Annotated in this window: 57 protein-coding genes and 2 pseudogenes (1 of these 59 cut by a window edge); 43 read left to right on the top strand and 16 right to left on the bottom strand. The window is 68.1% G+C overall.

All coding sequences use genetic code 11. The features are described from left to right. The 7 genes from DIE23_RS32100 to DIE23_RS39755 all read left to right on the top strand — a co-directional run. Window positions 1–440 carry the 3' end of a 3-methyl-2-oxobutanoate dehydrogenase (2-methylpropanoyl-transferring) subunit alpha gene (locus DIE23_RS32100; RefSeq protein WP_124615959.1) on the top strand. 793 nt of this gene lie to the left of the window's left edge, so 440 of the gene's 1,233 nt are visible here — the last part of the coding sequence; the start codon falls outside the window, past its left edge; the stop codon is at window positions 438–440. A gap of 2 nt (window positions 441–442) precedes the next feature. Continuing rightward, window positions 443–1,486, top strand: a complete 1,044-nt coding sequence (locus DIE23_RS32095; RefSeq protein WP_124615957.1) for an alpha-ketoacid dehydrogenase subunit beta — start codon at window positions 443–445, stop codon at window positions 1,484–1,486. 1 nt (window position 1,487) lies between these two features. After that, window positions 1,488–2,837: a dihydrolipoamide acetyltransferase family protein gene (locus tag DIE23_RS32090; protein ID WP_124615955.1), complete on the top strand. Its 1,350-nt coding sequence runs from the start codon at window positions 1,488–1,490 to the stop codon at window positions 2,835–2,837. 5 nt (window positions 2,838–2,842) lie between these two features. Further along, entirely contained in the window at window positions 2,843–4,234 is a 1,392-nt protein-coding gene (gene lpdA / locus DIE23_RS32085) for a dihydrolipoyl dehydrogenase (RefSeq protein WP_124615953.1), read from the top strand. Between the two features lie 275 nt (window positions 4,235–4,509). Beyond that, window positions 4,510–4,752, top strand: coding sequence for a hypothetical protein (locus tag DIE23_RS32080; protein WP_124615951.1), 243 nt, complete (start codon window positions 4,510–4,512; stop codon window positions 4,750–4,752). Between the two features lie 57 nt (window positions 4,753–4,809). Continuing rightward, entirely contained in the window at window positions 4,810–5,088 is a 279-nt protein-coding gene (locus tag DIE23_RS32075; RefSeq protein WP_124615949.1) for a hypothetical protein, read from the top strand. 25 nt (window positions 5,089–5,113) lie between these two features. Beyond that, on the top strand, window positions 5,114–5,257 hold the full coding sequence (locus DIE23_RS39755; RefSeq protein WP_185646577.1) for an HHHH-motif protein: 144 nt from the start codon (window positions 5,114–5,116) through the stop codon (window positions 5,255–5,257). Between the two features lie 270 nt (window positions 5,258–5,527). On the opposite strand, the gene DIE23_RS32070 is transcribed toward DIE23_RS39755, so the two are convergent. Continuing rightward, a complete protein-coding gene (locus tag DIE23_RS32070) occupies window positions 5,528–5,794 on the bottom strand; it encodes an alpha/beta fold hydrolase (protein ID WP_260436253.1) in 267 nt (88 codons plus the stop codon). A gap of 6 nt (window positions 5,795–5,800) precedes the next feature. On the opposite strand from DIE23_RS32070, the pseudogene DIE23_RS40470 reads away from it, so the two are divergent. The 5 genes and pseudogenes from DIE23_RS40470 to DIE23_RS32040 all read left to right on the top strand — a co-directional run. Beyond that, window positions 5,801–5,908 (top strand): annotated as a pseudogene (locus tag DIE23_RS40470) (helix-turn-helix domain-containing protein); the annotation flags it as partial. 172 nt (window positions 5,909–6,080) lie between these two features. Continuing rightward, on the top strand, window positions 6,081–6,710 hold the full coding sequence (locus DIE23_RS32060) for an NAD-dependent epimerase/dehydratase family protein (protein ID WP_124615947.1): 630 nt from the start codon (window positions 6,081–6,083) through the stop codon (window positions 6,708–6,710). A gap of 216 nt (window positions 6,711–6,926) precedes the next feature. Next, window positions 6,927–7,604 carry an SOS response-associated peptidase family protein gene (locus DIE23_RS32055; RefSeq protein ID WP_124615969.1) on the top strand — a complete coding sequence of 226 codons (678 nt, stop codon included), beginning with the start codon at window positions 6,927–6,929 and terminating at the stop codon, window positions 7,602–7,604. Window positions 7,605–7,908: 304 nt separating this feature from the next. Further along, window positions 7,909–9,339 carry a cytosine permease gene (locus DIE23_RS32045; RefSeq protein WP_124615945.1) on the top strand — a complete coding sequence of 477 codons (1,431 nt, stop codon included), beginning with the start codon at window positions 7,909–7,911 and terminating at the stop codon, window positions 9,337–9,339. 165 nt (window positions 9,340–9,504) lie between these two features. Then, window positions 9,505–10,575, top strand: a complete 1,071-nt coding sequence (locus DIE23_RS32040) for a porin (RefSeq protein ID WP_124615943.1) — start codon at window positions 9,505–9,507, stop codon at window positions 10,573–10,575. A gap of 73 nt (window positions 10,576–10,648) precedes the next feature. Here the strand turns inward: DIE23_RS32040 and DIE23_RS32035 are convergent. The 3 genes and pseudogenes from DIE23_RS32035 to DIE23_RS32025 all read right to left on the bottom strand — a co-directional run. Beyond that, window positions 10,649–10,816, bottom strand: a pseudogene (locus DIE23_RS32035) (LysR family transcriptional regulator); the annotation flags it as partial. Between the two features lie 96 nt (window positions 10,817–10,912). Further along, on the bottom strand, window positions 10,913–12,118 hold the full coding sequence (locus DIE23_RS32030) for an MFS transporter (protein ID WP_124615941.1): 1,206 nt from the start codon (window positions 12,116–12,118) through the stop codon (window positions 10,913–10,915). 498 nt (window positions 12,119–12,616) lie between these two features. Beyond that, window positions 12,617–13,528 (bottom strand): LysR family transcriptional regulator, encoded by a 912-nt coding sequence (locus DIE23_RS32025; RefSeq protein WP_124615939.1) that lies wholly within the window; start codon window positions 13,526–13,528, stop codon window positions 12,617–12,619. A gap of 164 nt (window positions 13,529–13,692) precedes the next feature. Here DIE23_RS32025 and DIE23_RS32020 point away from each other — a divergent pair, with 164 nt between their 5' ends. Next, complete coding sequence (locus tag DIE23_RS32020) at window positions 13,693–14,613, top strand: pyridoxal-phosphate dependent enzyme (protein ID WP_124615937.1); 921 nt, start codon at window positions 13,693–13,695, stop codon at window positions 14,611–14,613. 274 nt (window positions 14,614–14,887) lie between these two features. On the opposite strand, the gene DIE23_RS32015 is transcribed toward DIE23_RS32020, so the two are convergent. Next, window positions 14,888–15,958 carry a DUF2242 domain-containing protein gene (locus DIE23_RS32015; RefSeq protein ID WP_124615935.1) on the bottom strand — a complete coding sequence of 357 codons (1,071 nt, stop codon included), beginning with the start codon at window positions 15,956–15,958 and terminating at the stop codon, window positions 14,888–14,890. Between the two features lie 138 nt (window positions 15,959–16,096). Next, window positions 16,097–16,990: a LysR family transcriptional regulator gene (locus DIE23_RS32010; RefSeq protein ID WP_124615933.1), complete on the bottom strand. Its 894-nt coding sequence runs from the start codon at window positions 16,988–16,990 to the stop codon at window positions 16,097–16,099. 109 nt (window positions 16,991–17,099) lie between these two features. On the opposite strand from DIE23_RS32010, the gene DIE23_RS32005 reads away from it, so the two are divergent. After that, window positions 17,100–17,855, top strand: coding sequence for a TerC family protein (locus DIE23_RS32005; protein WP_124615930.1), 756 nt, complete (start codon window positions 17,100–17,102; stop codon window positions 17,853–17,855). Between the two features lie 60 nt (window positions 17,856–17,915). Beyond that, window positions 17,916–18,218 (top strand): zf-TFIIB domain-containing protein, encoded by a 303-nt coding sequence (locus DIE23_RS32000; RefSeq protein WP_124615928.1) that lies wholly within the window; start codon window positions 17,916–17,918, stop codon window positions 18,216–18,218. A 109-nt stretch (window positions 18,219–18,327) separates the two neighbouring features. Here the strand turns inward: DIE23_RS32000 and DIE23_RS31995 are convergent, their stop codons facing one another. Continuing rightward, window positions 18,328–18,738, bottom strand: coding sequence for an Hsp20/alpha crystallin family protein (locus tag DIE23_RS31995; protein ID WP_124615926.1), 411 nt, complete (start codon window positions 18,736–18,738; stop codon window positions 18,328–18,330). A 16-nt stretch (window positions 18,739–18,754) separates the two neighbouring features. Beyond that, complete coding sequence (locus tag DIE23_RS31990; RefSeq protein WP_124615924.1) at window positions 18,755–19,195, bottom strand: Hsp20/alpha crystallin family protein; 441 nt, start codon at window positions 19,193–19,195, stop codon at window positions 18,755–18,757. 245 nt (window positions 19,196–19,440) lie between these two features. On the opposite strand from DIE23_RS31990, the gene DIE23_RS31985 reads away from it, so the two are divergent. Further along, window positions 19,441–20,358 carry a 3-hydroxyacyl-CoA dehydrogenase NAD-binding domain-containing protein gene (locus DIE23_RS31985; protein ID WP_124615922.1) on the top strand — a complete coding sequence of 306 codons (918 nt, stop codon included), beginning with the start codon at window positions 19,441–19,443 and terminating at the stop codon, window positions 20,356–20,358. A 40-nt stretch (window positions 20,359–20,398) separates the two neighbouring features. Here DIE23_RS31985 and DIE23_RS31980 read toward each other — a convergent pair whose 3' ends face one another. Beyond that, window positions 20,399–20,677, bottom strand: coding sequence for a DUF4148 domain-containing protein (locus DIE23_RS31980; RefSeq protein WP_124615920.1), 279 nt, complete (start codon window positions 20,675–20,677; stop codon window positions 20,399–20,401). 176 nt (window positions 20,678–20,853) lie between these two features. After that, the gene (locus DIE23_RS31975) at window positions 20,854–21,702 is read right to left on the bottom strand and encodes a LysR substrate-binding domain-containing protein (protein WP_039322076.1); all 849 of its coding nucleotides are present in this window, start codon (window positions 21,700–21,702) and stop codon (window positions 20,854–20,856) included. 330 nt (window positions 21,703–22,032) lie between these two features. Between DIE23_RS31975 and madL the strand changes: the two genes are divergently transcribed. The 11 genes from madL (at window position 22,033) to DIE23_RS31920 (ending at window position 31,130) form a co-directional block, all read left to right on the top strand. Continuing rightward, window positions 22,033–22,428: a malonate transporter subunit MadL gene (gene madL, locus DIE23_RS31970; protein WP_040127076.1), complete on the top strand. Its 396-nt coding sequence runs from the start codon at window positions 22,033–22,035 to the stop codon at window positions 22,426–22,428. Between the two features lie 11 nt (window positions 22,429–22,439). After that, window positions 22,440–23,207 carry a malonate transporter subunit MadM gene (madM, locus tag DIE23_RS31965; protein WP_124615918.1) on the top strand — a complete coding sequence of 256 codons (768 nt, stop codon included), beginning with the start codon at window positions 22,440–22,442 and terminating at the stop codon, window positions 23,205–23,207. A 143-nt stretch (window positions 23,208–23,350) separates the two neighbouring features. After that, window positions 23,351–24,997 (top strand): malonate decarboxylase subunit alpha, encoded by a 1,647-nt coding sequence (mdcA, locus tag DIE23_RS31960; RefSeq protein WP_124615916.1) that lies wholly within the window; start codon window positions 23,351–23,353, stop codon window positions 24,995–24,997. Window positions 24,998–25,007: 10 nt separating this feature from the next. Next, a complete protein-coding gene (mdcC, locus tag DIE23_RS31955) occupies window positions 25,008–25,322 on the top strand; it encodes a malonate decarboxylase acyl carrier protein (RefSeq protein ID WP_124615914.1) in 315 nt (104 codons plus the stop codon). Continuing rightward, window positions 25,319–26,242, top strand: coding sequence for a biotin-independent malonate decarboxylase subunit beta (locus DIE23_RS31950; RefSeq protein ID WP_124615912.1), 924 nt, complete (start codon window positions 25,319–25,321; stop codon window positions 26,240–26,242). The genes mdcC and DIE23_RS31950 overlap by 4 nt, the downstream gene beginning before the upstream one ends. Window positions 26,243–26,441: 199 nt before the next feature. Beyond that, window positions 26,442–27,149: a biotin-independent malonate decarboxylase subunit gamma gene (gene mdcE / locus DIE23_RS31945; RefSeq protein WP_124615910.1), complete on the top strand. Its 708-nt coding sequence runs from the start codon at window positions 26,442–26,444 to the stop codon at window positions 27,147–27,149. Beyond that, a complete protein-coding gene (gene mdcG / locus DIE23_RS31940) occupies window positions 27,136–27,804 on the top strand; it encodes a malonate decarboxylase holo-[acyl-carrier-protein] synthase (protein ID WP_124615908.1) in 669 nt (222 codons plus the stop codon). Before mdcE ends, mdcG begins: the two co-directional genes overlap by 14 nt. Next, entirely contained in the window at window positions 27,801–28,676 is an 876-nt protein-coding gene (gene mdcB, locus DIE23_RS31935) for a triphosphoribosyl-dephospho-CoA synthase MdcB (RefSeq protein WP_124615906.1), read from the top strand. Before mdcG ends, mdcB begins: the two co-directional genes overlap by 4 nt. Continuing rightward, the gene (mdcH, locus tag DIE23_RS31930; protein ID WP_124615904.1) at window positions 28,673–29,605 is read left to right on the top strand and encodes a malonate decarboxylase subunit epsilon; all 933 of its coding nucleotides are present in this window, start codon (window positions 28,673–28,675) and stop codon (window positions 29,603–29,605) included. The genes mdcB and mdcH overlap by 4 nt, the downstream gene beginning before the upstream one ends. Window positions 29,606–29,765: 160 nt before the next feature. Then, entirely contained in the window at window positions 29,766–30,287 is a 522-nt protein-coding gene (locus tag DIE23_RS31925; protein ID WP_124615902.1) for a phospholipase D-like domain-containing protein, read from the top strand. A gap of 174 nt (window positions 30,288–30,461) precedes the next feature. Continuing rightward, window positions 30,462–31,130: a phosphoribosyltransferase gene (locus DIE23_RS31920; RefSeq protein ID WP_124615966.1), complete on the top strand. Its 669-nt coding sequence runs from the start codon at window positions 30,462–30,464 to the stop codon at window positions 31,128–31,130. Here DIE23_RS31920 and phaZ read toward each other — a convergent pair. Beyond that, the gene (gene phaZ / locus DIE23_RS31915) at window positions 31,117–32,340 is read right to left on the bottom strand and encodes a polyhydroxyalkanoate depolymerase (protein ID WP_124615900.1); all 1,224 of its coding nucleotides are present in this window, start codon (window positions 32,338–32,340) and stop codon (window positions 31,117–31,119) included. The genes DIE23_RS31920 and phaZ overlap by 14 nt on opposite strands. A gap of 170 nt (window positions 32,341–32,510) precedes the next feature. Between phaZ and DIE23_RS31910 the strand changes: the two genes are divergently transcribed. Both DIE23_RS31910 and DIE23_RS31905 read left to right on the top strand, forming a co-directional pair. Beyond that, entirely contained in the window at window positions 32,511–33,140 is a 630-nt protein-coding gene (locus DIE23_RS31910) for a glutathione S-transferase family protein (protein WP_124615898.1), read from the top strand. A 321-nt stretch (window positions 33,141–33,461) separates the two neighbouring features. Further along, a complete protein-coding gene (locus tag DIE23_RS31905; protein ID WP_044844954.1) occupies window positions 33,462–33,659 on the top strand; it encodes a hypothetical protein in 198 nt (65 codons plus the stop codon). Between the two features lie 84 nt (window positions 33,660–33,743). Here the strand turns inward: DIE23_RS31905 and proP are convergent, their stop codons facing one another. Continuing rightward, window positions 33,744–35,228 carry a glycine betaine/L-proline transporter ProP gene (proP, locus tag DIE23_RS31900; protein WP_124615896.1) on the bottom strand — a complete coding sequence of 495 codons (1,485 nt, stop codon included), beginning with the start codon at window positions 35,226–35,228 and terminating at the stop codon, window positions 33,744–33,746. Between the two features lie 539 nt (window positions 35,229–35,767). On the opposite strand from proP, the gene DIE23_RS31890 reads away from it, so the two are divergent. After that, window positions 35,768–36,100, top strand: coding sequence for a YnfA family protein (locus tag DIE23_RS31890; RefSeq protein ID WP_124615894.1), 333 nt, complete (start codon window positions 35,768–35,770; stop codon window positions 36,098–36,100). Window positions 36,101–36,138: 38 nt separating this feature from the next. On the opposite strand, the gene dnaQ is transcribed toward DIE23_RS31890, so the two are convergent. From dnaQ to DIE23_RS31875, 3 genes are read right to left on the bottom strand one after another with little or no spacing between them, the layout of a single operon-like run. Further along, window positions 36,139–36,873: a DNA polymerase III subunit epsilon gene (gene dnaQ / locus DIE23_RS31885; protein WP_124615892.1), complete on the bottom strand. Its 735-nt coding sequence runs from the start codon at window positions 36,871–36,873 to the stop codon at window positions 36,139–36,141. Between the two features lie 38 nt (window positions 36,874–36,911). Beyond that, window positions 36,912–37,355, bottom strand: coding sequence for a ribonuclease HI (gene rnhA, locus DIE23_RS31880; protein ID WP_124615890.1), 444 nt, complete (start codon window positions 37,353–37,355; stop codon window positions 36,912–36,914). Beyond that, entirely contained in the window at window positions 37,352–38,164 is an 813-nt protein-coding gene (locus DIE23_RS31875; RefSeq protein WP_124615888.1) for a class I SAM-dependent methyltransferase, read from the bottom strand. The genes rnhA and DIE23_RS31875 overlap by 4 nt, the downstream gene beginning before the upstream one ends. Window positions 38,165–38,182: 18 nt before the next feature. Between DIE23_RS31875 and gloB the strand changes: the two genes are divergently transcribed. The 8 genes from gloB to DIE23_RS31830 all read left to right on the top strand — a co-directional run bounded on the left by gloB (window position 38,183) and on the right by DIE23_RS31830 (window position 48,676). Further along, window positions 38,183–38,989: a hydroxyacylglutathione hydrolase gene (gene gloB / locus DIE23_RS31870; protein WP_124615886.1), complete on the top strand. Its 807-nt coding sequence runs from the start codon at window positions 38,183–38,185 to the stop codon at window positions 38,987–38,989. 151 nt (window positions 38,990–39,140) lie between these two features. Continuing rightward, window positions 39,141–40,697, top strand: a complete 1,557-nt coding sequence (locus DIE23_RS31865; RefSeq protein ID WP_124615884.1) for a transglycosylase SLT domain-containing protein — start codon at window positions 39,141–39,143, stop codon at window positions 40,695–40,697. Between the two features lie 159 nt (window positions 40,698–40,856). After that, on the top strand, window positions 40,857–42,089 hold the full coding sequence (locus DIE23_RS31860; protein ID WP_124615882.1) for a nitrate/nitrite transporter: 1,233 nt from the start codon (window positions 40,857–40,859) through the stop codon (window positions 42,087–42,089). A gap of 361 nt (window positions 42,090–42,450) precedes the next feature. Then, a complete protein-coding gene (carA, locus tag DIE23_RS31850; RefSeq protein ID WP_124615879.1) occupies window positions 42,451–43,596 on the top strand; it encodes a glutamine-hydrolyzing carbamoyl-phosphate synthase small subunit in 1,146 nt (381 codons plus the stop codon). 37 nt (window positions 43,597–43,633) lie between these two features. Beyond that, complete coding sequence (leuE, locus tag DIE23_RS31845; RefSeq protein ID WP_124615877.1) at window positions 43,634–44,293, top strand: leucine efflux protein LeuE; 660 nt, start codon at window positions 43,634–43,636, stop codon at window positions 44,291–44,293. A gap of 60 nt (window positions 44,294–44,353) precedes the next feature. Then, the gene (carB, locus tag DIE23_RS31840; protein ID WP_124615875.1) at window positions 44,354–47,608 is read left to right on the top strand and encodes a carbamoyl-phosphate synthase large subunit; all 3,255 of its coding nucleotides are present in this window, start codon (window positions 44,354–44,356) and stop codon (window positions 47,606–47,608) included. A gap of 118 nt (window positions 47,609–47,726) precedes the next feature. Further along, a complete protein-coding gene (gene greA, locus DIE23_RS31835; RefSeq protein WP_124615873.1) occupies window positions 47,727–48,203 on the top strand; it encodes a transcription elongation factor GreA in 477 nt (158 codons plus the stop codon). 14 nt (window positions 48,204–48,217) lie between these two features. Continuing rightward, window positions 48,218–48,676 (top strand): DUF4149 domain-containing protein, encoded by a 459-nt coding sequence (locus DIE23_RS31830; RefSeq protein ID WP_124615964.1) that lies wholly within the window; start codon window positions 48,218–48,220, stop codon window positions 48,674–48,676. A 58-nt stretch (window positions 48,677–48,734) separates the two neighbouring features. Here the strand turns inward: DIE23_RS31830 and DIE23_RS31825 are convergent, their stop codons facing one another. Continuing rightward, window positions 48,735–49,262: a YhbY family RNA-binding protein gene (locus tag DIE23_RS31825; protein WP_124615871.1), complete on the bottom strand. Its 528-nt coding sequence runs from the start codon at window positions 49,260–49,262 to the stop codon at window positions 48,735–48,737. A gap of 194 nt (window positions 49,263–49,456) precedes the next feature. Here DIE23_RS31825 and DIE23_RS31820 point away from each other — a divergent pair, with 194 nt between their 5' ends. The 5 genes from DIE23_RS31820 to DIE23_RS31795 all read left to right on the top strand — a co-directional run. Next, window positions 49,457–50,119 carry an RlmE family RNA methyltransferase gene (locus tag DIE23_RS31820; protein ID WP_124487584.1) on the top strand — a complete coding sequence of 221 codons (663 nt, stop codon included), beginning with the start codon at window positions 49,457–49,459 and terminating at the stop codon, window positions 50,117–50,119. A 166-nt stretch (window positions 50,120–50,285) separates the two neighbouring features. Continuing rightward, window positions 50,286–52,181, top strand: a complete 1,896-nt coding sequence (gene ftsH / locus DIE23_RS31815) for an ATP-dependent zinc metalloprotease FtsH (protein ID WP_124615869.1) — start codon at window positions 50,286–50,288, stop codon at window positions 52,179–52,181. A gap of 28 nt (window positions 52,182–52,209) precedes the next feature. Further along, complete coding sequence (gene folP, locus DIE23_RS31810) at window positions 52,210–53,151, top strand: dihydropteroate synthase (RefSeq protein WP_124615867.1); 942 nt, start codon at window positions 52,210–52,212, stop codon at window positions 53,149–53,151. A gap of 36 nt (window positions 53,152–53,187) precedes the next feature. Beyond that, on the top strand, window positions 53,188–54,543 hold the full coding sequence (glmM, locus tag DIE23_RS31805) for a phosphoglucosamine mutase (RefSeq protein WP_124615865.1): 1,356 nt from the start codon (window positions 53,188–53,190) through the stop codon (window positions 54,541–54,543). Window positions 54,544–55,025: 482 nt separating this feature from the next. After that, the coding region (locus DIE23_RS31795) for a substrate-binding domain-containing protein (RefSeq protein WP_185646575.1) at window positions 55,026–55,303 on the top strand (278 nt) is incomplete at its 3' end.

The raw sequence follows: 55,303 nt of genomic DNA, 5'->3' as shown, positions 1-55,303 counted from the left end.
TCGGCTGCGGCATCGCTTCGCTGCGCGTCGACGGCAACGACTTCCTCGCGATCTACGCGGCATCGAGCTGGGCGGCCGAACGCGCGCGCCGCAATCTCGGCCCGACGCTGATCGAATGGGTCACCTACCGCGCGGGCGCGCATTCCACGTCGGACGATCCGACCAAATACCGGCCGGCCGACGACTGGGCCCATTTCCCGCTTGGCGATCCGATCGCCCGCTTCAAGCAGCACCTGATCGCGAAGGGCATCTGGTCGGACAGCGCGCACGATGCGCTCACGGCCGAACTGGAAGCCGAGGTGATCACCGCGCAGAAGGAAGCGGAGAAGTTCGGGACGCTGGCCGACGACCGGATTCCGTCGCCGGCGTCGATGTTCGACGACGTGTACAAGGAGCTGCCCGCGCACCTGCGCCGTCAGCGCCAGGAACTGGGAGCGTGATCATGGCGCAACATGAAACAGCGGCGGCGTCGGCGCAGCCGATGACGATGATCCAGGCGCTGCGTTCCGCGATGGATGTGATGCTCGGCCGCGACGACGACGTGGTCGTGTTCGGGCAGGACGTCGGCTACTTCGGCGGCGTGTTCCGCTGCACCGAAGGGCTGCAGGCCAAGTACGGCAAGTCGCGCGTGTTCGATGCGCCGATCTCGGAAGGCGGGATCGTCGGCGCCGCGGTCGGGATGGGCGCGTATGGATTGCGGCCGGTCTGCGAGATCCAGTTCGCGGACTACTTCTACCCGGCGTCCGACCAGATCGTGTCGGAAGGTGCACGGCTGCGTTATCGCTCGGCGGGCCAGTTCACCGCGCCGATGACGATCCGGATGCCGTGCGGCGGCGGCATCTACGGCGGCCAGACGCACAGCCAGAGTCCGGAGGCGATGTTCACGCAGGTCTGTGGATTGCGCACGGTAATGCCGTCGAATCCGTACGACGCGAAAGGGCTTCTGATCGCATCGATCGAGAATGACGATCCGGTGATCTTTCTCGAGCCGAAGCGCCTGTACAACGGGCCGTTCGACGGCCATCACGAGCGTCCGGTCACGTCGTGGCTCAAGCATCCGGGCAGCGTGGTGCCGGAAGGCTATTACACGGTGCCGCTCGATACGGCCGCCGTCGCGCGGCCCGGCAACGACGTGACGGTGCTGACGTACGGCACGACTGTCCACGTATCGATGGCTGCTGCCGAGGAGACCGGCATCGATGCGGAAGTGATCGACCTGCGCACGCTGTGGCCGGTCGATCTCGACACGATCGTCGCGTCAGTGCGCAAGACCGGCCGCTGCGTGGTGGTGCACGAAGCGACGCGCACCTGCGGCTACGGCGCGGAACTGGTGTCGCTCGTCCAGGAGCACTGCTTCTACCATCTGGAAGCGCCGGTCGAGCGGACGACGGGCTGGGACACGCCGTATCCGCACGCGCAGGAATGGGCGTATTTCCCCGGCCCGGCCCGGGTTGGCGAAGCGTTGCGACGCGTGATGGAGGCCTGAGATGGGGATTCATGTCATCAAGATGCCGGATATCGGCGAAGGGATCGCCGAGGTCGAGCTGGTCGCCTGGCACGTGCAACCGGGGCAGACGATCGCCGAAGACCAGCCGCTCGCCGATGTGATGACCGACAAGGCGGCGGTGGAGATTCCGTCGCCGGTGGCGGGCAAGGTGCTGGAGCTCGGCGGCCGGATCGGCGAGATGATGGCGGTCGGCAGCGAGCTGATCCGTCTCGAAGTCGACGGCGACGGCAACCTGAAACCGGGCGCGAAGGCGCGTGATTCAGGCGCGGATGCGACGCAGCGTCCAGCGGCGGCCGATGCGCCTGCCAAGTCATCCAAAGTCACCGAGGCGGCGGAAGCAGCCGACGCAGCTGACGCACCCGAAGCGCACGAGCCGTCGAAGGCAACGCGTCACGCTGCCGAGCCGCGCCGCGCGGAACACGCGGTGCCGCCGCGCGCGGCACTCGCGCCGGGCGAACGGCCGCTCGCCTCGCCGGCGGTGCGCCAGCGCGCATGGGACATGGGCATCGAGCTGCGCTACGTGCGCGGCACCGGCGAAGCCGGGCGGATCCTGCATGCGGACCTCGATGCGTATGCGCGCACGGGCGGCGGCGCGGCGCGTGGATCACAAGCGCACGGCTACGACGAGCGCAACGATGAAACCGAGGTGCCGGTGATCGGCCTGCGCCGTGCGATCGCGCGCAAGATGCAGGAAGCGAAGCGCCGCATTCCGCACTTCACCTACGTCGAGGAGATCGACGTCACCGAGCTCGAATCGCTGCGCGCCGAGCTGAACCGACGCCACGGCGACACGCGCGGCCGGCTCACGCCGCTGCCGCTGCTGATCCGCGCGATGGTGATCGCGCTGCGCGACTTCCCGCAGATCAACGCGCGCTACGACGACGAAGCCGGTGTCGTCACGCGTTACGGCGCGGTGCACATGGGCGTCGCGACGCAGACGGACGGCGGCCTCACGGTGCCGGTGCTGCGTCACGCGGAAGCGCGCGACGTGTGGTCGATCTCGGCGGAGATCGCGCGGCTCGCCGATGCGGTGCGTGCGAACCGTGCGCAGCGCGACGAGCTGACCGGCTCGACGATCACGATCTCGAGCCTCGGCGCGCTCGGCGGCATCGTGTCGACACCGGTCATCAACCATCCCGAGGTCGGCATCGTCGGCGTGAACCGGATCGTCGAGCGGCCGATGATCCGTGACGGCGCGATCGTCGCGCGCAAGATGATGAACCTGTCGTCGTCGTTCGACCATCGCGTCGTCGACGGCGCGGACGCGGCCGAATTCATCCAGGCCGTACGCGGGTTGCTCGAGCGCCCGGCGCTGCTGTTCGCGGAGTGAGCGTGATGAAGAACGAACACACCACGTTGCTCGTCATCGGCGGCGGTCCGGGCGGTTACGTCGCCGCGATTCGCGCGGGACAGCTCGGCATTCCGACGGTGCTCGTCGAGCGCGAACGGCTCGGCGGTACGTGCCTGAATATCGGCTGCATTCCGTCGAAGGCGCTGATCCATGTCGCCGATGCGTTCGAGCAGGCGTGCGGGCAGGCCGGCGAGGGGACGCTCGGGATTCGCGTGCGCACGCCGGAGATCGATATCGCGAAAAGTGTCGCGTGGAAGGACGGCATCGTCGAGCGGCTCACGCGCGGCGTCGGCGCGTTGCTGAAGAAGCACGGCGTGCGCGTGCTGCACGGCGACGCGTGCGTCGTCGACGGCAAGACGGTCGACGTCGTCGCAGGCGATCACACGACGCGGATCGCGTGCGAGCACCTGCTGCTCGCGACGGGCTCGGAACCGGTCGCGCTGCCGTCGATGCCGTTCGGCGGGCACGTCGTGTCATCGACCGAGGCGCTGTCGCCCGAGTCGTTGCCGAAGCGGCTGATCGTCGTCGGCGCCGGGTACATCGGGCTCGAACTCGGGACCGTCTATCGCAAGCTCGGCGTCGACGTCGGCATCGTCGAGGCGGAGGAGCGTGTGCTGCCCGCGTACGACGCCGAACTCGCGAAGCCGGTCGCCGATTCGCTCGCGCGGCTTGGCGTCGGGCTATGGCTGGGCCACAAGGTGCTGGGCCTCGCGAGCGACGGCGCGGTGCGCGTGCAGGCACCCGACGGTGCAGAGAAGGTGCTGCCGGCCGATCGCGTGCTGGTCGCGGTCGGCCGCCGGCCGCGCGTCGACGGTTTCGGGCTCGAATCGATGCCGCTCGATCGCAACGGCCGCGCACTGCGTATCGATGACGAATGCCGGACGTCGATGCGCAACGTATGGGCGATCGGCGACGTCGCCGGCGAGCCGATGCTCGCGCATCGTGCAATGGCGCAGGGCGAGATGGTGGCCGAGCTGATCGCGGGACGGCGGCGCAAGTTCACGCCGGCATCGATCCCGGCCGTGTGCTTCACCGATCCCGAGGTCGTCACGTCCGGCTGGTCGCCCGACGACGCGAAGGCGGCCGGCGTCGACTGCATCGGTGCGTCGTTCCCGTTCGCGGCGAACGGGCGCGCGATGACGCTGCAGGCGACCGACGGTTTCGTGCGCGTCGTCGCGCGGCGCGACACGCACCTGATCGTGGGCTGGCAGGCGGTCGGGCGCGGTGTGTCGGAACTGGCCGCGGCGTTCTCGCAGTCGCTCGAGATGGGAGCGCGGCTCGAGGATATCGGCGGCACGATCCACGCGCATCCGACGCTCGGCGAAGCGATGCAGGAGGCGGCGTTGCGCGCGCTGGGGCATGCGTTGCATGTGTGAGCCCGTGCCGGCATCCATCGCCGAACGAAGCCCCGCTACGGCGGGGCTTTTTTGTGGTTCTTCGTGGATTTCGGGGAGGTGGCTTACCGACCCGCACCAGCCCGCCGGGCTTATCGAAATCAGACGTTCGAAACATCCGCCGCATTGCTCGCAAAATTCGGGAAGGTTCGACATGAATTCGAGAATGGTCGAAATTGTCAAAGATGATCCGGTCGCGTCGAAACCGTGCCCCTTCACGCTATGCTGCCGTCGTCGACCAACTGAAGGGAGTTCACATGAAGATTTCGATGATCCTGGCAGGTGCGTGTGCAGCCGTCGCGCTGAGCAGCGCAGCATTCGCACAGACAACCTATCAGTTTGGAGAAGGCCAGGCGGGTATGTCGAAGTCGCAGCCCGAAATGCAAAACGATGGAGGCGCAGCTCCGACGCAACATGCGATGCCTCAACGCAAGGCGAAGATGCACCACAAGCATCATGGTCGTCACGTCAAAACCCCCGATACCTACAAACATCAATGATCAAGACAACTCCGTGCATCCATGATCGTGCGGAGTCGTACCATCGAAAGAATATCTATGAAATCCCTCGTCACAGCTGCCTTGCTGGCGGTCTTTGGAATTAGCCTTACCGGATGCGTTGTCTCGCCGCAGATGGACGTCGCGCCGGCACCGATCGGCATTGCGGTTGGCTGGCATGGCGACCGGTACTACGATGGCCACCGTTACTGGGCGCGCGACGAATGGATGCGCGGTCACCCCAATGATCGAGGCTGGCATGGTGAGCGCGAAGACCGTGGTGGCAACGATCATCGCCACGACAACAAACGTCATGACGACGATCATCAATATAACTAAATGCTACCTTGATTGGAGACGCACGATGAAAAAGGCGAAAGCGCTGCTGCTCATGAGTCTGGTTACGTCCGCGGCCTTTGCGGCCCTGGTGCCTGAAGCGGCACAGGCCAGCATTCACAAGGTCTGCCACTGGCATCATCTGCATCGGATCTGCCACTGGGCCCGCTGATCGGGCCGACGCGCCGTGATTTGAATCATCCGCGCTGCACGAACCGACAGCCTGGAAAGCCGGGTAGGAAGTGCCGACCTCACGGGGTCGGCTTTTTTGTTTCAGGCGGGAGAATGACGGCAGGAGGTCGCGCGTCCACGCCGTGATTTCGGCGATTAGGGAACTGAATACGAAGTGCCGAAGCCGATGCAAAGGGCCGTGGTCGACTGCGGATTCAACCCGTTCGACGTTGCCTTGCGATACGCGTTGAAGGGCCCTCGCTGCGGGAGGTCACGACGGCACTCGCACGCGAGCGGGCCGTGCCGTCACGTCGCGATAGAACGCATCGATCGCGTCCACCATCTGCGCAAGCCCCGGCTGTTCGAGCGGGTAGTGGCCCGCGTTGTCGAGCATTTCCACCTTGACCGGCACGTTGCGGATGCGTGCGAGGAACGGTTCGCTCAGGTGGCGTGGCGTCCAGCGGTCCGCGGCCGGCTGCGTGAGCAGGATCGGGCAGACGCGAAAATCTTCCGGCTCCAGCGCCGGCCGATACGACATGTACGAATCGCTGAGGAACTGGGGTTCAGCGACATGTCGTCGTTCTCGCAGGCGTACAAGCGGTGGACCGGTGTCGCGCCGAGCGTGTCGCGGCAGGCGGGAACGGACGCATAGCGGGCGGGCCGCGGGTTGCCGTTGACCCGCCCGCGCGAAGCGTTCATCGTGTCGATTCCACGCGGATTCATTGGCCGCACCCGGTCGGGATCGCGGCGGCGTGACATGGCGACAGCAGCGCGCGCCTGTCGCTCACGACGGCCGGTGCCGGCCTCATACGGAACAAACGGACATGAAACTGTTGCTCGTCGGCGCGACCGGACTCGTCGGGCGCCACGTCCTCGAAGCCGCGCTGGCCGATGCGCGGGTGGACCAGATCGTCGTGCTCGCGCGCCGGCCGTTGTCGCCGCATCCGAAGATGCACGCGCCGACGGTCGACTTCGATCGCCTGCCCGAGGCGGCCGACTGGTGGCAGGCCGACGCGGTGATCTGCACGCTCGGCACCACGATGCGCGTCGCGGGTTCGCAGGCCGCATTCCGCCGCGTCGATCACGACTATCCGCTCGCGGTCGCGCGTCTCGCGCACCGGGCCGGCACGCCGACCTACGTGCTGAATTCCGCGCTCGGCGCGGACCCGGCATCGCGCATCTTCTACAACCGCGTGAAGGGCGAGGTCGAGCGTGCGCTCGCGGGCATCGGGTTCGCGTCGCTCACCTGCGTGCGGCCGGGCCTGATCGGCGGCAGCCGCGACGAATTCCGGTTCGGCGAACGGATGCTGGTGCTGGCGCTGAGCGTCGCCGGGCCGCTGTTGCCGCGGAAGTGGCGCGTGAATCCCGCGCCGCGCATAGCCCGCGCGCTGCTCGACGCCGCGCTCGAGGCGCGCCCGGGCGTTCATGTCATCGGATCGGAGCGGCTCGCCTGAAGCGGTCTACCGCCGCGCCGTTCCCGACGACGCGGCCGACTGCATCGCGCTGCGCGGCAGGACGCGCGAGACCGGAATGCCGGACGATGCCGGCGACGAAATCCTGACGCTTCGGATCGGGTGCGCGTGAGACTGTTTCGTCATACCAGGCGATAGCGGGACGTCGCGTGCGTGCTGACCTACGATGAAGACATTGCGTCCTTCGTCTGCCGAACCGTGTGCACCCACTACCGCGCCCCCGATGAAGACCCGGGCATCAGCGAGCTGAGGATCGGCATCGGCGACCTGTTTCGCCGCGATCCCTGGGCACCCGACGTGTATCCCGATTACGCGGCGCCCATCGCGCGTGCCGACGGCGACGGTCTCGCGGTCGTCAGCGCGGTGTTCGGCTTCTGGCCGAAGTTCATGCAGCCCGAGCGTCTCGACGAGAACGGCCGCAAGAGAAAGAAGCTCGATACGGTGAACGCACGCGCGGAAACGGTCGGTTCGTCGCGGCTCTACGGCAACGCGTGGCGTAACGGCCAGCGTTGCCTGATTCCGGTGCGCTGGATCTTCGAGCCGTGCTACGAGACGGGGCGCAACGTGTGGCACCGGATCGGCGTCGGCGGCTGGGGGCCGTACTGCGTCGCCGGCATCTGGCGGCGTTACGAAGCGGCCGACGGCCACGAGCTGATTGGCATGACGATGCTCACGGTCAATGCCGACGATCACCCCGTGTTCGCGCGCATGCATCGGCCCGGAGACGAGAAGCGGGGCGTCGTGATCCTGCGCCGCGACGACTACGACGCATGGCTGCACGCGCGCGACGTCGAGGCGGCGCGACGCATGCTCAATCTCCTTCCTGCCGGCGACATGGTCGCCGCACCCGATCAGGCGGCGTCCGCCGGCACCTGAGCTTTCATTTTTCATACGCGCAACCGGCGACTCCGCCGGTCGGATGCGTCCCGCTTTTTCGGACGATTTCGAAAATTGCCGGACACCGGGTAATCACGGATATCACCCAAGTTGTATATACAAGATCATCCGCTGGCAATGTCGGCACACGTCGTGCCGGTTGCGCGCCAGCGTGCAGATCGTGCGTGCCTGGCGCATGCCGGCGATCCACGGCGCACCGCACCCGACGAGCCGAAAGGGCGGCTCGCACGTTTCCTGTCTCGTCCAAACCATTTGTGATCCTCAGTATCTTGGAGATTTTCCCGTGTCAACGAATCCCAGTGGAAAAGCCGGCGGTCTGATCGAGGTACGTTCGATCGATTTCATTCCCGACGCCGAACGCCACGGCGGCCTGCTGAGCCAGTTCACGCTGTGGCTGTCGGCGAACATGCAGATCACGGCCATCGTCACGGGGGCGCTGGCGGTCGTGCTCGGCGGCGACGTGTTCTGGTCGCTGGTCGCGCTGCTGCTCGGCCAGCTCGTCGGCGGCGCGGTGATGGCGCTGCATGGCGCGCAGGGGCCGCAGCTCGGGTTGCCGCAGATGATCTCGAGCCGCGTGCAGTTCGGCGTCTACGGCGCGATGATCCCGATCGTGCTCGTGTGCCTGATGTACATCGGCTTTTCCGCCAGCGGCTCGGTGCTCGCCGGGCAGGCCGTCGCGCAACTGCTGCACGTCGACGACGCGGCCGGCATCCTGCTGTTCGCGGCCGTGATCGTCGTGCTGACGGTGTTCGGCTATCGCGCGATCCACTTCGTCGGCCGGATCGCGAGCGTGATCGGCATCGTCGCGTTCGTCTACATGTTCACGCAGCTGTTCGCGAACCACGACGTCGGCGCGCTGCTCGCGAACAAGCACTTCTCGCTCGCGAGCTTCCTGTTGTCGATGTCGCTGTCCGCATCGTGGCAGATCGCGTTCGGTCCGTACGTCGCCGACTATTCGCGTTACCTGCCGCGCTCGACGTCGTCGGTCGCCACGTTCCTCGCGGTCGGCCTCGGCTCGGTGATCGGCGCGCAGGCGGCGATGGTGTTCGGCGTGTTCGCCGCCGCGCTGGCCGGCAGCCAGTTCGCGCACCACGAAGTGTCGTATATCGTCGGCCTCGGCTCCACGGGCGCCGTGGCGGCCTTGCTGTATTTCAGCATCGCATTCGGCAAGGTGACGGTGACCGCGCTCAACGCCTACGGCAGCTTCATGTCGATGGCGACGATCGTCAGCGGTTTCCGCGGCAAGGGCGCGGTGTCGTCGCGCAGCCGTCTCGTCTACATCTTCGGGATGATCTGCGTGTCGACGTTGATCGCGCTCGCCGGCCGCCATTCGTTCCTGAAGGAATTCACCGCGTTCATCCTGTTCCTGCTCGCGTTCTTCACGCCGTGGAGCGCGATCAACCTGGTCGACTACTACTGCTTCACGCGCTCGCGCTACGACGTGCCGGCGCTGTCCGATCCGGACGGCCGCTATGGCCGCTGGAACGTGATGGCGATCACGATCTACGTGGTCGGCATCCTGGTGCAGCTGCCGTTCATGTCGACGCACATCTACACGGGCCCGCTCGTCGACGCGCTCGGCGGCACCGACATCTCGTGGATCCTCGGCCTCGTCGTGCCGGCCGTGCTGTACTACGTTGGCGCGCGTGCGTCGCGACGCAGCATCCCCGAGCGCTTGATCCTGCCGCTCGAACGCGGCGAGGCTCAGCACTGACGCGTCGCGTCGCCCGTCGGGCCGGCCCGCGGCCGGCCTGAGCGGCACGCCGCGCCGAGTCCGGCGCGACCGGCAGCCGCGTTGTAGATCACCTTCGTTATCCGCGATGCCGGCATGGCAGACCACCATGCCCGGCATCGTTCCATTCTCCTTCCATTGAATAGTATGACTAAGCAAATGAACGCACGAGGCAATCGTTCCCGGGCGCGATCGGCGCATGCCGGCCTTCGCATGGCCGTCGCGGCCGCATGCCTGGGTGGGTCCGGCGTCGCGCTCGCGCAGGACGGTGTCACGCTGTACGGCGTGATCGACGAATTCGCGCAGTACGTGAACACCGGCAACGGCTATACGGCGGCGATCGGCTCGGGCGGCCAGTGGGGCAGCCGCTTCGGGATGAAGGGTGGCGAGGACATCGGCGGCGGCCAGAAGATCGAGTTCGCGCTCGAGAACGGCTTCAATCCGAACGACGGTTCGCTCGCCAGTTCGGGCAGCATGTTCAATCGTCAGGCGTGGGTGGGTATCGCCGGGCAGTGGGGCAAGGTGCGCGCGGGCCGCCAGAATTCGCCGCTGTTCAACGACCAGGGCGGGCAGGACGCGTTCGGCGGCGTCACGCAGGCGTCCGGCATGGACAACCTGACCGTGTTTGCGTTCCGCACGAGCAACACGCTGTCGTACCAGAGCCCCGAGATCGCCGGCTTCCAGGCGGGGCTGTATGTCGGGTTCGGCGACGCGGGCGGGGTGCGCTCGGCGGGCTCGAGCCAGCAGTTCGACGTGACCTACGAGCACGGGCCGTTCGCGGCGTTCGTCGCGGGCCAGTGGCTGAAGAACACGACGGCGACCACGACCGATCGCACGATCATGGCCGGCGCATCGTACGCGATCGGCAAGGCGACCGTGTACGGCGGCTTCTCCGCGGTGAAGTGGGCCGACCTCGGCATCGATTCGCGTGTGTACGGGCTGTCGGTCAAGTACCAGCTCAACCCGGCGAACTACGTCGCGCTCGGCTATGCGTACCTGCACGACCAGACGTCGCGAGGCGACAACGCCGACCAGTTTGGGGTGATGTACGAATACGACCTGTCGAAGCGCACGAGCTTCTATGGTGCGCTGTCGTACCTGCGCAACCGCAACCAGGCCGGCTACACGCTCGCGGGCGCGGCGAACCCGGGCCTGCCGCTCGCGTATCCGGGCGCGAACGCGCGCGGCGTGCAGCTCGGCATCGTGCATCGCTTCTGACGATGCATCGGGCGCCGGGCCGTATGGGCCGGCGTCTGCTTCCTTCCTTTCGCGGATGCGCGCATTCGCGCGCCTACATCCCCAGCCGTTCCGCGAGCGAATGGCGCTGCATGCAACGCTCCATCGCGTCGAGGAACGCCTGCTCGGCCGCGTTCATCTTGCGGTCGCGATGCCACGGCAGGAACACGTCGACATCAACGAGGCCGTCGTCGGGCGGCAGCCGCCACAGGCGTTGCTGTGCGGTGGCCCGTGAACGAAAACGCCCGCGTCGGGATCCCGACGCGGGCGTTTTTCCGTTGCGGTGCCGGCTATCGGCACCGTACGGATCGCCGGGTGCTTACGAATTCGCGGCGACCGGCGCGCGGCGGCGCTGGATCATCTGCAGCGCGACCAGCGCGAGCCCTGCCGCGGCGATCAGCCCACCGACGAGCGGCACCGCCGCGTAGCCGAAGCCGGCCGAGATCGCCGCGCCGCCGGCTGCCGCGCCGACTGCGTTGCCGAGGTTGAACGCGCCGATGTTGACGGCCGAGGCGAGGCCCGGGGCTTCGTGTGCGGCACGCATCACGCGCATCTGCAGCGGCGGGACCACCGCGAACGTCGCGACGCCCCAGACCAGCAGCGTGACCGCGGCACCGGCATGCGTGCGGGCGAGCAGCGGGAACGCGGCCATCGTCACGATCAGCAGCACCAGGAAGCCGATCAGCGTGCCGTCGAGCGAGCGGTCGGCGAGGCGACCGCCGGCGATGTTGCCGATCGAGAAGCCGACGCCGATCAGCACGAGCATCGCGGTGACGAAGCCGGGCGTCGCACCGGTCAGGTGTTCGAGCGTCGGCGCGACATACGTGTACAGCGTGAACATCGCGCCGGCGCCGAGCACCGTTGTCCCGAGCGCGCCGAGCACGACCGGGCGCGTCAGCACCGACAGTTCGGCTCGCAGGTTCGGCATCCTGCCGGCCGCGCCCTTCGGCAGCGCGGCGAACAGGCCGGCGATCGCGATCACGCCGAGCGCCGCGGTTGCCGCGAACGACATGCGCCAGCCGATCATCTGGCCGAGCCAGGTCGCGGCCGGCACGCCGCCGACGTTCGCGATCGTGAGCCCCATGAACATCGTCGCGACCGCGCTGGCCTGCTTTTCACGCGGCACAAGGCTGGCCGCGACCACCGAGCCGAGCCCGAAGAACGCGCCGTGGTTGAGGCTCGTGACGAGTCGCGCGAGCAGCAGCGTCGTGTAGTCCGGTGCGACGGCCGACAACAGGTTGCCGATCGTGAAGATCGACATCAGCGCGATCAGCGCCGAGCGGCGCGACCAGCGCGCGAGCAGCAGCGTCATCAGCGGCGCGCCGACCATCACGCCGATCGCATACGCGCTGATCAGCATGCCGGCCTGCGGAATCGACACATGCACGCCGTCGGCGATCACGGGCAAGAGGCCCATCGGCGAGAACTCGGTCGTGCCGATGCCGAACGCACCGGCGGCGAGCGCCAGCAGCGGCAGTGCGGCGCTGCCGCCCGGGCGGGAAGGAGAAGAAGTCGTGGTGCTCACGCGATGCGCTCCTGTCAGTGTTGGGCAACGGCACCGGGCCGTTGTGGACAGGGTGAAGTGTGCCTGCATGACTTTTGCGGAAAAAGCCGTGTTCGAACGAAATTATCTTGATTGCATGTCAATAATGCGCGATCCGGGTGGCATGCGGGCGCGGCTCGCGGCCCCAAAAAAAGCCCGGTCACAGGGGGACCGTGACCGGGGCGGAAAGGCATCCTCTCTTTGGCACGAGGGTTGGATGCGGGCGCAGTATATTTCGGGGCATAACGATTCGAAATGACGTTAAACGGCTGTTTTTGGTGTCAATTTAAAAATACCGACACGGCAGAGCCGATCGTCATCGATTTGAAAGATTTTTCGTGCGCTCGAGCGGACGTTTAGCGTGCGATGACAGCGAAGGCGGTCGCCATGCGAAGCGACCGCGCAACAGGCCGGATCCGCGGCAAGGCGATCCCGTGGAATCCGTCGCCGGCGCGCGGATCGTGCACGCCCGGCTGTCGGTCAGTCCGTGTGGCCGGCCGCATCGCGCACCGCGTCGAGAAACCGCGCGACGACGGGAGAAGCCGGCGCCGCCGCGCCGTCGAACACGAACTCGATGTCGAAGCGGCTCGCGAGTTCGTCGAGCGCGACGAGCCGGACCGTGCGCGGGCACGTCGGCGACGCGCTTTCCGGCACGAACGCGCAGCCCATGCCGGCCGCGACGAGACCGATCAGCGTCGGGATGTCGCTGCCGACCTGCGTGATGCGCGGCGTGAAGCCGGCGCGTTCGCACTGCGCCATCAGGAAGCGGTGGTGCGCGGCGGAGCGCTGCGCGTCGAACCACACGAACGGTTCGTGCGCGACGTCGGCGAGCGTGCGCGGCGCGTGAAAGCGGCCGCCGGGCGGCGCGGGCATCGCGAGCACGAAGCGGTCGCTCAGCAGCCGCACGCCCGACAGATGCGGCGCCTCGTCGCGGCGCCACGCCATGATGCCGCCGTCGAGCTGGCCGCGCATCAGCGCCGCCGCCTGCTCGGCCGACAGCATCGGCGCGATCGACAGCTTCACGTCCGGACATGCGTCGCGAAACGCCTTGAGCACGTTCGCGACGACCGGCAGCGGCAGGCAGTTCGGCAGCGCGCCGAGCCGCAGTTCGCCGAGCTGGCCGGCCGCGCTGCGCAACGCGCGTTCGCGGCTGTCCTGCAACGTCGCGAGCAGGCCGGTCGCATCCTGCAGGAAACTCGCGCCGGCCGCCGTGAGCGTGACGCCCGTCGCGCGGCGGATCAGCAGCGGCGTGCCGATCGCGTCCTCGAGCTCGCGGATCTGCCGCGACAGCGCGGGCTGGACGATCCCGGCCGCGCGGGCGCCGGCCATCACGCTGCCGGCTTGCGCGACCGCCACGAAGTAACGCAGGTGACGCAGTTCGATCTGACGCATGCGGTGTCGGCTCCGGTTCTGATTCGATGAATATGCCTCCGAAGCATAGCAAGTGTCATTCGATGGTATTGGAAAGCATGGCGGGCGTGCCGTACGATGGTCTCCGTTGCCGGGCCTGTTGACAGGCCGCGCGTGTTTCCTTTGTCCCGATCGTGTCCCGCACCATGCCGCTTCATATCCAGACCCCCTATATCCGTTCGCAAATCGCATCGCGCCGCCTCGGCACGAACATCCGGCTGAAGCTCGACGCGCTGCAGCCGTCCGGCTCGTTCAAATTGCGCGGCATCGGCGCGGTGTGCGAAGCGCGGCATGCGGCCGGCGCGCGCCGGTTCGTGTCGTCGTCGGGCGGCAATGCGGGCATCGCGGTCGCGTATTGCGGTCGCGAGCTCGGCGTGCCGGTGCTCGTCGTCGTGCCGGAAACCGCGTCGGCCCGCGCGCGCGAGCTGATCCGCGTCGAGGGCGCGGAGGTGGTCGTGCACGGCGCGAGCTGGGCCGAGGCGAACGCATTTGCGCTGTCGGCCGTCGGCCCGCAGGACGCGTTCGTGCATCCGTTCGACGACCCCGTGCTCTGGCAGGGGCACGCGACGATGATCGACGAGATGGCGGCAACCGGCCCGAAACCCGATGCGGTGGTGCTCGCGGTCGGCGGCGGCGGGCTGCTGTGCGGCGTGCTCGAGGGGCTCGCGCGCAACGGCTGGCACGACGTGCCGGTCGTCGCGGTCGAGACGGAGGGCGCCGACAGCTACGCGCGTTCGGTCGCGCAGGGGCATCCGGTCGAATTGCCGGCGATCACGAGCATCGCGACGTCGCTCGGCGCGAAGCGGCCGTGCGACGCGGCGGTCGAATGGGCGAAACGGCACGCGATCCATCCGGTCGTGGTGTCGGATGCGCAGGCGGTGGCTGCTTCGCTGCGGTTTCTGGACGAGCACCGGATCGTCGTGGAGCCAGCGTGCGGTGCTGCGCTGGCCGCACTCGAACAACCGGTACCGGTGCTTGCTTCGGCGTCGGACATCGCGGTGATCGTGTGCGGCGGTGTGACGGCGACGGTCGAGCAGCTGCAGACGCTGAACGCGACGTTGCGGTAACGCACCAGCGGCCGTGGCGCGGCGCTGCCGGACGGTGACGCAGCCTGCGACGTGACGGCGGGAGGACGACTGGGCGGAACCGATCGCGGGCGTCCGCGAAATCGGGATTCGTGTCGACTGTCGCGATGGGCGGTTCCCGATCGCCGGTTATGCCACGACGCGCATGCGCAACCGGTTTCCGGGCGTACGGTCATCTCGTCGGAGGAGGGCGGGGAGGGGAGCGCGTGGCGCGCCGCGCGCGATGGGCGCACGGCGCGGAGAGATGGGCGTGCAGTCAGTTTGCGGACGGTACGCTGGCACCGGTCGGTGCGGACGATGCGACGGGGTCGGCCGCAGCGGGCGCAGGCGCCTTGTCCGCCGACGCTGGAGCGGCGTTCGAGGGGGCAGGTGCGGCCGATGCCGACGTTGCAGCAGCCGGCGCGGCAGTTGCCGGCGTCGATGCGCCCGGCGTCGACGCAGCGGCGGGTGCCGAAGCCGGAGCAGCCACCGAGGCTGCAGCAGGCGTCGAGGCCGAAGCTGGTACCGAAGCCGTAGCCGGAACCGAACCCGCTGCCGTTCCCGACACGCCAGCCCGCATCGCCCCCGGCGCGACCACGGCCGATGCCGCGGCAGGCGCGGCCGGCACGACCGGCGTGCCCGAAGTCGGCGCGACGCTCGGCACCGACAGCGGCACCGGCGCGGCCGGCGGCGTCGGCACGACCGGGGTCGTCATCTTCATCGGCTCGCCCTGAGGCGTCGGCGCCGGTTCGGGCAGCGGCGTGACGGGTTCCTTCTCGGCCGCCTTCACGGTCGCGCGATCGCGGCGGGCCGGATCGATCTTCAGGAAATGCTCGACGAGATTGAAGAAGCGCTCGTAGAACACGCCGGCGGGAATCGTCTCGCTGGCGGTCTTCACGAGCGCGTCGTCGCTCGATCCGATCGGCAGCGACAGCGAACCGAACACGCTGAGCCCGACGCTCGCCGACGTATTCGACTTCTTCAGCGTGTAGCGGTCCTGGACCGCGTTCACGTAGGCGATGCTCGACGAGCCGTCGGCATTCGCGTCCGCGCACACGACGTGAAACTCGATCACGACGTGCATGTCGTTGCTCGGCTGGAAATTCTTGCTGCCGTCGACCGCATCGTTGCGCGACGACGACACGACATAGCCCTGGCTCAGCAGCGCGCGGCGCGCGGCCTCGCAGGCCGCGTCGGATTTCGAGCGGAACGTGTGCGCATACGGGCTGCTCGTCGCGTCGAACTGTTCCTGCTGGTAGATCGGCTTGGGCGGCGAAGAGCACGCCGCCAGCACGGTCGCGGCCGCGAGCGCGCACGAAACGGAAAACAGGCGAAATCGGTTGTGCATGGCGTCTTTCAAAAGGCTCGGCGAGATGTCGCGCGGGGCTGCGGGCGCAGTGCACGCAGCGGCGGGGCCGGTGCGATGCGCGTGGCAATCTCGTATGGCCGGGGCGTCATTATAGTTTCGTTTGATGTCGCGCTTGCTTCAGCCGGCCGGCGCCGGCCGCGCGGCCGCGAGCAGTTGCGACGCCAGCGGATGGTGTTCGCCGCGCCGCGAGCGGATCGCGTGGATCTCCTCGGTCACGTCGCCCGCCCGGCCGAGCCGGCGCAGCCCGCGCAGCAACGATGCGTCGTTCGCGCCGAGTTCGCTGAGCGGAAACACGCCGAGGCCGCGCGCCGCGAACACGGCCATCAGCGCGCTGTCCTCGAATTCCCCGGCCACGCGCGGCACGATCCGTTCCCGTTCCAGCCACAGGTCCAGACGCGCGCGCAGCGCCGAATGGGCAGTCGGCAGCAGCACCGGCAGCTCGGCGAGGCACGCCGGAAAGCGCTGCCGCGCGGCCGGCGTGACGAGCGCCGCGGGCCCGTACCAGTCGACCGGCGACGCGACGAGCCGCTCGCTCGTCACGCGCAGATTCGACCCCGACGGCGCACCCTGGCCGGCCAGCACGAGATCGAGGTGATGCAGCGCCAGTTCCGCGAGCAGCGCATCGTGCTCGCCCTCGTGGCACAGCAGCCGCAGCGTGGGCGTATCGAGCACCGGCGCGAGGATCGCATGCGCGGCGAGCTTCGAGATCCCGTCCGCGAGGCCGATCGCGAGCCGCACGGTCGGCTGGCTGGCCGCCGCGCGCACTTCGTCGGGAATCAGCCGGCCCATCTCGAAGATGACCTCAGCGCGCGCATACGCGGCCTGCCCGGCATCGGTCATCGCGACGCCGCGCCCGGCCGGGCGCAGCAGCTGGTGGCCGAGCGACTTTTCCAGTTCGCGGACCTGCGCGCTGATCGTCTGCACGGCCATGTCGAGCCGCTCGGCGGCGCGCGCGAAGCCGCCTTCCTTCACGACGACCCAGAAATAGTACAGATGTCGAAAATTCAGCATCGGATCAACATTTCGTAAAAACCGAACCAAAGATCAGATTCTCTCTGATTTTTTCGAAGTCGTGGCGTGCGTATCATCTGGCTTTCCACATTCGAATCGGCCCTTTTTCATGGACTACCTGCTGACGCTTGCCGCCGACCCCGCCGTCTGGGCCGCGCTCCTGACGCTCGTCGTGATGGAAGTCGTGCTCGGCATCGACAACCTGATCTTCATCTCGATCCTCAGCAACAAGCTGCCCGAGGCACAGCGCGCCCGCACACAGCGCCTCGGCATCGCGCTCGCGCTCGTGATGCGCCTCGCGCTGCTCGGCAGCGTCGCATGGATTGCAAGTCTTACCGAACCCGTGTTCACGCTGTTCGATCACGCGTTCTCGTGGCGCGACATGATCCTGCTGTCGGGCGGCCTGTTCCTCGTGTGGAAGGCGACCACCGAGATCCATCACCACGTGTCGCATGACGGCGACGGCGCGGGTGGGTCCGGCGGCGCGGCCGGCCTGACGGTGTGGGCCGCGATCGGCCAGATCGTGATGCTCGACATCGTGTTCTCGATCGACAGCATCGTCACCGCGATCGGCATGACCGAGCACATCCCGATCATGTTCGTCGCGGTGATCGTCGCGGTGAGCGTGATGCTGTTCGCCGCGCAGCCGCTCGCACGCTTCATCGACCGTAACCCGACCATCGTGATGCTCGCGTTGTCGTTCCTCGTCGTGATCGGCATGACGCTGATCGCGGAAGGCTTCGGGTCGCACGTGCCGAAGGGCTATATCTACGCGGCGATGGCGTTCTCGGCGTTCGTCGAGGGCATGAACATGCTGGCGCGGCGTGCGAAGGCGAAGCGCGCGGCGCGGGTCGAAGGTCATTGAGCAAGCGGGCGGGCCGAGGCCCGCCCTCGATTCGGAATTCTCAACGAAAGGAGAAACGCGATGAAATGTCCGGTCTGCAAGACGCCCGACCTGCTGATGGCCGAGCGCCAGTCGATCGAGATCGACTACTGTCCGACGTGCCGCGGCGTGTGGCTCGACCGCGGCGAACTCGACAAACTGATCGCGCGCGAAACCGGCGATGCGCCGGCGCGCCGCGATGAACCGCCCGTGCGGCACGACGCGCACCCGCAGCGCGGGCGCGACGATGGCTGGGGGCGCGACGGCCGCTCGCACGACGACCGTTACCGGCACGACGGCCAGCGTCGCAAGAAGTCGGTGTTCGACCTGTTCGATTTCGATTAAGCATGACGGCGCGTGTATCGCGCCGCGCGGCACGATGAAAGAAGCCCCGCCAGGCGTCATGCCTGGCGGGGCTTTGTCATGCGCGTCGCATGATGAACACGTGTCAGCGTTACGCGTTGCCGGCCGTCACGTCGATGCGGCGCGGACGCGTTTCCTCGCGGCGCGGAATCGTCAACGTGAGCACGCCGTCGCGCAGGCTCGCATCGATCCGCGACGTGTCGAGATCGGGGCTCAGCACGAACGTGCGCACGAAGCGCGGCGCGCGGACTTCGGCATGACGCACGCGCAGGTCGGCCGGCGTGTCGATGTGCGTGTCGGCTTCGATCGTCAGCGTGTTGTCGTGCACCTTCACGTCGAGGTTCTCGCGCGGCACGCCCGGCAGGTCGGCGCGCAGCGTGACGCGCTGCCTGTCTTCGACGATGTCGACGGCCGGCGTGAGCGCGGGACGGCGCGCGGCTTCGGCGGCGGCTGCCTGCGCGGCACCGGCCTGGCGTTCGGTCAGGGTCTGGCTCGTATTCATGTCGTTCTCCTGAAGGTTACTGAACGGTGATCGCACGCGGCTTCGATGCCTCGCGCCGGCCGACGCGAATCAGCAGGCAGCCGTTTTCATAGCGGGCGCTGACGTTGTCGGCGTCCGCGTTCTGCGGCAGCTCGACGACCCGGCGGAACGTGCCGTGAAAGCGTTCTTGCGCATAGGTGCGCACGTCGTCGCCGGCGTCCTGCGGCACGGGCTTGCGCTCGCCGCTGATCGTCAGCAGGTCCTTGTCGATCGAGACGTCGAAGTCGGCGGCGGCCATGCCGGGGGCGAACGCGACGATCTCGATCGCGTCGTCGGTCACGCCGACGTTCAACGCGGGGAACGCGCTCGACCGCACCGCGCGGATGCCGGTCGGGGGCTCGCCGAACAGGCTCGCCATCTGCCGCTGCACGCGGGCGAATTCGTCGAACAGGTCCTGGCCGTAATGGATGCCGCTCATGAAGATCCTCCGAAACATGAAGCGCGAAAGACGCGACGACGCGACGCCGATGGCGGATGCGACGCACGGTTTTCCGCTGAGTCGAAACGGGGGCAGTGCGCATGACGGGCACTGCCTGGCAACGGTTAATTAGAGGCCGCCGCCGCGGTTTTCAAGAGGGATAGTGCAACTTGCATCGACGCGTCGTGACGGGAATCGATGCGACAATCGTCGCGCTATCCACAGACCACGGAGACGGTACGGACATGGACATTCAACGCATCGCGATCGTCGGGGCCGGCGTGATCGGCGCGAGCTGGGCGGCTTTCTATCTGTCGAAGGGCTTCGACGTCGTCGCGACCGATCCCGCACCGCAGGCCGATGCGCGACTGCGCGACGCGCTCGCTGCATTCCTCGGCGAGCGGGCCGCCGAACTGTCCGCGCGGCTGTCGTTCGACGCGGATCTCGAGCGCGCGCTCGACGGCGTCGATTTCGTGCAGGAGAACGGCCCCGAGCGGCTCGACCTGAAGCGCACGCTGTACCGGCGGATGGACGACGTGCTGCCCGCGCGCGTGCCGATCGCGTCGAGCTCGTCGGGCCTGAAGATGTCCGAGATCCAGACCGCGTGCGACAAGCATCCGGAACGCTGCCTGATCGCGCATCCGTTCAACCCGCCGCACCTGATTCCGCTCGTCGAGCTGGTCGGCGGCGACGCGACCGACCCGGGCGTGATCGCGCGCGTGAAGGATTTCTACGACGCACTCGGCAAGCAGACGATCGTGCTCAACAAGGAAATGACCGGCCACGTCGCGAACCGGCTCGCGGCCGCGCTGTTTCGCGAGGTGTATCACCTCGTCGGCGAAGGCGTGGTGAGCGTCGCCGATGCGGACAAGGCGGTCGCGTGGGGCCCGGGGTTGCGCTGGGGGCTGATGGGGCAGTGCCTGACCTATCACCTCGGCGGCGGCGCCGGCGGGATCGCGCATTTCCTCGAACATCTGTCGGGGCCGATCACGACGTGGTGGGACGACCTCGGCACGCCGTCGTTCGATCCGGCCGTCGATCGCAAGCTGAACGACGAACTGCGCGCGATCCAGGGCGAGCGTTCGATGCAGGAACTGGCGGCCGAGCGCGACCGGTTGCTCGTCGAGCTGATCGACGCGCGGCGCCGCAGCTTCCTGCCCTGAGCGCGTCGCCGCGCCGCGTTTCGGCAGGGCCGTAACAAGGCTATTGCTGCGTGGCCGTTTGCGGTGCCTGCGGCGTCTGCGCGAGCCACGCGGGCTGCACGGCCTGCACCAGTTCGCGATTGCGCGCGCGCGTCGCGGCATTCGGCGGATAGTTGCCGTCGTTGGTCGGCAGCTCGCCGTCGAGATAGGCCTGCTTCAACTGGGCGACGACTTCCGCGCGCGTCAGGCCCTGCGTGGGTGCCGTGGCATCGGCTTGCGCAAAGGCGGGGGACAGCAGCGCGGCTGCGGCGGTTGCGACGGCGAATCGCAAGAGGTTCATGGTGTGCTCCGATCAAGGGGGCGGGACAGCGGACGCGCGACACACTGCCGTGCGTTCCGATGGGTCCCATTGTCGCGAGCGGGTACTGCGCGGACGCTGACGCGTTCCGGGCACGACTGTCAGTTGTGCGCGAACGCCGCAGCGGGGCGGCGTCGGCGTGATGGCGACGGCTGTCGCTACAGCTCGGCCGCCGCCGCGATCAGCGTCGCTTCGAGTGCGAGCGTCGAGCGCGACGCAGCCGCCGGCCGGTCGATCACGTATTCGAGTTCGCCGAGTTCGGGGAGCCCCGCGTCGAGCCGCGCGAGCCCTGCCGGAATCACATAGCCGGCGAACGCGCTGACGCCGAGCCCCGCGCTCGCGGCCGCGCGCAGCACCGCGATGCTGCTGCTCACGACCGCGATCCGGTAAGGGCGGCCGACCGCCTCGAGCGATTCGAGCACGCGGCGGCGCGACACGCTCGGCTCCGGATGCATCGCGAGCGGCAGCACGGCCTCATGACCGGTGATCCGCGAATCGGGGCCGGTGCACCAGTACAGCGGTTCGCTGCGGATCACGCGGCCGCGCCGGCTGCCCGCGACGCGCTTCGCGAACACAAGATCGTGGCGGCCCTCGTCGAGCGCATCGAACAGGTCGCCCGACAGCCCGGTCGAGATCGCGAGTTCGACTTCCGGATTGCGTTGCACGAAGCTCGCGAGCGCGGCCGTCAGGTGCGCGGACGCGAAATCCTCCGACATCGCGAGCCGCACCTTGCCCGACAGCGGCGGGCCGCACACCGACGTGACGGCCTCGTCCATCAGTTCGAGGATGCGCACCGCGTAGCGGAACAGCGCGTCGCCGTGCTGCGACAGGTGCACGTTGCGCGTGTCGCGCTCGAACAGCGGCCGGTCGAGCAGCTCCTCGAGGCGGCGGATGTGCTGGCTGACGGTCGACTGCGACAGGCTCACGCGCTCGGATGCGGCGGTGAAGCTGCCGGACTGGGCGACGGCGACGAAGCTGCGCAGCAACTCGGGCGGTAAGGGGCGCATTGCTAAATCCACTGAATCGGTTTCGACAACTTCATAAATGGCCGGATTTTGCGGCGCTAGTATCGGATCACGCCCTGGTGCGGCCCATGCAAGCGGGGCGCCCCGGACGCGTAGCCCGTGTCGCGCCGCCGGCTGCATCAATCAGTCTAAGCCATCCGGCGTCCGGCCCGAAACCGCATCATCCCATCGACCCCCGAGAACGCGCTCGCACGACGAGCCGCCGGGCCGCGGCGCACCGCCGCGGGAGACAGGCAGTCCGCACGGGATCGGCGTGCGGGCCTGGCTCCCGCAGGTGTCAGGCGCCCGTCACGAAGAGACTGGAGACGACTCATGATCATCTACGGAACCGCGCTGCTGGCGTTCTGCCATCTGGCCGGACTGTTCCTCGGCGACCTGCTGGGCGCCGCGATCGGCGTGAAGACCAACGTCGGCGGCGTCGGCATCGCGATGCTGCTGCTGATCTGCCTGCGCCTGTGGCTGCACCGGCGCGGCTGGTTGCCGAAGGAGACCGAGGCCGGCGTCGGTTTCTGGGGCGCGATGTACATCCCGGTCGTCGTCGCGATGGCCGCGAACCAGAACGTCGTCGCCGCGCTGAAGGGCGGGCCGGTCGCACTGCTTGCCGCCGTCGGCGCGGTCGCGATCTGTGCATGCTGCATCGCGGTGCTCGTGCGCACGGGGCGCGACGACACGGCCTTCGCGGGCGTGCCGCAATTCGAAGAACAGTAACGGAGGCCACCATGCTGCAGATGCTCGAAAAAACCGTCGCCCACAACGGGCTCGTCGCGTCGTTCGCGCTGGTCGGCCTGATCATGTGGTTGTCGTCGATCGCGTCGCGCAAGCTTACCTTCGGCCGCGTGCACGGCTCCGCGATCGCGATCGTGATCGGCCTCGCGCTCGCGTATGCCGGCGGTGCGTTCACCGGCGGCGAGAAGGGGATCGCCGACGTGCCGCTGTTCGCGGGCGTCGGCCTGATGGGCGGCGCGATGCTGCGCGATTTCGCGATCGTCGCGACCGCGTTCGAAGTGCAGCCGACCGAGGCGCGCAAGGCCGGCCTCGTCGGCGTCGTGTCGCTGCTGCTCGGCACCGTGCTGCCGTTCATCGTCGGCGCGTGCATCGCGCGCGCGTTCGGCTATACCGATGCGGTCAGCATGACGACCATCGGCGCGGGCGCCGTCACCTACATCGTCGGGCCGGTCACGGGCGCGGCGATCGGCGCGAGCTCCGACGTGATCGCGCTCAGCATCGCGACGGGGCTCGTGAAGGCGATCATCGTGATGGTCGGCACGCCGGTCGCGGCCGACTTCATGGGCCTGAAGACGCCGCGCTCCGCGATGATCTTCGGCGGCCTGGCCGGCACGGTCAGCGGCGTGAGCGCGGGCCTCGCCGCGACCGACCGCCGGCTCGTGCCGTACGGTGCGCTGGTCGCGACGTTCCATACCGGCGTCGGCTGCCTGCTCGGCCCGTCGGTGCTGTTCTTCACGACGCGCGCGCTGGTCGGCGCATAGCCGCCGCGTGCGATCCGGGCGGCCCGCGCTCGGGCGGGCCGCATCCATCGCGGCGTCCTCTGAGTCGCATTCGTCAACATCATCAATCGGCGGCGGTGCCAGGCTTAGAATGCCGCTGAACCATCGAAGCGGGAGAACTGTTCATGACGGGATGGAATCACGCGCGGCAGGCGCGCGATGCACGCCTCGCGGCCGGCGCGGCGTACGCGCAGGGCAAGCGGGTCGATGCGCGCGACACCGTCGCGTTGCTCGAAGCGGTGCTGCGGCCCGGCGACCGCGTGTGCCTCGAAGGCGACAACCAGAAGCAGGCCGACCTGCTCGCGACCGCGCTCGCCGACGTCGACAGCGCGAAGATCCACGACCTGCACATGGTGCAGTCGGGCGTCGTGCTGCCCGAGCATCTCGACGTGTTCGAGCGCGGGATCGCGAAGCGTCTCGACTTCGCGTATTCGGGCCCGCAGTCGCAGCGGATCGCGAAGCTGCTGTTCGGCGGCAAGATCGCGCTCGGCGCGGTGCACACCTATCTCGAACTGTTCGCGCGCTACTTCATCGACCTCACGCCGCAGGTCGCGCTGATCGCGGCGGTCAGCGCCGACGCCGACGGCAACCTGTACACCGGCCCGAACACGGAAGACACGCCGACCGTCGTCGAGGCCACCGCGTTCAAGGACGGCATCGTGATCGCGCAGGTCGACCGCATCGTCGACAAGGTGCCGCGCGTCGACATTCCGGGCGATCGTGTGCATTTCGTCGTCGAGGCCGGCCGGCCGTTCTACGTCGAGCCGCTGTTCACGCGCGACCCGGCAGCGATCACCGAAACGCAGATCCTGACCGCGATGCTCGCGATCAAGGGCATCTACGAACCGTACGGGATCAAGCGCCTGAACCACGGGATCGGCTTCAACACGGCCGCGATCGAGCTGCTGCTGCCGACCTACGGCGCGAAGCTCGGGCTGAAGGGCAAGGTCTGCACGCACTGGGCGCTCAATCCGCACCCGACGCTGATTCCCGCGATCGAATCGGGCTGGGTCGAGCAGATCCACTGCTTCGGCTCCGAAGTCGGGATGGACGACTACATCCGTGCGCGCTCCGACGTGTGGTTTACGGGCCCCGACGGGTCGCTGCGCTCGAACCGCGCGTTCTGCCAGACCGCTGGCCTCTATGCGTGCGACATGTTCATCGGCTCGACGCTGCAGATCGACCTGTCCGGCCATTCGTCGACGGTCACGGCCGAGCGGATCGCCGGTTTCGGCGGCGCGCCGAACATGGGCAGCGACGCGCGCGGCCGGCGTCACCCGAGCGAGCCGTGGCTGAAGGCCGGCGCGGAAGCCGACCCCGACACGCCGGCGGCGCTGCGGCGCGGCCGCAAGCTGGTCGTGCAGATCGGCGAGACGTTCGGCGACAAGAACGTGCCGATGTTCGTCGAGAAGCTCGATGCGCTGAAGCTCGCCGACAAGCTGCAGCTCGACCTCGCGCCGATCATGGTCTACGGCGACGACGTCACGCACATCGTCACCGAGGAAGGGATCGCGAACCTGCTGATGTGCCGCGACAAGGACGAACGCGAGCACGCGATCCGCGGCGTGGCCGGCTATACGGAAGTCGGCCGCGGCCGCGACCGCGGGATGGTCGAGCGGCTGCGCGAGCGCGGCGTGATCCGCCGCCCGGAGGATCTCGGCATCGATCCGCTCGACGCCGATCGCCGCTGGCTTGCCGCGCGCTCGATCAAGGATCTCGTGCACTGGTCGGGCGGCCTGTATGCGCCGCCGGCCCGGTTCCGCAACTGGTGAGGAAGAGGGCATGGAACAGTTGAACTATCGCTTCACCGCGCGTGCACGCGCGCAGGGCGAACGGGCCACGGCGCTCGTCGGCGTGGTCGCGTCCGGCAATCTCGAGGTGCTCGTCGAGCGCGTGCTGCCGGGCAACGAATGCGAGATCGACATCCGCACCGCGGCGGTCGGTTTCGGCGCGGTGTGGCAGGCCGTCGTGTCGGACTTCGTCGAACGGCGCGCGCCGGGCGGCCTGAAGCTGTCGATCAACGACGGCGGCGCGCGGCCCGACATGGTGTCGCTGCGGCTCGCGCAGGCCGTGCGCACGATCGAGGGGGACGCATGATGACCGACGTGATCCACGACGCACCCGCGTTCGTCGCGAACGGCGCGAGCTGGTACGAAGCGTCGGCGCGCCAGCGCGTCGACGGGCTGCTCGACGCGGGCAGCTTCACGGAATTTCTCGGGCCGGGCGAACGCGTGACGAGCCCGCATCTGCCGCTGTTCGACCTGCCGCAGCAGTTCGACGACGGGATGGTGGTCGGCCACGGCCGGCTCGACGGCAAGCCGGTGTTCGTCGCCGCACAGGAAGGCCGCTTCATGGGCGGCGCGTTCGGCGAAGTGCACGGTGCGAAGCTCACGGGGCTGCTGCGTGCGGCGCGCGAACTCGGTACGCCGGTGCTGATCCTGTTCGATACGGGCGGCGTGCGGCTGCAGGAAGCGAATGCGGGCGAACTCGCGATCGCCGAGATCATGCGTGCGCTCGTCGAGGCGCGCGCGGCCGGCGTGCCGGTGATCGGGCTGATCGGCGGGCGCGCGGGCTGCTACGGCGGCGGCGGCCTGCTCGCCGCGTGCTGCTCGGCGCTCGCGGTGTCCGAGCAGGGGCGCATCAGCGTGTCGGGGCCCGAGGTGATCGAGACCAATCGCGGCGTCGAGGAATTCGATGCGAAGGACCGTGCGCTGATCTGGCGCACGATGGGCGGCAAGCATCGCCGGCTCATCGGCGGTGCCGATCGCTACGTGGCCGACACGCCCGACGCGTTTCGCGCAGCCGCGCTCGAACTGATCGGCCGTGCGCCGAAGTTCGATGCGGCGATGCTGCGCGCGGAGCAGGCGCGTCTCGAGGCGCGCGTCGAACGGTTCGGTGCATGCAGGGATGCGCTCGACGTGTGGCGTGCGCTCGGTGCCGATACGCCGGAAGCGATCCCCGGCATGCCCGACGAAGCATTCGCGAAGCTCGCCGACCAGCTACAGGAGCAGAAATGAAACGACCCCCACGCTCACTTCGTTCGCTGTCGACCGGAGTTAGCGCTTCCGCGCTTACTCCGGTCCCATGCACGGTGCTCCCCGAGGGGGCGCCTGCCGTCCACGGCCGGCTTTGCAAAGCCGGCCGGCTGCGCGGGCGCGGAGCGATGCTCCGCGAATTCCCCGCTACGCTCCTTGGGGCGGCCCGGCGGGAGGCAGCATGACGCTCGATGAAGTTCTGAACTCGCTGTTCCCGAAAGGCCATTCGATCACGCGAACCGGTAGTCTGCTGACGGGCCACGCCGATCTGACCGGCACGCGCGTCGACGTGATCGGCGTCGCGGATCGTCTGCCGTTCGGCATCGACGAAGCGGTGACGCTCGCGTCGCACGTGCTCGACACGATCGAGCGCGGCGGCGACACGCCGATTCTCGTGCTGGTCGACAGCGACAGCCAGCGGATGAGCAAGCGCGACGAACTGCTCGGCCTGAACGAAGGCTTGTCGCATCTCGCGAAATGCCTGATGCACGCGGCGCTCGCCGGGCACCGGACGATCGGCCTGCTGTACGGCCATACGGCCGCGGGCGCGTTCATCGCGACCGCGCTCGCGACGCGCACGCTGCTCGCGGTGCCGGGCGCGGAGCCGGAGGTGATGGACCTGCCGTCGATGTCGCGCGTGACGAAGCTGCCGATCGACGTGCTGAAGGAGATGGCGCGCTCGACGCCGGTGTTCGCGCCGGGGCTCGACAACCTCGTGAAGATGGGCGCCGTCGACGCCGTGCTCGATCCGGCCCGCGCGCTCGACGCGCAGGTCGGCGAATGGCTTGGCAAGCCGGCCGATCGCAGCGACGGTCGTGCGGCGCGCGGCCGGCCGGTCGCGGCCGACGTCGCGCGGCGCGTCGAAGCACTCGCGCGTGCCGCACGCTGACACGCCGCTGCGCCGCCACACGCTCGTCACGCTGACGGCGGCCGGGTGGGGCGCGGCATGCGCGCGCGATCCCGCGCTGGCGGCCGATCCGCTCGTGCAGGCGTGGGCGGCGCACGGCTGGCCGCTGATCGTGCGCCGCGCATCGCCCGACGAGGCCGATGCGGGGCGCGTGCCGCTCGGCTTGCCGCTGCCGCCTTCCGCGGGCAAGCGGCGCATTGCACTGAACGTCGCGGCCGACGCGCTCGCGTCGGTTGGCCCGCTGCCCACGCTCGCCGACGTGCTCGCTGCCGCACCCGACGCATGGCACGAGATGCTGCGTGAGCTCGATGCGCTCGGCGCGCGCTGCGGCGTGCAGGGTCGCGTATTCGGCAGCCTCGCGTGGCAGGCGCTGACCGGCGAGCGCTACCTGAGCGCATCCTCCGATCTCGACATCGTGTTTCCGTTGCCGGACGCCGCATCGCTCGCCGCGCTGCTCGACGGCCTAGCGGCACTCGACGCGCGCGCGCCGATGCGCATCGACGGCGAACTGCTGCGCGACGACGGCGCGGGCGCGAATTGGCGCGAACTGCATGCGCGGCTGCCTGAAGTCGCGGTCAAGACGGCGACCGCCGTCGAATTGATGTCCGCGGACGCATTCACCGGAGGCGCGCGATGAGTGTCTGGGCCGCCTGCCGCGCGACGGCACCGTCCGACGCCGAGCGCATCGCCGAACTCGCCGAGCGGAGCCTCGTGCTCGAAATCGACACGTATCCGAAGCCGGGCCTCGTCAGTCACGTCGACACGGGCAGCCATGCGGACATGGACGCCATGACGTTCGCGCGCAGCGCGGCCGTGCTGCGGCCGTACTTCGCGGAGCTCGCCGATGCCGGCGCGCGCGACGCGGACATGGCCGCGCTGCGCAAGATCGGGCTGCGCGCGGAACATGCGATGCTCGCGGCGACCGGCGGCGTCAACACGCATCGCGGCGCGATCTTCGGGCTCGGGCTGCTGTGCGCGGCCGCCGGCCGCCGCACGGTGCCCGGCACGGCGGCACGCACGATGACGCTCGGCGCGTTCGTCGCGCACCGCTGGGGCACCGAGATCCTCGGCGGTCCGCGGTTGCCCGACAGTCACGGCGAGCGCGCGAGCCGCCGCTACGGCGTCGGCGGCGCGCGTCGCGAGGCGGCCGATGGCTTCACGACCGTGTACCGCGTCGGGGTGCCGGCGCTGCGCCGCGCGCGGCACAGCGTGCCCGACGATCCGGAGTCCGCGCGCGTCGACGCCTGCTTCGCGCTGATCGCCGCGCTCGACGATACGAATCTGCTGCACCGGGGCGGGCAGGCCGGCCTCGATTTCGCGCGGGCCACGGCACGCGCATTCGTCGCTCGCGGCGGCATCCGCGCTCGCGACTGGCGATTGCGCGCGGCCGCCGCGCACCGTGCGTTCGTCGCCCGCCGGCTGAGCCCGGGCGGCGCGGCCGACCTGCTGGCGATGAGCGTGTTCGTCGATGCGCTCGAGGTGGACGAAGCGGACGAGGAGGGGCGATGACGCTGGCGATCCTGTGTTCGGGGCAAGGCGCGCAGCGTGCGGACATGTTCGAGCTGACCGGCGCGGTGCCCCAGGCCGACGCGCTGTTCGCGCACGCCGGCCGGCTCCTCGGCGACGATCCGCGCGACTGGGTGCGGCACGCCGAACCGGATGCGCTGCGCGAGAACCGCGCCGCGCAGATCCTCTGCACGCTGCAGGCGCTCGCGGCGACCGCGTTGCTCGAAGCGGTTTGGCCGCGGCGTCGTTGTGTCGCGGGGTACAGCGTCGGCGAAGTCGCGTCGTGGAGCGTCGCGGGGATGATCGATCCGCACGACGCGCTGGATCTGGCCGATGCACGCGCGCGCGCCATGGATGCCGCGAGCGGCGGCGATGAACGCATGGCGTTCGTGCGCGGGCTGACGCGTGCGCGGCTCGCGCAACTGTGCGACGGCCGCGATGCGGCGATCGCGATCGCCAATCCCGGCGACGCATTCGTGGTGGCCGGGCGGCAGGCCGACGTCGCCGCGGTCGCCGACGACGCGGCACGCGACGGTGCGCTGCGCGTCGCGCCCGTGTGCGTGCGGATCGCGTCGCACACGCGCCGGCTCGCGTCGGCGGTGCCCGCGTTTCGCGCGTCGCTGGCCGCCGTGAACGTGCGCCGGCCGCTGCCCGGCACGCGACTGTTTTCGGGGATCGATGGCGCGTCGGTGCTCGATGTCGACGCGGGGCTCGACAAGCTCGCGCGCCAGATCGCGGAGCCGGTCGAGTGGGCGGCCTGCCTGGCCGCGTGCGTCGAGGCCGGCGCGACCGCGTTTCTCGAACTCGGCCCGGGCCGCGCACTGGCCGAGATGGCGGGCGGCGCGTATCCGGCGCTGCCGGCGCGCAGCGTCGCGGATTTCCGTTCCGTCGACGGGATCGCGAGCTGGCTCGCGCGCGTCGCGGGCGGCTGACCGGCGGCACGCAAGCGGCCGGATCACGCGTCGGAACCGCTTCAAATCCGCTTCAAATCCGCTTCAAAACCCGCCTCCCGGCCGGTCGGTCCGCGCCGGGTGTTGCGCCGGCGCAGCAGCGCCGCAGCAGGCCCTTGTCACGCGAATTGGCGTCGCTACAATGGCGCCCGCCATGAGACCAGCCGCCTTCCTCGTCGCCGCGCTTTGCTGCGCGGCGACCGCCCACGCCAGCCCGATTCCGTCCGATGCCGCATCGGTCGGCACGTACTTTTCGTATGACAATGCGGCGGCCGACGCGACCGTCGACCTGATCGGGCAGGCGCAGCGCCGCGTGCTGCTGGCCGGCTACGCGTATGTGCCGCCCGCGGTCGCGGCGGCGCTACGCGAGGCGCGCTCGCGCGGGATCGAAGTGCGGGTCGTGCTGGTGCGTTCGTCGCGTGCGGGCAAGTACAGCGGCGCGGGCTATCTGAAATCGGCCGGCATCGACGTCGCGATCGATTCGCGACACGGCGATCCCGCGCCGCGCTTCGTGATCGTCGACGACAGCGTCGCGCTGACGACGCTGTCCGACGATGCGGCCGCGCACGCGGAAACGGTCAACGTGTTCCAGCGCGCGCCGGAACTCGCGCAGTCGTACGCGCAGTCATTCTGGCGGCTGTACCGGCAGGCCGGCGGGCTCTGACCGCCGAACGGCGGCCCGTCCGGGCGAACGCCTCCCATCCTTTTCGCTGACGCAATCCGCATGCCGCGCACGCCGGTTTGACCCCGCTTGCATCGGCGCGCCCGATGAACCATGCTCGTTGGACAGGCGCCGGCGCGGGTGTCGCGCATCCGGCGCAACGGCAGGGAGCCGATCGTGACCGAGTGTTTTGCCGATCGCGCCGACGCAGGCCGCCAGCTTGCGCACGCGCTGCACGACTATGCGGGGCGTCGCGACGTCGTCGTGCTCGCGCTGCCGCGCGGCGGCGTGCCGGTCGCATTCCAGATCGCGCAGGCGCTGCGCGCGCCGCTCGACGTGCTGGTCGTGCGCAAGCTCAGCATGCCGTCCGATCCCGAATTTGCGATCGGCGCGATCGCGACCGGCGGGGCGATGCACCTGCAGCACTCGGCGATCCGCGCGATGGGCGTGTCCGATGCCCAACTGGCCGACGTGATCGTGCGCGAGACCGCCGAACTGCATCGCCGCGACATGCTGTATCGCGGCGCACGGCCGCCGCTGCCGGTCGACGGCCGCATCACGATCGTCGTCGACGACGGCGTGGCGACCGGCGCGTCGATGCGTGTCGCGCTGCAGGCGCTGCGCGAGCGCCATCCCGCGCGCATCGTGGCCGCCGCTCCCGTCGCGCCGGCCGATGCCCGGCATGCGTTCGACGACCTGGCCGACGCGTTCGTGACGGTGTTGCAGCCGCTGTCGTTCTTCGGGATCAGCCAGTTCTACGCGCGTTTCGACCAGACCACGGACGACGAGGTGCGTGCGCTGCTCGATGCGGCCCGCGCGCCGGACGACGACATCACGTCCGCCTGATCCGGCGCCGGCGCGATCCCGGGCGATCGGCTTCGGCCTGCGCGAATACGCGCTGCAGCGCCGGATGGACGTCGCCGCGCCAGCGCGCGCCCGTGAACAGCCCGTAGTGGTCGCAATCGTCGATATCGAGACGCTGACGCTCGCCGGCCGCGAGGCCGCGGCACATGTCGAGTGCCGCGTGCGTCTGGCCGGCGCCGGTGACGGCGTCGCAAGCGCCTTCGACCGTCATCAGCGCGACGCCGCGCAGCGCGGCCGGCTCGACGCGCTGGCCGCCGACGTCCCACGTGCCGTTCGCGAGGCACATTCGCTGGAACACGACATCGACGGTATCCAGGAAGTATTCGGCCGGCATGTCGAGCAGCGCCGTGTATTCGCGCAGCGCGCGCCGCGCGTCCGTCAGCGCCGTCAGGTCGAACTGCGACGCGGCGCGCGCGTAGTCCTCGATCAGCGTCAGGAAGCGTTGCGGATACAGCAGCGCGATCTCGCCTTGCTGAAGATAGGTCGGGAACACGTGGCGGCCCCGGCCGGGGAAGCAGGGCGGCACGATGTCGATCAGGTGGCGGCGGCACCACACGAGCGAACGGGACGCGGCGGTGGTGCCGAGCGTGCTCGGGTTGACGCGCGCGTCGAGCGGCCCGCCGATCAGCGTGACGCTTGCGGGCGGCGCAAGGCCGCGCGCGGCGCGCAGCGCGAGGGCGCCGAGCGCGGGAACGGTCGCCTGGCACACGGCGACGACGTGCAGCGGCCGGTCGTCTTGCGTGAGCGCGTCGACGAAGCCGTCGAGCGTCGCCACGTACTCGTCGAGGCCGAAGCGGCCTGCCGCGAGCGGGACGTCGCGCGCATTGACCCAGTCGGTCACGCACACGTCGCCGTCGGCGAGCAGCGCCTCGACGGTCTCCCGCATCATCACCGCCGCATGCCCCGCGAGCGGTGCGCACAACAGCACCAGGCGCCGCGCATCGCCGCGCGCAAAGCGCCGCAGCTGGCAGAACGGCGTGCGCGCGACGATCCGCTCGTCGACGGCCGGGCGCCGGATCTCGAAGCGCGGCGGCCCGGCGGCCGGCCCGAACAGCGGCTCGAACAGGTCGTCGTAGCACGACGACGCGGCGTTCGGCAGCGTCGCGACGGGCCACACGTCGAACGCGTGACGCGTCGCCGCGCGCCAGGCGCGCATCCATTCCCGCTGCTGCTCGACGACGGCATACCACATGGCAAACCTTGGGGCGGAGGGGGCGTGAATCTGCATTATGGTCACTCTGGCCGCGCAGCGGGTGTCCGATACGTGACCGGGGGACGCGCATCAAGCACGCGCGGCGCTAGGCGGCGACGGACGGCGCTGCTACAGTCGTCGGTCCCATTCCCTCAAGCGGAGCGTTTGCGATGAAGCTGATCGGCATGCTGGATTCCCCGTTCGTGCGCCGTGTCGCCATTTCGGCGAAGCTGCTCGACCTGCCGTTCGAACACGAGTCGATCTCGGTGTTCCGTCAGTTCGACCGGTTCCGGACCTTCAACCCGGTCGTGAAGGCGCCGACGCTCGTGACCGACGGCGGTGCGACGCTGATCGATTCGTCGCTGATCGTCGACTACCTCGACCATCTCGTCACGCCGGAGCGGCGCCTGCTTCCCGACGCCGCCGATGCGCGGTTGCGCGCGCTCGTGCCGGTCGGTTTCGCGCTGGCGGCGGCCGAGAAGACGGTGCAGGTCGTGTACGAGCAGGCGCTGCGGCCGGCCGACAAGCAGCACGCGCCGTGGCTCGAGCGCGTGCTGAGCCAGCTCGAGGCGGCGTATGGCGAACTCGAACCGCTCGTCGCGGCCGCGAACGGCTGGCTCGGCGGCGCGCGCCTGCTGCAGTCCGACGTGAGCGTCGCCGTCGCATGGCGCTTCACGCAGTTCATGACCGCCGATTACCCGGCGCTCGCACGAATCGATCCGGCCCGTTATCCGGCGCTCGCCGCGCACTCGGCGCGCGCGGAAGCGCTGCCGGCGTTTGTCGAGACGCCGCTCGACTGAAGCCGGCGCCGGCTGCTTCGGCAGGCCGGGTCGACCCGTCAGACCTCGCGGGGGCCGGTGCCAGCATCCCGCGCGCATCGGTCCGGCCGGCGGTAGTCGGACGCCCGGCCGGCCGTTTTCGTCGGCGCGGCTTCCGAGACCCCCTCGTGTCGATCCGTTCGCGTTCCCGCGCCGCTGCTTGCCACCCGCTCGGGCCCGCCCGGCAAGGCGCGGCCGATTGTTCACCGCTGCCAACAAGTGACTTCGCATTCGTGCTGTTTATCCGGATGCGGCCGATCCCTAGAATCCACTCCATCGAATATGCATTGCCTGATGGAGCCGATGATGAGAGCGCTGATCGAATCGAGCCTGTACCACCCGTCCGTCGTGTTGCCGCTTGCCGCGCTGACGCAGCTGATGGTCGAGCGCGATTTCAATCTCGGCCAGGTCGGCCTGATTGTCGCCGCGCGCGGCGCGCAAGCTGCCGTGTCGCGTTCGCGTGCGCTGATCTTCTGCCGCCACTGCGAAGCGCACGCATAAAAAAACCCGGCCGGCGGCAAGCCGGTCGGGCGGTTCGGATTCGATCGGGCCCCGGCTTTTGCCGGGGTTTTTCATGGGCGACGCTCAGGCACGCGCGGTCGACACGACGTTGTAGATCTGCGAGTCGTCGTCCTCGCGCAACTGGCGCACCAGCTGGTGTGCCTCGCGGCGCGACGCGACGGCCGGCGGCGAACCCTTGAGCGGCTGGCGCGCGGTTTCGGCGAGTGCGACGACCGACACGATGCCGATCACGGCGGCGCCCATCATGTAGTACGCGGGCATCATCAGGTTGTGGGTCGCGTCGACGAGCCACGCGGTGACGAGCGGCGTCGTGCCGCCGAACAGCGACACCGACACGTTGAAGCCGATCGCGAGCGCGCCGTAGCGGATCTCGGTCGGGAACAGCGCCGGCAGCGCCGACGGCATCACGCCGGTGAAGCACGACAGCAGCACGCCGAGGATCAAGAGGCCGCTGAACACCGACGCTGTAGTGCCCGCATGGATCAGCATCATCGACGGGATCGACAGCACCAGCAGGCCGACGCAGCCGGCCAGCATCACGGGCTTGCGGCCGATCCTGTCCGACAGGCGGCCTGCGGCCAGCGTCAGCGGCATCATCAGCACCATCACGATCAGCACCAGCACGAGGCTGTGCGACTCGTCGAAGTGCAGCGTCGACGACATGAAGCTCGGCAGGTACGACAGCACCATGTAGTCGGTCACGTTGAAGATCAGCACGAGGCCGACGCAGAGCAGCAGCGCGCGCCAGTTGCGCATCAGCGTTTCGCGGAAGCGCGCCTTCGGCACGGCCTTGTCCTGCGCTTCGCGTTCTTCGGCCTGGCGCTTGAACGCCGGCGTTTCCTCGAGCTTCATCCGAATGTACAGGCCGATCAGGCCGAGCGGGCCGGCGATCAGGAACGGCACACGCCAGCCCCACGACAGCAGCGATTCCTGCGACAGCGACGCGGTGAGCAGCGCGACGACGCCGGCGCCCATCACATAGCCGATCAGCGTGCCGAACTCGAGGAAGCTGCCCATGAAGCCGCGGCGCTTGTCGGTCGAGAACTCGGCGATGAAGGTGGCGGCGCCGCCGTATTCGCCGCCGGTCGAGAAGCCCTGCACGAGGCGGGCGACGAGCAGCAGAATGGGCGCCATGATGCCGATCGACGCGTAGTCGGGGATCAGGCCGATCGCGAAGGTGCCGACGGCCATCATGATCATCGTGGCGGCGAGCACTCGCTGGCGGCCGATGCGGTCGCCGAGCGGGCCGAACACCATGCCGCCGAGCGGGCGCACGAGGAACGCGGCGGCGAAGGTGCCGAAGGTCGCGAGCAGCTGGGCGGACGGGCTGCTGGACGGGAAGAACACCTTGCCGAGCGTGACGGCGATGTAGCTGTAGACGCCGAAGTCGAACCATTCCATCGCATTGCCGATGGCCATCGCGCTGACGGCGCGCTTGAGCAGGCTCTGGTCGACGACGGTAATGTCCTCCGCGGCGAGAGGGGCCTCGCCGGACGACGTGGAGGAAGAAGCAGCGGTCGGGCTGACGTGTGTTGCGGTCAAGGTCATGCACTCCTTTGACTGCGCCGGAACGGGCGAGCCGTCCGACACGGTTTGCCGGCGAGCGCGATGTCGCGTGCTACGCGTCGGGGCAGGCCATTAAGCGCTTACTGCACAGAAGGCGGCAAGGGGCCGTAAGGGACTGCTTCGACGCGGGCCCGATGGGCCGTCGCGACGGTGCGCTCATGAAGAATGGGCCGCGTGATGCGAGCGGCAGATGCCGGTGCGGACGGGGTCCGGCGTTCCGGCAAGCGCCCCGGAGGGGCAACGAAACGAGAAAAGCGGGCCTGTCGGGCGGGCTTTCCTGTGGATGCAATTTCGGTCGAAGCACCGGTCCGCAATGCGCGGATGGACGTCTTCCGAAATCGAATAGACAGAGATTGAATGTTGAAACAGGCGACATGATAGCACGATGACAGACGATCGTGCAAATTGCCCGGAATCCCTCGTCTGGCGGCGGTTCCGGCGGGGCCGGCTCCGGTATGATCGGCGGCGCGCGGCGGGGTCGCGCGGCCCGCCGGGCGGGGGCCGAATCTGCGAGGAACCGGATGACCGAATTGATCAGGATTGCGGCGCTGTTCGCCGTCACTGCGCTGGCCGAGATCGTCGGCTGCTACCTGCCGTGGCTCGTGCTGAAGGGCGGGCGGCCCGGGTGGCTGCTGGTGCCGGCCGCGCTGTCGCTCGCATTGTTCGCGTGGCTGCTGACGCTGCACCCGAGCGCGGCGGGGCGCACGTATGCGGCGTACGGCGGCGTGTATATCGCGGTGGCGCTGATCTGGCTGCGGGTGGTCGACGGCATCGCGCTGACCCGCTGGGATGTGATGGGCGCGGCGCTCGCGCTCGGCGGGATGGCCGTCATCGCGCTGCAGCCGCGCGTGTAAGCGAGCGCGGCTGCAGGCGTGGCGTGTGAAATGCCGCGTCAGGCGGCTTCGGCGGTGTCCGCGTCGGCGGACTTGCGCCACACGCAGGTGCCCTTGACCGACTTGTCGAGTTCGTCGAGCTGGGTCTGGTGCGCGGCGAGCTCGTCGTCGCTCGCCGCGAGCACCGGCAGGTCGAGCGACGCGAGCGACACGCGCTGGCCGTTCGCCGCGCCGCCGTCGGCGCCTGCGTCGTCGAGCATGTCGATCACGAGGCTGTCCTGGCCGCGCGTCATCGCGAGATAGACCTCGGCGAGCAGCTCCGAGTCGAGCAGTGCGCCGTGCAGCGTGCGGTGCGCGTTACTGATGCCGAACCGGTCGCACAGCGCGTCGAGCGAGTTGCGCTTGCCGGGGAACATCTGCTTGGCCTGCACGAGCGTGTCGATCACGCCGCCGCAATGCTCGGTGAACGGCGGCAGGTCGAGCCTTGCGAACTCGGCGTCGAGGAACCCGAGGTCGAACGGCGCGTTGTGGATGATCAGCTCGGCGTCCTTCACGAAGTCGCGGATCTGGTCGACGACTTCCGCGAACTTCGGCTTGTCGCTCAGGAATTCGGTCGTGAGGCCGTGCACGGCCAGTGCGCCCGGATCGCTGTCGCGCTCGGGGTTCACGTAGATGTGCAGGTTGTTGCCGGTGAGCCGCCGGTTCAGCAGCTCGACGCAGCCGATTTCGATCAGGCGGTCGCCCGTGCGGGGGTTCAGGCCGGTGGTTTCGGTATCGAGAATGATCTGGCGCATGTCGGATAAATCGGGAAAGACAGGAGGGCGGCCGGCGTTCAGGCCGGAAGCGATTCGACGCCGCGATTCGCGAGCGCGTCCGCGCGTTCGTTTTCGGGATGGCCCGCGTGGCCCTTCACCCAGCGCCACTCGACCTCGTGCTGCGCGACGAGCGCGTCGAGCCGCTTCCACAGGTCGGCGTTCTTCACCGGGGTTTTCGATGCGGTGATCCAGCCTTTCTTCTTCCAGCCGTGGATCCACTCGCTGATGCCTTTCTGCACGTATTGCGAGTCGGTATGGACGATCACGCGGCACGGCCGCTTCAGCGCCTCGAGCGCGGCGATCACGCCCATCAGTTCCATGCGGTTGTTGGTCGTGTTGGGCTCGCCGCCGAACAGCTCCTTTTCGCGGTCGCCGTAGCGCAGCAGTGCGCCCCAGCCGCCGGGGCCGGGGTTGCCCTTGCAGGCGCCGTCGGTATAGATGTCGATGGTGTCGGTGGTCATGAGTGTTCTTGATGGGTGGTCGGGGTGGCCGCCGGCGTCAGGCCCGGCGCGAGCACGGGCTTCTTCATCTTGATCGGGCCGACGAGGCGCATGCCGCGCACGCGCTTGACGGCCGTGACCATGTAGACGGCGCCGAAGATCGGCCACCAGCGGTCGCCGGCGGCCTCCATGAAGCCGTAGCGGGCAAGCCATTTGTCGGTGACGAGCGGCGGCCGGTAGCAGCCGAAGCGGCCGCGCTCGAGATCGAAGCCGAGCAGCTTGATCCAGTCCTTGAGCCGGATGAACGCGATCTGGTCGCGCGCGGCCGGCACGAACGGGCGGTTCGCCATGCGCCCGAACGACTGCCGCATCCCCCACAGGCTCAGCGAATTGAAGCCGGTGATCACGAGCTGGCCTTCCGGCATCAGCACGCGTTCGGCCTCGCGCAGCAGGCGGTGAGGGTCGGACGTGAATTCGAGCGTGTGCGGCATCACGATCAGGTCGACGCTCTGCGACTCGAACGGCAGGTCGAGCAGGTCGCACCATGTCGTGCTGCGATCGGCCGGCGCATGTTCGGGCGCGCGCGCCTCGCGCGCCCACGGATACTGGTAGGGCGCGCTCGCGCCGCTCGCCGGATCGAGCACGAGGCCGCGATACGGCATGCGGTTCTCGCGCAGCGCGTCGAGCTGCGGCAGGCCGAGCTGCAGCGCGTGAAACCCGAATACGTCGGACACGATCCGGTCGAGCTGTGCCTGCTCCCAGCCCAGCACGTAGCGGCCGGGCGGCGAGTCGGTCCAGGCGGGCCAGTCTATAATTTGTGGATCGGACATAACGATGATTGCGCGCCCATGAACGAGCTGGAATACGTGCCGGTGCCGGCATTCGAAGACAACTATATCTGGCTCGTCTCGGACGGCCGCGATGCGATCGCCGTCGACCCGGGTGAAGCCGCGCCGGTACGCCGTGTTCTTGCCGAACGCGGCTGGCGGTTGACCGCTATTTTACTCACGCACCATCACGCCGACCACGTCGGCGGTGTCGCGGCGCTGCGAGATGGCCAACCGGACGATGTGCCGCTCGTTGTTTACGGCCCGGCGGCCGAGGCGATCGGCGTGGTCACGCGGCCGCTCGCGGGCGGCGATCGCGTGACGCTCGACGCACCGGCGCTCACGTTCGACGTGCTCGACGTGCCGGGTCATACGCGCGGCCACATCGCCTATTTCCAGGCAGCCGGGCGGGGCACCGCCACCCCTCACGTATTCTGCGGCGACACGTTGTTCTCGTGCGGCTGCGGTCGCCTGTTCGAAGGCACGCCCGCGCAGATGCTCGCGTCGCTCGACGCGCTCGCGGCGCTGCCCGGCGACACCCGCGTGCATTGCGCACATGAATACACGCTGTCGAACATCCGCTTCGCGCTCGCGTGCGAACCGGGCAATGCGGCGCTCGCCGCCTGGCGCGACGACGCGCAGGCGCTGCGCGCACGCGGCGTGCCGACGCTGCCCACCACGATCGCGCACGAACGCGCCGTCAACCCGTTCATGCGGGCGGACAGCTCGGCCATCCATGCGACGCTCGAGGCGGAGCTGCACGAAACGGTGCCGGATCGTCTGGCGGCATTCGCGCTGATGCGCGAATGGAAAAACCGGTTCCGATGACGATTTCCGGAGGACTCCAAACCTCAGGTGGCATCTGTAAAAATTGCTCCAAATGTAGGATTTCACTGAGTTTTCGGTGTTTTTATTGACGTGAAGCACGCACTTCCGTAGTATCGCCAGCAATTTCCAGCCGTCGGAAGCCGAGATTTTCATGCGACTTATATTGAGTGCGATGGTGGTCCTGCTGCTCGCCGCTTGTGCGAGCCAGGCGCCTGTCGCCAACAACGCCGCCGATTCGCAGGCGACGTCCAACTACCTCCGTAAATCAGCCACCGCCAAAGAAACTGTCGACGTCGACAAGCAATCCGTCGGCGACCTGACCAGTGCAGACTCCGATCTCTGGGGGCGCATCCGTCGCGGCTTCCAGATGCCCGACCTGCAGAGCGACCTCGTCGACATGCAGACGACCTGGTACACACAACGTCCCGATTACGTGCAGCGCATGACCGAGCGCTCGCAGAAGTACCTGTATCACATCGTCGAGGAACTCGAGGCGCGCCACATGCCCACCGAGCTCGCGCTGCTGCCGTTCATCGAATCCGCGTACAACCCGCAGGCGCTGTCGGTCGCGAAGGCGGCCGGCATGTGGCAGTTCATGCCGGGCACGGGCCGCACGTACAACCTGAAGCGCAACATGTGGCAGGACGAGCGCCGCGACGTGCTCGCGTCGACGAGCGCCGCGCTCGACTACCTGTCGCGCCTGCATGACATGTTCGGCGACTGGTATCTGGCGCTGGCCGCGTACAACTGGGGCGAGGGCAACGTGCAGCGCGCGATTGCGCGCAACCAGGCGGCCGGCCTGCCGACCGACTACCAGAGCCTGCGGATGCCGAACGAGACGCGCAACTATGTGCCGAAGCTGCAGGCGGTGAAGAACATCATCGCGAATCCGCAGCAGTTCGGCCTGGCGCTGCCGGACATCCCGAACCACCCGTACTTCGTGACGGTCACGACGTCGCGCGACATCGACGTGGCGGTGGCCGCGAAGCTCGCGAACCTTTCGCTCGACGAGTTCCGCTCGCTGAACCCGTCGTTCTCGAAGCCGGTGATCCTCGGCGCGACCGAGCCGCAGATCCTGCTGCCGTTCGACAACGCGGCGGCGTTCGAGAAGAACCTGAAGGCCTACAACGGCCAGTTGTCGACGTGGACCACCTATACGGTCAGCGAGCGCGCGCGCCCGGCCGCGATCGCCGAGAAGATCGGCGTGGACGCCGATACGCTGATGTCGGTCAACAAGATTCCGGCCGGCATGCGCCTGAAGCCGGGCTCGACGATCGTCGTGCCGCGCGGCGATGACGACGACGAGGACATCAGCGCGGACGTCGCGGAAAACGGCGTGCTCGCGATGGAGCCCGACGTCCCCGACACGCGCAAGATGCTGATCCGCGTGCGCCGCAAGCAGTCGATGGCGGCGATCGCCGGCCGCTACGGCGTGTCGGTCGCGCAGCTGAAGGCATGGAACCGCACGCATCGCGATCTCGCGATGCCGGGCCAGGCGCTCGTGCTGCACGTGCCGGTCGGCCGCGCGGTGCCGGCCGAGCCGGGTCCGGAACGGATCGCGACGTCGACCGCCGGCGCGCATATCGAGCGCGCGAGCCTGTCCGTCGGTGGCAAGTCGCGCGGCGCGAAGCACGGTGCCGCGAAGCCGGCGGCCCGCGCGACGAAGGCGGCGCCGAAGGCCGCTGCGCACAAGGGCAAGAAGAAGTAACGCGGTCGCGATCGCAGCGCGGCGGTCCGGCCGGGCCGCGCGATTGCGTTATCATCCGACGAAACGCGTAGCAACGCCGTCACCGAGGTGACGGCGTTTTCGTTTGTGCGCGGCAGCGGGGCTGCGGCTTCGCGGGGCCCGGGATCACAAGGAGAAGCGATGTCGTCGGTGCAGGTGAGGGTGCTCGCGCTGTTCGCGGTCGGGTATTTCGTGTCGTATGTGTTCCGCGGCGTCAATCTCGGCTTCGCGCCGTTCGTCACGCACGAGCTCGGGCTGTCGGCCGCCGATCTCGGGCTGCTCACCAGCCTCTATTTCCTCGGCTTCGCCGGCGCGCAGATTCCGGCCGGCGTGTTGCTCGACCACTTCGGCCCGCGCCGCGTGACGGCCGGGATGCTGGTGTTCGCGGCGGCCGGCGCCGCCGTGTTCGGCATCGCGCATGACCTCGGCACGATGATGGTCGGCCGGCTCCTGATCGGCGTCGGGGTATCGGTGTGTCTCGGTGCGGCATTCAAGGCGCTCGCCCAGCATTTTCCGGTCGGCCGGCTGCCGCTCGTCAACGGCCTCGTGATGGCCGTCGGCGGCCTGGGTGGCGTCGCGGTCGGCTCGCCGCTCACCTGGCTGCTCGGCGTGACGAGCTGGCGCGTGATCTGTGGCGGCCTCGCGGGTCTGACGATCGTCGTCGCGGCCGCGATCGGCTTCGGTGCACCGGAGGCCGAGCGGCCGCGCCACCAGGGCGGGCTCGTCAGTCAGTTCAAGGGCACGTGGCACATCCTGGGCAGCCGCGCGTTCTGGAAGATCTCGTCGTTCTCGATCGTCACGCAGGGCGTGTTCTACGCGATGCAGTCGCTATGGGTCGGCCCCTACTTGCGCGACGTCGCGGGGTTCGATGCGCAGCACGCCGCGCGGCTCGTGTCGGTGCTCGGCTTCGCGATGATGGCCGGCTGCGTCGGCTTCGGCGCGGCGGCGCGCGTGCTCGAGCGGCGCGGCGTGTCCGTCCAGGCATTTTGCGGCGTCGGCATGGCGCTGTTCGTCGCCACGCAGGCCGCGATCGTCGCGCGCGTGCCGCTGCCGCCGGCCGTGTTGTGGGCGGCCTACGGGATGTTCGGCGGCGTCGGGATCCTGACCTATGCGGTACTGGCCGGTCACTTCCCGGCGCATCTGATCGGCCGCGCGAATACGACGCTGACGCTCGTGATCTTCGTGCTGATCTTTGCGTTCCAGATCGGCATCGGTGCCGTGCTGTCGCACTGGCCGGCCGTCGGCGGCCACTACCCGGTCGACGCGCACGTGACCGCGTGGAGTGTGCTGCTCGCGCTGCAGCTCGCGAGCGCGGTCTGGTCCGTGTGGCCCGCGCGCGGCGCTGGCAAGCACGTTGATCCGGCGGTACGCTGACGGGTAGGGCGGCCGCGGAAACGGGGCCGCAGCAAGGAATGCCGCGTGCGATGCCGCGGCATCACGCGCGCCGCATGCGCGATCGGACGGTCATATCGATTGAAGATAAGGCCATTTTCGGGCTATAATTTGAAAGTTTGTGCTGATCAACCTCGCACCCTAGCGCCTACCTCACTCATCCCGTTCATCCGCCGCACGCCGCCTGTCGGGCGATGCCGCGAAGCCTCGTGCGCCACGCGCCGGGTTCGCGTCTCGACAACGCAGGTCGCGTCCAGCTAGCGACTCCGCGCGCCTACGCAGCGCGGCGCTCGCGCGGCAGGGTAAACAGGTCGGCAGCAGGGTGTTCCCCAAGGAGCCTCCCGTGTTGCCGTCTTTTTCTCCCGCCTTGCTTGCACTCGCCGACGGCACGGTCTTTCGTGGTTATTCGATCGGGGCCGAAGGCCACACGATCGGTGAAGTCGTGTTCAACACCGCGATTACCGGCTATCAGGAAATCCTGACAGATCCGAGCTACGCGCGTCAGATCGTCACGCTCACCTACCCGCATATCGGCAACGTCGGCGTCAACGCCGAAGACGTCGAAGCCACGAAAGTCCATGCCGCCGGCCTGATCATCCGTGATCTGCCGACGCTCGCATCGAACTTCCGCATGGACCGCACGCTCGGCGATTACCTGCGCGACGAAGGCGTCGTCGCGATCGCCGGCATCGATACCCGCAAGCTGACCCGTATCCTGCGCGACAAGGGTGCGCAGAGCGGCTGCATCCTGGCCGGTTCGGACGACGAGGCGAAGGCGATCGAACTCGCGCGCTCGTTCCCGGGCCTCGCGGGCATGGATCTCGCGAAGGTCGTGTCGACCACGAAGCCGTTCGAGTGGAAGCAGACCGAATGGCGCCTCGGCAGCGGCTACGGCATGCAGGAAGCGCCGAAGTACCGCGTCGTCGCGTATGACTTCGGCGTCAAGTACAACATCCTGCGCATGCTCGCGGAGCGCGGCTGCCACGTGACGGTGCTGCCGGCCGAGGCGAGCGCGGCCGACGCGCTCGCGCTGAATCCGGACGGCATCTTCCTGTCGAACGGCCCCGGCGACCCGGAGCCGTGCGACTACGCGATCGCGGCGGCCAAGGAATTCATCGAGCGCGGCGTGCCGACCTTCGGCATTTGCCTCGGCCACCAGATCATGGGCCTCGCGGTCGGTGCGAAGACGCTGAAGATGAAGACGGGCCACCACGGCGCGAACCACCCGGTGAAGGATCTCGGCGACGGCCGCGTGGTGATCACGTCGCAGAACCACGGCTTCGCGGTCGACGCGGATTCGCTGCCGGCCAACGCGCGTGTGACGCACGTGTCGCTGTTCGACGGCACGCTGCAGGGCTTCGAGCTGACCGACAAGCCGGCGTTCTGCTTCCAGGGCCACCCGGAAGCGTCGCCCGGCCCGCACGACATCGGTTATCTGTTCGACCGTTTCACCGCACTGATGGACGCGGCGAAGCAGCGCAACGCCTGACGCAACTGACGCAACCGAAGAACGGGAGATTCGCATCATGTTCGGCCACGCACTCGGCATCACGGATATCTGGACTTACGTGTTCGGCGTGATCTTCATCATCCTGCTGCCGGGGCCGAACTCGATGTACGTGCTGTCGCTCGCGGCGCAGCGCGGCGTGAAGGCCGGCTATCGCGCGGCGTGCGGCGTGTTCCTCGGCGACACGGTGCTGATGGTGCTGTCCGCCGCGGGCGTCGCGTCGCTGCTGAAGGCGAACCCGCTGCTGTTCTCCGTCGTCAAGTACGGCGGTGCCGCGTACCTGCTGTACATCGGCACCGGGATGCTGCGCAGCGCGTGGCGGAAGCTGCGTGCGCGCGCCGATGCGCCGGCCGAAGCGCCGCGTGCGGTCGACGGCGAGCAGCCGTTCCGCAAGGCGCTGATCGTGAGCCTCCTGAATCCGAAGGCGATCCTGTTCTTCATCTCGTTCTTCATCCAGTTCGTCGACCCGGCATTCCCGCATCCCGCACTGTCGTTCGTCGTGCTCGGGGCGATCGCGCAATGCGCGAGCTTCCTGTACCTGAGCACGCTGATCTTCGCGGGCGCACGACTCGCCGAGCATTTCCGCCGCCGCCGCAAGCTCGCGGCGGGCGCGGCGAGCAGCGTGGGCGGCCTGTTCATCGGTTTCTCGGTGAAGCTCGCGCTCGCTACCATGAGCTGAGCGCGGCCTGCCGACCGACGACAACGCCACGACAAAGATTACTTACTGAATTCACAAGCCATGCCAAAACGCACAGACATCAAAAGCATCCTCATCATCGGCGCCGGCCCGATCATCATCGGCCAGGCTTGCGAGTTCGACTATTCGGGCGCGCAGGCTTGCAAGGCGCTGCGTGAAGAGGGCTACAAGGTCGTCCTCGTGAACAGCAACCCGGCGACGATCATGACCGACCCGAACACGGCCGACGTCACGTACATCGAGCCGATCACGTGGGAAGTCGTCGCGCGCATCATCGAGAAGGAGCGTCCGGACGCGATCCTGCCGACGATGGGCGGCCAGACCGCGCTGAACTGCGCGCTCGATCTGCACCACCACGGCGTGCTCGAGAAGTTCGGCGTCGAGCTGATCGGCGCGTCGCCGGAAGCGATCGACAAGGCGGAAGACCGCCAGAAGTTCAAGGACGCGATGACCAAGATCGGTCTCGGTTCCGCGAAATCGGGTGTCGCGCACTCGATGGAAGAAGCGACCCAGGTGCACGCCGAGATCATGGCGCTCACCGGCGGCAGCGGCTACCCGGTCGTGATCCGTCCGTCGTTCACGCTCGGCGGCTCGGGCGGCGGCATCGCGTACAACCGCGAAGAGTTCGAAGAGATCTGCAGGCGCGGCCTCGACCTGTCGCCGACGCGCGAGCTGCTGATCGAAGAGTCGCTGCTCGGCTGGAAGGAATACGAGATGGAAGTGGTGCGCGACCGCGCCGACAACTGCATCATCGTGTGCTCGATCGAAAACCTCGACCCGATGGGCGTGCATACCGGCGACTCGATCACGGTCGCGCCGGCGCAGACGCTCACCGACAAGGAATACCAGATCCTGCGTAACGCATCGCTCGCGGTGCTGCGCGAGATCGGCGTCGACACGGGTGGCTCGAACGTGCAGTTCTCGATCAACCCGAAGGACGGCCGCATGGTCGTCATCGAGATGAACCCGCGCGTGTCGCGTTCGTCGGCGCTCGCATCGAAGGCGACCGGCTTCCCGATCGCGAAGGTCGCGGCGAAGCTGGCGGTCGGCTACACGCTCGACGAGCTCAAGAACGAAATCACCGGCGGCCAGACGCCGGCATCGTTCGAGCCGACGATCGACTACGTCGTCACGAAGATCCCGCGTTTCGCGTTCGAGAAGTTCCGTGAAGCCGACTCGCGCCTGACCACGCAGATGAAGTCGGTCGGCGAAGTGATGGCGATCGGCCGCACGTTCCAGGAGTCGTTCCAGAAGGCGCTGCGCGGCCTCGAAGTCGGCGTCGACGGTCTCGACGAGAAGTCGACCGACCGCGACGAGATCGCGATCGAGATCCACGAGCCGGGCCCGGACCGCATCTGGTACGTCGGCGATGCGTTCCGCATCGGCATGACGGCCGAGGAAATCTTCGCGGAAACCGCGATCGACCCGTGGTTCCTCGAGCAGATCGAGCAGATCATCCTGAAGGAGAAGGCGCTGTCGGGCCGCACGCTCGCGTCGCTGACGTTCGACGAGCTGCGCTACCTGAAGCAGAGCGGTTTCTCCGACCGTCGCCTCGCGAAGCTGCTCGGCGCGACGCCGGAAGACGTCCGCCGCCGCCGCATCGAACTGAACGTGCGCCCGGTCTACAAGCGTGTCGACACCTGCGCGGCCGAGTTCGCGACCAAGACGGCCTACATGTACTCGACCTACGAGGAAGAGTGCGAGGCGCAGCCGACCACCAACAAGAAGATCATGGTGCTGGGCGGCGGCCCGAACCGGATCGGCCAGGGCATCGAGTTCGACTACTGCTGCGTGCACGCGGCCCTCGCGATGCGCGAGGACGGCTACGAAACGATCATGGTCAACTGCAACCCGGAAACGGTGTCGACCGACTATGACACGTCCGACCGCCTGTACTTCGAGCCGCTGACGCTGGAAGACGTGCTCGAGATCGTCGACAAGGAAAAGCCGGTCGGCGTGATCGTCCAGTACGGCGGCCAGACGCCGCTGAAGCTCGCGCTCGATCTCGAGGCGCACGGCGTGCCGATCGTCGGCACGTCGCCGGACATGATCGATGCAGCCGAAGACCGCGAACGCTTCCAGAAGCTGCTGCAGGACCTCGGCCTGCGCCAGCCGCCGAACCGCACCGCGCGCGCCGAAGACGAAGCGCTCGCGCTGGCGGCCGAAATCGGCTATCCGCTCGTCGTGCGCCCGTCGTACGTGCTGGGCGGCCGCGCGATGGAAATCGTCCACGAGCCGCGCGACCTCGAGCGCTACATGCGCGAGGCCGTGAAGGTGTCGAACGATTCGCCGGTGCTGCTCGACCGCTTCCTGAACGACGCGATCGAATGCGACGTCGACTGCATCTGCGACGGTGAGTCGGTGTTCATCGGCGGCGTGATGGAGCACATCGAGCAGGCGGGCGTCCACTCGGGCGACTCGGCATGCTCGCTGCCGCCGTACTCGCTGTCGAAGGAAACCGTTGCCGAGCTGAAGCGCCAGACGGGCGCGATGGCGAAGGCGCTGAACGTGGTCGGCCTGATGAACGTGCAGTTCGCGATCCAGCAGGTGCCGCAGGCGGACGGTTCGAAGCAGGACATCATCTACGTGCTCGAAGTGAACCCGCGCGCATCGCGCACGGTGCCGTACGTGTCGAAGGCGACCAGCCTGCCGCTCGCGAAGATCGCGGCGCGCGCGATGGTCGGCCAGAAGCTTGCGCAGCAGGGCGTGACGAAGGAAGTCGAGCCGCCGTACTTCAGCGTGAAGGAAGCGGTGTTCCCGTTCGTCAAGTTCCCGACCGTCGATCCGGTCCTCGGGCCGGAAATGCGTTCGACCGGCGAAGTGATGGGCGTCGGCCAGACGTTCGGCGAAGCGCTGTTCAAGTCGCAGCTCGCGGCCGGTTCGCGCCTGCCGGAGTCGGGCACGGTGCTGCTGACCGTGATGGATGCGGATAAACCGAAGGCGGTCGAAGTCGCGCGCATGCTGCACGACCTCGGCTACCCGATCGTCGCGACCAAGGGCACGGCAGCCGCGATCGAAGCGGCCGGCGTGCCGGTGAAGGTCGTGAACAAGGTGAAGGACGGCCGTCCGCACATCGTCGACATGATCAAGAACGGCGAGATCGCACTCGTGTTCACGACGGTCGACGAGACGCGTCAGGCGATCGCCGACTCGCGTTCGATCCGCATGAGCGCGCAGGCGCACAAGGTCACGTACTACACGACGATGTCGGGCGCGCGCGCGGCCGTCGAAGGCTTGCGCTACCTGAAGGATCTGGAAGTCTATGATTTACAAGGTCTTCACGCTCGCCTAAACTAAGCGGTCAGTTACCTGTCGAAGCATCACGTGCCGCGATTAAGCGGTGTTTCCGGTTCGCCGGAAATGCGCTTAATCGCGGTGATTTTTTTTATAGCCGTTTTTAGCGATTGAGCCGTTTATGAGCACCATTCCGTTGACAAAGCGTGGCGCGGAACTCCTGCGCGATGAATTGCAGCGCCTCAAGTCCGTCGAGCGGCCGGCCGTGATCAACGCGATCGCGGAGGCCCGCGCACAGGGCGATCTGTCCGAAAACGCCGAATACGATGCCGCGAAGGAAAAGCAGGGCTTCATCGAGGGTCGCATCGCGGAACTCGAATCGAAGCTGTCAGCCGCGCAGATCATCGATCCCACGGTGCTCGACGCCGAAGGCCGCGTGGTCTTCGCATCGACGGTCGAACTCGAGGATCTCGAGTCCGGTGACACCGTCAAGTACCAGATCGTCGGCGACGACGAAGCCGATATCGATCATGGCCTGATCTCGGTCAGCTCGCCGATCGCACGCGCGCTGATCGGCAAGTCCGAAGGCGACGTCGCGGCCGTGCAGGCGCCGAGCGGCGTGCGCGAGTACGAAATCATTTCGGTCAGCTACATCTGAAGCGGGGCGACGTGATGCCGCATCGCGTGTTCCGTCTGCTGTCGGCCGTGTGGGTCGGCAGCCTGCTGACGATCGGGTATGCGGTCGCGCCCGTGCTGTTCAAGACGCTGGAGCGGATGACGGCCGGCTCGGTCGCCGCCCAGCTGTTTCGCATCGAGGCGATCCTCGGTGTCGTATGCGGCGTGTTGCTGCTCGCGCTGTCGAACCAGCAGGTACGGCGCGGCAGCGGCGATTACCGTCGCGTGCGCTGGATTGTCGCGGCGATGGTCGCGTGCGTGCTGGTGGGGTATTTTGCGCTGCAGCCGTTCATGAACGCGCTGCGGGTGGCCGCGATGGAGGTGGGCACAGATATCGCGAACTCGCCGTATGCGAGCCGCTTCGGGATGCTGCACGGCGTCTCGAGCCTGTTCTATCTCGTCGAGAGCGTGCTGGGGCTGATGCTGATCTGGCGTCTGCCGGCGCAAGACGCCTGAACGGCCTGGGCGCCGAACGGGCAGGGCGGCACGGGATGCCCCGTGCCGCGCGGCAGGATTACTTGCCCTGGTGCGGCCGCTTCGTGCTGGCCTGACGCTTTTTCGCACGCTTCACCGTGCCGCCCGCCGTCACGCGCTCGTTGCCGCGCACGACGACCTTGGTCGGTTTCGGGCGACGCACGGGGCTCGCGTTCGGCGATACCTTGATCACCTTGACGGTGCGCGGTGCACGGCCTTTCTTGTCGTCGACGGATTCGGCCGCGCTCGGCAGCTCACCGGCACGACGGCCGCGGGACGGGGCCGCCACGGCAGCCTCGGGCTTCCAGATCACCAGCAGCTTGCCGATGTGCTGGATCGGCGCCGCGCTCAGGCGGTCGCAGATCTCGTCGTAAATGGCGACGCGTTCGTCGCGCTCGTCACCGAACACACGGATCTTGATCAGTTGGTGCGCGGCGAGGTGCACCTTGATTTCCTTCAGCACGGCGTCGGTGAGCCCTTCGGCGCCGATCAGCACGACGGGCTTGAGCGCATGGGCCTGGGAGCGCAGCGCGGAGCGCTCGGCGGGGGAAAGCGAAAGGGCGGGCATGGAAATGTCGAAATCAAAATAGGGGCGCGCTGCGTCAGAAGCGAATCGCGGGAAGTTACCGCATCAGCCGCGCGCCGAAACCACGTAAAATCGCGGCTTGGGCCCCGGAAGGGGCCGCAGCCGCGCGAAGAAGACGCGTATTATCCGCCAAAAGCACGGCTTCACGAAGCAAATAGCAGCAATCTCTCTCTCGAATGGCAAAAAACCGCTTTAACCAGCACTGGCTGCACGACCACATCAACGACCCGTACGTCAAAATGGCGCAGCGGGAGGGCTATCGCGCGCGTGCCGCGTACAAACTGAAGGAAATCGACGAGCAGGACAAGCTGATCCGTCCGGGCCAGGTGATCGTCGACCTCGGCGCGACGCCGGGCAGCTGGAGCCAGTATGCCCGCAACAAGCTCGCGCAGGGCAAGAAGCGTGACGCGGAGCGCGAAGGCGGCATCGACGGCACGATCGTGGCGCTCGACATCCTGCCGATGGAGCCGATCGCCGACGTCCACTTCCTGCAGGGCGACTTCCGCGAGGACGACGTCCTCCACCGGCTCGAGGAAGTGCTCGAAGGTCGCGCGGTGGACCTTGTTATTTCCGACATGGCCCCCAACCTCTCCGGCGTGGCCTCGGCGGACGCGGCGCGCATCGAGCATCTGTGCGATCTGGCGCTCGAATTCGCGCAGAACCATCTGAAGCCGGACGGTGCGCTGCTCGTGAAATGTTTTCACGGCAGCGGCTACAGCCAGATCGTCGAAAAGTTCAAACAGCAGTTTAAGACCGTCGCGCCGCGCAAGCCGAAGGCGTCCCGCGACAAATCGTCCGAAACGTTCATTTTGGGTCGGCATCTGAAGCATCCGCGTTGACGCGGAGCGGGGTGCCGCAAACGGGCTCCGGCCCTTGCCAGACAAGCGAAGCGCTATCGCGGCGGTTGTCAATGCTTATGGCGGGGGTGGTCGGACTGGATTAGAATGATCGAGGGGCGCCGCAAGGAAAATGTAGGCGCTCGTCTACGAGTGAAGGAGTGGTGCTTTGAACAACAATATGTTTTCGAAGGCAGCAGTGTGGCTGGTGATTGCACTGGTGCTGTTTACGGTGTTCAAGCAGTTCGACAAGCCCCGCGTCCAGGAAGGCGTGTCCTATTCGCAGTTCATGGACGACGCCAAGAGCGGCAAGGTCAAGAACGTCATCGTTCAGGGGCGCAACCTCACCGTCACTCCGGCTGATGGCCAGAAATACCAGATCGTGTCGCCCGGCGACATCTGGATGGTCGGCGATCTGATGAAGTACGGCGTGCAGGTCAGCGGCAAGGCCGACGACGAGCCGAACGCGCTGATGTCCGCGCTGTACTACCTCGGGCCGACGATCCTGATCATCGTGTTCTGGTTCTACATGATGAGGCAGATGCAGGGGGGCGGCAAAGGCGGTGCATTCTCGTTCGGGAAATCGCGCGCGCGGCTGATCGACGAGAACAACAACGCGGTGAACTTCTCCGACGTCGCGGGCTGTGACGAAGCGAAGGAAGAAGTGTCCGAGCTCGTCGACTTCCTGCGCGATCCGCAGAAATTCCAGAAGCTGGGCGGTCGCATTCCGCGCGGCGTGCTGCTCGTCGGCCCTCCGGGTACCGGCAAGACGCTGCTCGCCCGCGCGATCGCCGGTGAAGCGAAGGTGCCGTTCTTCAGCATCTCGGGTTCCGACTTCGTTGAAATGTTCGTCGGCGTTGGCGCGGCCCGTGTGCGCGATATGTTCGAACAGGCGAAGAAGCACGCGCCGTGCATCGTGTTCATCGACGAAATCGACGCGGTCGGCCGCCATCGCGGCGCCGGCATGGGCGGCGGCAACGACGAGCGCGAGCAGACGCTGAACCAGATGCTGGTCGAGATGGACGGCTTCGAAGCGAATTCGGGCGTGATCGTGATCGCCGCGACCAACCGTTCCGACGTGCTCGACAAGGCGCTGCTGCGTCCGGGCCGTTTCGACCGCCAGGTCTATGTCGGCCTGCCGGACATCCGCGGCCGCGAGCAGATCATGCGCGTGCACCTGCGCAAGGTGCCGATCGCGAACGACGTCGACGCAGCGGTCATCGCACGCGGCACGCCGGGCTTCTCGGGCGCCGATCTCGCGAACCTCGTGAACGAAGCGGCGCTGTTCGCCGCCCGCCGCGGCAAGCGCATCGTCGAGATGCAGGATTTCGAGGACGCGAAGGACAAGATCTTCATGGGTCCGGAGCGCAAGTCGGCGGTGATTCGCGAGGAAGCGAAGCGTGCGACGGCTTACCACGAGTCGGGCCACGCGGTGATCGCGAAGCTGTTGCCGAAGGCCGACCCGGTGCACAAGGTCACGATCATCCCGCGCGGTCGCGCGCTGGGTGTCACGTGGCAGCTGCCGGAGCATGACAACGAGACGTACTCGAAGGATTACCTGCTCGACCGCCTGGCGATCCTGTTCGGCGGCCGCGTGGCCGAGGAACTGTTCCTGAACCTGATCAGCACCGGCGCGTCGGACGACTTCAACAAGGCGACGCAGACGGCGCGCGCGATGGTGGCCCGTTTCGGCATGACCGATGCGCTCGGACCGATGGTCTACGTCGACGACGAGAGCGACAACGGCCCGTTCGGCCGCGGCTTCACGCGCACGATCTCGGAAGCGACGCAGCAGAAGGTCGACGGCGAAATCCGCCGCGTGCTCGACGAACAGTACGGCCTTGCGCGCCGCCTCCTCGAAGAGAACCGCGACAAGGTCGAGGCAATGACGGCCGCGCTGATGGAGTGGGAGACGATCGACGCCGATCAGATCAACGACATCATGGAAGGGCGTCCGCCGCGCTCGCCGAAGAGCTCGCCGGCTGTCGGCGGCGATTCGTCGGGCGGTGGCACCGCCGCCGAAGTGAAGCCTGGCAACGCGCCGGCGCCTGCTTCGCCGGCCTGACCTCCGCTGTAGCACCGTTCACGGGCTGGTGTGGCTTCACACCGGCCCGTTTTGCATTCATCAACACCTCCCGCCCGTGCCCGATTCCGCAGTTTCAGCATCCATTCCCGCGCCGCTCCAGTGCGGCCGTTTCTTGCTGACGTTCGAACGCCCGCTCGTGATGGGCATTCTCAACGCCACCCCCGATTCGTTCTCCGACGGCGGCCGCTTCCTCGCGCGCGACGATGCGCTGCGCCAGGCCGAGCGGATGATCGCCGAAGGCGTCGACCTGATCGACATCGGCGGCGAGTCGACGCGTCCCGGCGCGCCGCCCGTGCTGCTCGACGAGGAACTCGCGCGCGTGATCCCGCTCGTCGAAGCGCTGCGGCCGCTGAACGTGCCGCTGTCGGTCGACACCTACAAGCCGGCCGTGATGCGCGCGGCGCTCGCTGCCGGCGCGGACCTGATCAACGACATCTGGGGGTTCCGCCAGCCGGGCGCGATCGACGCGGTGCGCGACGGCAACAGCGGGCTGTGCGTGATGCACATGCTCGGCGAGCCGCAGACGATGCAGGTCGGCGAGCCCGACTACGGCGACGTCGTGACCGACGTGCGCGACTTTCTCGCCGCGCGCGCACAGGCGCTGCGCGATGCGGGCGTCGCGCCGGAACGGATCTGCGTCGATCCGGGCTTCGGCTTCGGCAAGGCGGTGGTCGACGACAACTACGCGCTGCTGGCCGCGTTGCCGGACACGGCGCCCGCGCGGCCCGACGGGCGCGCGTATCCGATTCTCGCGGGCATGTCGCGCAAGTCGATGCTCGGCGCGGTGATCGGCGGCAAGCCGCCGACGGAACGCGTCGCGGCGAGTGTGGCGGCCGCGGTGTGCGCGGTCGGGCGCGGCGCCGCGATCGTGCGCGTGCACGACGTCGCGGCGACGGTCGATGCGCTGAAGGTCTGGAACGCCGTGCGCGAAGCCGCGCGGCAACGATAAGTCAGAAGTCAGAAAGACGAAGGAGGAAGGTTCGCCATGGGACGTCGATATTTCGGCACGGACGGCATTCGCGGCACGGTGGGCGAGGCGCCCATCACGCCTGATTTCGTGTTGCGTCTCGGCTATGCAGCCGGCAAGGTACTGGCCGGCACGGCCGACGTCGCGGCGGGTGCGCGTCCGACGGTGCTGATCGGCAAGGATACGCGCGTGTCGGGCTACATGCTCGAGGCCGCGCTCGAGGCCGGTTTCTCGGCGGCCGGCGTTGACGTGATGCTGGCCGGCCCGATGCCGACGCCGGGCGTCGCGTACCTGACGCGCGCGCTGCGCCTGTCGGCCGGCGTCGTGATCAGCGCATCGCACAACCCGTATCAGGACAACGGGATCAAGTTCTTCTCCGCGGACGGCAACAAGCTGCCCGACGATACCGAAGCCGCGATCGAGGCGTGGCTCGACAAGCCGCTCGAATGCGCATCGTCGGACCGGCTCGGCAAGGCGCGCCGCCTCGACGACGCGGCCGGCCGCTACATCGAGTTCTGCAAGAGCACGTTCCCGGCCGCCTACGATCTGCGCGGGCTGAAGCTCGTGATCGACTGCGCGCACGGCGCCGCGTACCAGATCGCGCCGCACGTGTTCCACGAGCTCGGCGCGGACGTGATCCCGATTGGCGTCGCGCCGAACGGCTTCAACATCAACGATGGTGTCGGCGCGACGGCGCCCGATGCACTGGTGCGTGCGGTGCGGGCGAACCATGCGGATCTCGGTATCGCGCTCGACGGCGATGCGGACCGCCTGCAGGTCGTCGATTCGACGGGCCGGCTGTACAACGGCGACGAGCTGCTCTATGTGCTCGTGAAGGACCGGATCGCGACCGCCGGCAAGGTCGACGGCGCGGTCGGCACACTGATGACGAACCTCGCGGTCGAGGTCGCGTTGCAGCGCGAGGGCGTGGCGTTCGTGCGTGCGGCAGTCGGCGACCGCTACGTGCTCGAACAGTTGCGCGAGCGCGGCTGGCAGCTCGGCGCGGAAGGCTCGGGCCACATCCTGTCGCTCGACCGCCATTCGACCGGCGACGGCATCGTATCGGCGCTGCTCGTGCTGGCCGCGCTCAAGCGCAGCGGCCGCACGCTTGCGCAGATGCTGGACGGCGTCACGTTGTTCCCGCAGAAGCTGATCAACGTGCGGATGAAGCCGGGCGCGGACTGGAAGGGCAACGCATCGATTCGCGCGGCGATCGACGCGGCCGAAGGCGCGCTGGCCGGCCATGGTCGCGTGCTGATCCGTGCATCGGGCACCGAGCCCGTGCTGCGCGTGATGGTCGAGGCGCAGCATGCAGCCGACGCGACCCGTCACGCGGAAGCGATCGCCGACGCGGTGCGCGCGGCGACGAGCTGAGCCGGAACGGTGACGGCGCGCGACGGTCCGGCCGTGCGCGCGCCGCCTCTCCGGTGATCGAATTGCGGCGCCTGCGGGCGCCGCAATTCGTCAGACGCAAAGGTTTGCGCTATTAAATAGAGGGCGACTTCGACGCGGATTTCGTCCGATCAAGGAAATCCTCCGACCCTGAATCGTGGCGGCCGCGGCAGGGGCTTCCCGGCCCGTATGCGCCGCGATACGATTCGCTCGCGCCCCTCGCGCCCCTCGCGCCCCTCGCGCCCCTCGCGTCGGAGGGTGCTCGAGCCGTCCTTTCCCGACCGGCAATTCTTGCCGTCGACCCCGCCGCGCCATGCCTGCGCGGCTGCCCGAACCGGGCCCGATACACCCTTTCAACCAGTCATGTTACTGTCACGCCAGTTTCATCGATTGTCACATTATCGTCATGAGGAGCCCCTAACCTTCGCGGTGCCGTAGTCATCCGCTCACACACTGGAGGTCTCATGAAATTGATGCAAACCGCGATTGCCGGCCTGGCTGGCGCGCTTTTCGCAGTCGCCGCGCAAGCTGCCGACATCACGGGCGCAGGCAGCACGTTCGCGATGCCGATCTATACGAAATGGGCTGCCGACTACCAGCAGTCCGGCGGCGCGAAGGTTAACTACCAAGGTATCGGTTCGTCGGGCGGCCTGAAGCAGATCAATGCGAAGACGGTCGATTTTGCCGGTTCGGACGCTCCGCTGAAGGATGACGAACTCGCGAAGGAAGGCCTGTTCCAGTT

The sequence above is a fragment of the Burkholderia sp. Bp9143 genome (assembly GCF_003853645.1).
In the GTDB taxonomy this organism is placed as follows: domain Bacteria; phylum Pseudomonadota; class Gammaproteobacteria; order Burkholderiales; family Burkholderiaceae; genus Burkholderia.
The sequence above is the reverse complement of the archived record's forward strand: the minus strand, read 5'-3'. Positions and strand labels throughout refer to the sequence as shown.

Bases quoted from the DNA above. Each gene is read 5' to 3' on its own strand.
- DIE23_RS39755 (WP_185646577.1), top strand. From the start codon at position 5,114: ATGAAAAAGGCGAAAGCGCTGCTGCTCATGAGTCTGGTTACGTCCGCG.
- DIE23_RS32040 (WP_124615943.1), top strand. From the start codon at position 9,505: ATGACTAAGCAAATGAACGCACGAGGCAATCGTTCCCGGGCGCGATCG.
- DIE23_RS31860 (WP_124615882.1), top strand. From the start codon at position 40,857: ATGTCGTCGGTGCAGGTGAGGGTGCTCGCGCTGTTCGCGGTCGGGTAT.
- rnhA (WP_124615890.1), bottom strand. From the start codon at position 37,355: ATGACCACCGACACCATCGACATCTATACCGACGGCGCCTGCAAGGGC.
- DIE23_RS31875 (WP_124615888.1), bottom strand. From the start codon at position 38,164: ATGTCCGATCCACAAATTATAGACTGGCCCGCCTGGACCGACTCGCCG.
- mdcB (WP_124615906.1), top strand. From the start codon at position 27,801: ATGAGTGTCTGGGCCGCCTGCCGCGCGACGGCACCGTCCGACGCCGAG.
- DIE23_RS31865 (WP_124615884.1), top strand. From the start codon at position 39,141: ATGCGACTTATATTGAGTGCGATGGTGGTCCTGCTGCTCGCCGCTTGT.
- DIE23_RS31950 (WP_124615912.1), top strand. From the start codon at position 25,319: ATGATGACCGACGTGATCCACGACGCACCCGCGTTCGTCGCGAACGGC.
- DIE23_RS31980 (WP_124615920.1), bottom strand. From the start codon at position 20,677: ATGAACCTCTTGCGATTCGCCGTCGCAACCGCCGCAGCCGCGCTGCTG.
- DIE23_RS32000 (WP_124615928.1), top strand. From the start codon at position 17,916: ATGAAATGTCCGGTCTGCAAGACGCCCGACCTGCTGATGGCCGAGCGC.
- DIE23_RS32095 (WP_124615957.1), top strand. From the start codon at position 443: ATGGCGCAACATGAAACAGCGGCGGCGTCGGCGCAGCCGATGACGATG.
- DIE23_RS31925 (WP_124615902.1), top strand. From the start codon at position 29,766: ATGGCGCCCGCCATGAGACCAGCCGCCTTCCTCGTCGCCGCGCTTTGC.
- DIE23_RS32090 (WP_124615955.1), top strand. From the start codon at position 1,488: ATGGGGATTCATGTCATCAAGATGCCGGATATCGGCGAAGGGATCGCC.
- mdcE (WP_124615910.1), top strand. From the start codon at position 26,442: ATGACGCTCGATGAAGTTCTGAACTCGCTGTTCCCGAAAGGCCATTCG.
- DIE23_RS32015 (WP_124615935.1), bottom strand. From the start codon at position 15,958: ATGCACAACCGATTTCGCCTGTTTTCCGTTTCGTGCGCGCTCGCGGCC.
- gloB (WP_124615886.1), top strand. From the start codon at position 38,183: ATGAACGAGCTGGAATACGTGCCGGTGCCGGCATTCGAAGACAACTAT.
- madL (WP_040127076.1), top strand. From the start codon at position 22,033: ATGATCATCTACGGAACCGCGCTGCTGGCGTTCTGCCATCTGGCCGGA.
- mdcH (WP_124615904.1), top strand. From the start codon at position 28,673: ATGACGCTGGCGATCCTGTGTTCGGGGCAAGGCGCGCAGCGTGCGGAC.
- phaZ (WP_124615900.1), bottom strand. From the start codon at position 32,340: ATGTGGTATGCCGTCGTCGAGCAGCAGCGGGAATGGATGCGCGCCTGG.
- DIE23_RS32005 (WP_124615930.1), top strand. From the start codon at position 17,100: ATGGACTACCTGCTGACGCTTGCCGCCGACCCCGCCGTCTGGGCCGCG.
- carB (WP_124615875.1), top strand. From the start codon at position 44,354: ATGCCAAAACGCACAGACATCAAAAGCATCCTCATCATCGGCGCCGGC.
- DIE23_RS32025 (WP_124615939.1), bottom strand. From the start codon at position 13,528: ATGCGTCAGATCGAACTGCGTCACCTGCGTTACTTCGTGGCGGTCGCG.
- DIE23_RS32060 (WP_124615947.1), top strand. From the start codon at position 6,081: ATGAAACTGTTGCTCGTCGGCGCGACCGGACTCGTCGGGCGCCACGTC.
- madM (WP_124615918.1), top strand. From the start codon at position 22,440: ATGCTGCAGATGCTCGAAAAAACCGTCGCCCACAACGGGCTCGTCGCG.
- DIE23_RS31910 (WP_124615898.1), top strand. From the start codon at position 32,511: ATGAAGCTGATCGGCATGCTGGATTCCCCGTTCGTGCGCCGTGTCGCC.
- leuE (WP_124615877.1), top strand. From the start codon at position 43,634: ATGTTCGGCCACGCACTCGGCATCACGGATATCTGGACTTACGTGTTC.
- DIE23_RS31975 (WP_039322076.1), bottom strand. From the start codon at position 21,702: ATGCGCCCCTTACCGCCCGAGTTGCTGCGCAGCTTCGTCGCCGTCGCC.
- DIE23_RS31905 (WP_044844954.1), top strand. From the start codon at position 33,462: ATGATGAGAGCGCTGATCGAATCGAGCCTGTACCACCCGTCCGTCGTG.
- DIE23_RS31830 (WP_124615964.1), top strand. From the start codon at position 48,218: ATGCCGCATCGCGTGTTCCGTCTGCTGTCGGCCGTGTGGGTCGGCAGC.
- lpdA (WP_124615953.1), top strand. From the start codon at position 2,843: ATGAAGAACGAACACACCACGTTGCTCGTCATCGGCGGCGGTCCGGGC.
- DIE23_RS31825 (WP_124615871.1), bottom strand. From the start codon at position 49,262: ATGCCCGCCCTTTCGCTTTCCCCCGCCGAGCGCTCCGCGCTGCGCTCC.
- DIE23_RS32070 (WP_260436253.1), bottom strand. From the start codon at position 5,794: ATGTCGTATCGGCCGGCGCTGGAGCCGGAAGATTTTCGCGTCTGCCCG.
- greA (WP_124615873.1), top strand. From the start codon at position 47,727: ATGAGCACCATTCCGTTGACAAAGCGTGGCGCGGAACTCCTGCGCGAT.
- DIE23_RS32010 (WP_124615933.1), bottom strand. From the start codon at position 16,990: ATGCTGAATTTTCGACATCTGTACTATTTCTGGGTCGTCGTGAAGGAA.
- dnaQ (WP_124615892.1), bottom strand. From the start codon at position 36,873: ATGCGCCAGATCATTCTCGATACCGAAACCACCGGCCTGAACCCCCGC.
- proP (WP_124615896.1), bottom strand. From the start codon at position 35,228: ATGACCTTGACCGCAACACACGTCAGCCCGACCGCTGCTTCTTCCTCC.
- DIE23_RS32080 (WP_124615951.1), top strand. From the start codon at position 4,510: ATGAAGATTTCGATGATCCTGGCAGGTGCGTGTGCAGCCGTCGCGCTG.
- DIE23_RS31995 (WP_124615926.1), bottom strand. From the start codon at position 18,738: ATGAATACGAGCCAGACCCTGACCGAACGCCAGGCCGGTGCCGCGCAG.
- DIE23_RS32020 (WP_124615937.1), top strand. From the start codon at position 13,693: ATGCCGCTTCATATCCAGACCCCCTATATCCGTTCGCAAATCGCATCG.
- mdcA (WP_124615916.1), top strand. From the start codon at position 23,351: ATGACGGGATGGAATCACGCGCGGCAGGCGCGCGATGCACGCCTCGCG.
- DIE23_RS31990 (WP_124615924.1), bottom strand. From the start codon at position 19,195: ATGAGCGGCATCCATTACGGCCAGGACCTGTTCGACGAATTCGCCCGC.
- glmM (WP_124615865.1), top strand. From the start codon at position 53,188: ATGGGACGTCGATATTTCGGCACGGACGGCATTCGCGGCACGGTGGGC.
- DIE23_RS31985 (WP_124615922.1), top strand. From the start codon at position 19,441: ATGGACATTCAACGCATCGCGATCGTCGGGGCCGGCGTGATCGGCGCG.
- DIE23_RS32075 (WP_124615949.1), top strand. From the start codon at position 4,810: ATGAAATCCCTCGTCACAGCTGCCTTGCTGGCGGTCTTTGGAATTAGC.
- DIE23_RS31820 (WP_124487584.1), top strand. From the start codon at position 49,457: ATGGCAAAAAACCGCTTTAACCAGCACTGGCTGCACGACCACATCAAC.
- DIE23_RS31890 (WP_124615894.1), top strand. From the start codon at position 35,768: ATGACCGAATTGATCAGGATTGCGGCGCTGTTCGCCGTCACTGCGCTG.
- mdcC (WP_124615914.1), top strand. From the start codon at position 25,008: ATGGAACAGTTGAACTATCGCTTCACCGCGCGTGCACGCGCGCAGGGC.